Raw genomic sequence first — 57,671 nt, forward strand, 5'->3', positions numbered from 1 at the left:
CGAATTGGTACAATTGGAAAGAATCACATTCAGAGCAGTTCCGCTTTACTCAGGACTGCTCTTTTTCCGCTCTGAATCTGATACTTTCCTGATGAATTATAACACATTCATGATCATAGAAATATTATTTTCCCAATTTTTTGTATGAATTAATCTTTTATAACATAATTTTCCCATGATAATATCTCGTTTGGTTAATTTTGATGCATCTTCCCATTCTCCTTTAAAAACATACGTTGCATTATTAGGCTCGTTTGATTCGAAATAATATACATTTCTTTCTGTATAACCGTAGACGACATATCCATTAAAACTTTCTTCTCCAACTGCCACAAAATCCGGCTCATATTTCGCTAAGAATTTATGTCTTTTTTGTATCGTTTTTATTTTACTCTCAGGAACGCTATTGAAATAATTTTTAAGGTACTCTTTAGCTTTTTCCCATGGATATTTTCCCGGAGGTAATATTTTCCAAGGTATATGTTTTATTGTTGTAGTACTAATTGATTGCAAATTAGCATCTACAACTTCACATACTCCAAAAATTTCTAAAAACATATTAATTACATGTTTAATCCTATCATAATCTTTTTTTCGTAATATTTCTGAACGGATAATCGTTTCATCAATAGTTATTTCTTCACATGGAGGCAATACCGTTTGTATTGGAAAACACATTCTAGTTTGGTAACATGTCCCATAGTGATCTTGCCCATGCCAATCAATTATATGGAAATCATGTTCAATAATTCTAGGTTCTTTATCCAAATCTTTCCTTACTACTTTTTTCCCGTCAGCATTATAACGAGTAACTGGCCCTATTGGACGAGGAATCACTTTAATTCCGTTTTCAACTTTCATACATATATTTTTTTCTTTTAAAATATCTCTATTTTTAGAAGAATTTTTTACACAGATATAAAACTGATCTATGTCTCCAAGCCTTTTCATATATGTGGCAACATTATTGATTCTTTGCTTTTGTATTATCATTTCTCTCACCTCTATTCAATATTATTTCGTTCATTCCCATCTGCTTTTGAACGAATATATTTTGTTCCATTTGGCAAATTTACAGTCTGATATTGTCGATAATTGGGATTTCCCTTTTCAATTTGTTTTATCGCATGTTCCAATGATACATGCCTCCCCGAATCAATATTAACAAACTCTGTATTTAATCCGGTCGTTGACTGTTTTGTAGCTTTTAACTTCATAGTTTTCTATACTCCTTGTTATTCATAATATTTATATATGTAAACAAAGAATGACCCACTTTGAAATTCACGATTTCGAACAACAGTTTTGGGATTGTAATATCGAATGATAAATGATAAATTAGATATGGTTAAATTATCTAATGATCAAAAAGGTCATTAACAACTAGCTGAAGTTGCCGCTTCAGCTTTTTTGTTGCCGCATTCACCTGCAATCCCGAATTCATCCCCCCTTTCCAATTTTCAATAATTCTCAAGTGCATTGTATAAAGGTTCCAATTCTTCTTGAATACACTGTACTATTTTATCAATATCTAGGCGTTCAATCATACCATTGCTTTTCATTCCTTTATAGTACATATTGTTCGCCTTTCTAAATAGCTTTTTTAATTTGTCATATCCATTTTTGCCAGATACTTTTGTTTTCTTTGGCAAACGAAGAAATGATATTATTCCCTCCGTATCAAACAAAAACCAATCTTCAATAGATTGCTTTGCCTTTATATGAATAACGTTTTTTACTCCGTACTCTTTAAAAGTACTCTCTACCTCTCCCCAATCTACAGGAGGTTTTGGAGATAATTCAAAAACATCTGTGTCCCTACATAAAGCAATACTAAATTCACATTCTTCACCATATTTGGGTTTTATTTCTTTTATGAATTTTCTTAAAGCTATATTTTTAAATCCTCCGACACCTTTGACATTTTTACACTCAATACTAATATCAAACCTTTTTTGTGGACGTTTCTGTCTGGCATTTAATAATACACGTTTATAAAATTCAACCTCCGTATCCCCTTCAACAAATAATACAAGGCATTTATTCATGTACATCACACTCCAGATAATCTTCCCACTTACTTTCTTCATCAGCCAACATTGAAAACAAATAATCTCCTATGCTCATTTTAAAATCAATAGCGTCTTGTTGTAATAATCGTTGTCCTGATTTTTTCAATGTATAAAATTCTGCAATTCCTGGTTGATGACTTACACCCACATGTATCCATGAAGGATCCAAATAACTCACAACATAAGGAGAATGGCTTGTTATTATTATCTTACAGTCGTCCAACAACTGACTAATTATTTGAATATATGCCTGAAATAAACTTGGATGTACAGAATTCTCCGGTTCCTCAATAGCAATCAAAGAAACATTTCCTTCATTCGCCAAGATGATTCTTGCGAGAATCATGAATACACGTTTCGCACCGTCTGACATCATTGCAAAATCAATTGGATGAATTAAATTTTTATCTTTAACATATAAAACATGTATTGCATTTGCTATTATAAATGGAGCATCATCTGGCAATTTACCACCATCACCACCATTAAATTTGTATTGCTTTACAATAATATCCTCAACATTTGGAAATAAATCTTTATATACTGCTTTTAATAACGCAAATTTATTTGGATTTTTTTCTTGTAATTGATATATTACACGTGGAAGGCTTTCCGTATCAACAGCCATGTCTTCTAAACCTTTGCGTATAATTGGATCCGGCTGATAAAAACTTTTTGCATCTAGATTATTTTCCATATAAAATCTCATGCTATTCAACTTTTTAATAATCTCAGCATAGAATAACTCATCATACGCTCGCAACTTATTTACAACAAGTTCTGTTGACTCAACATTTATTTTAGATGAACATCTACCTGTTTCAGAACTTTTATATAATGCCCTTTGAACATTCCTATTAATTAATTGCGTATATTTCTGACCTTTATCCTCTAACTTTATCCTCAAATATTCAGATACAATCTGTGGTTTCGCATTTTCATCACACTTCCAAGCAAACTCATAACCATATAATACGCGATATTCCTTACTAGCCAATTCAGTCAAAACTTCCATTTCAAATTTATAATTTCTACCAAACATGAAACAATTAATCGGTATTAAATTAGAATTGGACATCATATCAGGCTTATCTTCCATTTTAGCTTTAATAAATGTTAATCCAAAATCAATTCCAGCAAGGACATTTGACTTCCCAAAATTGTTAAGCGCTACTAAAGCTGTGATATTATCAAAACTAATTTTTACATTCGAAAGATTTTTAAATCCATCTATCAAAACGGCCTGAATTTTCATAACAAAGCACCCTTCCTTTTGTATCATGTATATATTATACCTCCTAGTTTAATAATATGCAATATATTTTTTCATATCAGTAATAGTATATTACATTTTACCGGATAATAACCCATATAATGTAATTCATTTTTTCGTATTTCAAAAATTCATATGATGTAAAAAAACTTTGCCTACTTCTAATTTTCATTCTACGAGCTGGCAAAGTCTTTTTTATCTTTTTATATTTTCTTATTCTATCCAAAGCTTTTTACAATACTTTTTTTATCCTTTCAATCAATCCTACATCTGCAGGTAGCCAATCTACACTGTATAATGTTTCTTTTGATAACCACCTTGCCGCTTCATGCTCCTTTAATTCCAATCCTCCTTTTACAATCTCGCACCAAAAGCAATCCATAGAAAGATGAAAGTTTGGATAATCAAATTCAATCGTATCAATCAGTGCTCCTACACTGATATCTGTATCCAATTCTTCTTTGATTTCTCTGACAAGGGCCTGTTCAGGTGTTTCTCCCTCCTCAATCTTACCTCCAGGAAATTCCCATCCGTCCTTGAATTCTCCATATCCTCTTTGTGTGGCAAAAATTTTATCATCTTTTCTAATTACCGCTGCTACTACACGTACAGTCTTCATCACATTTCTCCATTCTGTTTCTTTTTGTTATTCTTACGTTTTTTACCATCAATCACTCACAATATAATCATAAATATCACTTCTTACCGGCACATCTAATCGATAGTCTATCTCAAAGGCATTGTCCTTTGTTTTTTCCATATAAATCTGTCTTGGATTTCCCTCTGCAAAGATTTCTCCCAAAAAATAGAATTCTTTTGCCTCATTATCATCCTTATTTTTTCTGACAAAAAGGAAAATACGATTATTTTTATCCTCTTCGGATTGCTTGTAAATATGAACAGCATCACTGGATGTAATTTTTCTTGGATGTTTGGAAAGTGCAATTAAGTGCCCCTCCGAAACAAATCGATCTTCATAAGCAATTGCATCTTCTGCTTTGTGATAATTAATAAATACAGGAAGCGTCTTCGTTTCACTATCATAATAATAGCCTCCAATATTCTGCGCATTTAAGTTTTTGTTCCAGTTAAGCAAACGGCATACATCTTCATATGTATATTTTTGATATAACGTGAAATTGGTCTCTCTATAAATTTGTCCATACTTTTCCTTCCACTGTTCTATACCAAAATCCAGTAATTCCAAGATCATCTGCCTAAAGTTTTTATTCAAGAGTGCCTTCTGAAATTTTGAGGAAAGAGAATAGCTTCCATCTGTGTTTTTTTCTACCAGATCACAGTCCGAATATTTACGGCGCTCTTCTTCTTTCGGAAATTGATTTTTCAAATTGCGGATCACCGATTTCTCTACTTGTTCATTCATGCCCACATGATATTTTTCCTGCAGGAGTTTCTGATACTGCAGAAGACGATTTTCCCTACTGATCAGCATTCTCAGCATTTCCAGCTCATGAATTCTTTTGTAAGCTATCAGTTTTTTTGAAAAATACTCTATTATAATTTCTTCCTGATTCGTCAAATGCACATGATATTCTGTTTCATATTTTTTCAAAAAGTTATGATAAGATCCGCACTTTTCAAAAATTTTTGTGACGTCCACAGAGCCAAATTTCTTAAAATCGCGTATAGTCGGAATTCTTCCCAACTTATATTTCAGAGTTCTATAAGATTCTCTAAGCAGCTTCATATCATTGGTTCTTGCTGTATCAATAGACGCATAGATTCTCTTTTTTGAAATTTCATCAAAGTGAATGGTGGAACTTCCAGGAATCACTCTAGCTCCTTCCCGAATGTAACGGCGCATCGCGTCTTTGTTATAACTTCTGTCTCCAGACAATGCGATAGGAATCATAAAGTTGTTCATATAATTCCCAATAAAATCAAGGATCACTACATATTCTTTTCCTTCATATTTTCTGAGTCCTCGCCCTAACTGCTGTATAAACACTACCGGAGATTGAGTCGGTCTTAGCATAATAACCTGATTGATTTCCGGGATATCGACACCTTCATTAAAAATGTCTACGGTAAAAATGTAATCCAGCTGATCCTCACCATCTTCATCATTTGTCAGTCTGGCAATCACACTTTCACGTCGTTCCTGAGTATCTTCTCCAGTCAGAACCTCCGTTCTCAATCCACGCTCATTAAACTTTTTCGACAATTCTTTTGCCTCATCTTTTCGGCTGCAGAAAATCAGCCCTTTTACTCGGTCTCCGCTAAATCCATAATAATTTGCCTTGTCAATCACATAATCGACTCGGGCATCAGAAATCAGATTCGAAAAGTTCTTTACGCCCGCATTATCATCAAATACTTCTCCATTTATTTCCAAATCTGTAATTCCAAAATAATGGAAAGGGCACAGTAAATCTTCCTCAAGAGCCTGCTGAAGACGTATTTCATAGGCAATATGATGATCAAAAATCGAATAGATATCATACTGATTAGTATCCGGACTAGCAGTCATTCCCAGCCAGAACTTTGGCTTGAAATACTGCATAATCTTCTGGTAGCTCTCTGCACCCACATGATGACATTCGTCAGCGTATTGTCAATAAGGACAATAAATTTTAATCAATCATTTCTCAGCTAACATATTCTTTACACAAAAGTGAATTGACTACTATTCCTGTCCCACATAATTATTTTTATATTATGACTTACAAAACCCCAAATTAAATTTTTATTGATTTGAAATCGACTAATAATTGTCCGCAACATTCACATACTATCTTCTAAGGCTCTACAGTATAATATTCTCCCTGTGCAGTATCTCCAGTATATTCCAATAACCCTGACCAATCTTTATATTTAGTAATCATAAGAGTTTTGTCATGAATCTCTTTAGATGCATTTACAAACCATACTAAATGAAACTGCTTAATATTTAGAAATTTATCCAAGGCATCTTTCCTGATAATTAATCCCGCTTTTTGCTCAGTCAAATCAGTATCAAAAGCTATTAGTTCACCTTTATTATCACAATAATATCCATCATACTTCTTTTGACTTAGTTTGAGAGTTTTAATAATTTCTGCACATGGATGAGAATATGAAACCGCATCTGCCTTAGATGCATCATATTCTTCCTCCCATAGCAAATCTTGCGTAGTATTCAAAATCCTACCCAAATCTATTGTCACCGGCTCTTTTCTAGTGTACGTTTTAATAGCTGTCGGGATTTCAAAATCCGCATCAAAATTCATTTCCGGTTCAGGCTCTATCTTCTCTAAATCAGTTTCACCTGAGTATTTCTTCAACAATGCATCCAACCAAGAAAACTGTGGTTCCTCAACTGTATTAGTAACCCATTTAGTTTCACCAGTTTTTATTTCTACATTTTTCCATTGCCAATCTAACAGAGATTTACTGCCGCTTGACCATGGATACTCCCTGTTATACAGAGTATATGTTTCTGGAATTCCTGTAATATCACTATTAAGTAGATTCACTTTTTTCTCCGCATATTCTTTTAATATAGCCAATTGTTCATCCGTAACAAAATACCCATATAGCCAGTTCCACACCATTAGTTTGTCATATGCTAAATCATCTCTGCCGGTATCAGCATATTTAGATAGAACAACCCACTGCTTACCCTCATCGTCAGTTAGTAATAAATCCTCCTTCTGATATCTAAAGAAAATCGAACTAGAATTTATCCATTCATCCTCATCAAATGAAGGATCATTTTTTACGCAATTATTTTCCTGAACTGCCTCTCTTATATGGTCATTGACTTGCGCAAAAAATGGGGCATCATCCCATAATAAATTATGTATATTCAAGGTCGGATCAAAATCTTTTACATAAGGCTCCCATGGACCATCATATGATTTAACCTCTTCTTCCATTGAAAATTGGTTTTTCATAGGATAATAGTCTGATATACGAGCCAAGATATTGTACATAGCAATCCATTGATATTTCTTTCCAATACGTTCTATCTTTGACACATAATGCCTATTATATGCAAAACGCCCCACACTTCTATCATAATCATCAAACAGTTCTCCTTGATAACCTAATTCATTGATAATATAATACATGGCGTAATTGAATATTTTATAATCATCTACATCAAAATATCGTAATGCGCGTTGAAAAACATATCTACCAAAATCTCCATACATGCCAATCCCTTCAAACCGCATGGAATGTTGTATATAGAATAATCCATTTGAATAATCTTTGTCTGAATATTTCTGGTCATCAATTTCTGGAATAGGTGTTGATTTATACTTCGGTTTTATTTTTTCAAAATCATAATTTTGAAGTTCATCCGGATACTCTATCATATATCGCTCAATTATAAGTCTTGCATAATCTCTCAATAAAATATCTGGATATATATTATCCTTATTAAAAATTTCTTCAAACACGAAACGAACCAACGCCTTAAATATTTCTTTATTTTCACAATTACGTTTTACACAAGCGCCAAAAGCAACCCCGTAAAGCCTTTGGATTACATATGGATCATTTACATCAGAAAAATTTTTTAAAAGATATTCTGTGTATGCAAAATGAGTTTTTAAAATTTCAATCATCGCCTTCGATGTTGTATCACGAAGCCAACGATTTGAAGATGTAAGTATCCAAGAAAACAGCGTCAACAATAATCTGATTTGCTGATGATCTGAAATCTTTAGCTCTTCCCCTTTGCTATAGAGTTCGATTAATTGAACAATACGATCATCCTTTAAATATCTTTCATTAATAAAGGTTGTCCAAAGATAATCTCTTTTGGGAAGTGAATATTGCTTCAATACGTTGTGCAACACATCTGCATTTAAAAGATGATCTTTTTTTACCGAATTGCTTATAAAAGCATTCCATAAAGTAGACGTTTCTACAGAATACTCATTACAAAGATTCAATAATTCTGAAATAGATAAATATATTTTATTTCTCCATTCAAAGGACTCAATATAAATTGTAAACAAATCCCTTCTAGCCGATTCGTCATTGATAGTTTGTATAATATCAATGCATTCTTCCCCAAATTTTTTAGCATATAATGCACAAATATGTGCAAACAAGTCTTCACTTCCCCAATTTTCAAATTTTCCGTCTATAATCTTCAATACGTTTTCACTGATATATCTTCTAATTTCCTCTTCGCTTTGAAACATTGAAATAATTGTCTTTGCCGAGAAATAGTCGTTCATCTGATCAAAAGAAAAATATACATAGTTTTTTCCATTCAATTCATAATCGTGAAGAATATTTTCCCGTATGAGTTGTGTAATAAAAGGTCTGGCTGCCAATCCTAAGGTACTCCAAATTGGCATCGCTTCTATCTCATCTTTTTCAAATTGGCGCTTTCCCGTAAGTAAAGTCTGTTTAGATAAAGCTTCCACTATAGACAGAACTATATTATCTGATTGATCATATCCTGCTGTTTCAATAGGTCTTGCCAGTTTAATATGAAGCTTATCATTTGCATTTTCCAGAAGTCTGTCATATAATACCGGCAACTCCGCTTCATCACCACGATAAGTTTTACAATACAGCGTCAAGAATAAAGGATTTTCAATATTGCTAATAAACATATGCAATGGAGTAAACTGTATTCCATAATAACCAAGAAATTTTCTTGCAGCATCAAATGGATTGCTTCTGAACCCCATATGTTCTATTTTTACAACATTATCCCATTCAAGAAATCGCTCTGGCAGGATAGATTTCTGATATTCACTTCTGAACGAAACTGCCAAACGAACGTACTTCTTATCACTTATTTTTTTATATAATATTGGTAATACAGATTTCCACAATTGCGGTTTCCAACTTTCATTTAACGCATCAATAAGAATTGGAACTATTTTTCCACTTGTTTCACCAATCACTTCTAAAATATCAATAACATCCTCAAATTCAAAATCCAATCTCAAATTATTTTTTAACTGTTCAAATATATTGATATCCGAAAGGCATTCACTTCCAATAATCAACAAAGCATTCTCATTTGCGTTAAGTAACGAAATTGATTCATTCGCAAAAAGTTGTGTTTTACCAATACCAGCTTTCCCCACAACTATTAAAATCTTGTTATTAAGCAGTTCCTTGTCGTAATCCGATAATTCCAGTCTATAAAACAGTTCTTTAAGTTTATTTAATTTTTCAAGATATCTTTTCAGTTCTGCCGACTTGTTTTTACTACTTTCTTTTATTTTTTCATACTTAATTTGTACATCCGTAATTTCGGATTCAATTTCAAATATCTCAGATTCAAATTCTTCTAAAATCAGTCCTTGCCAATTTTCAACTTCATGAATCGTATTAAATTTCACATCCGGTATTGTAGCAATAAATTTTGAAAGTTTTCGTGCATATTTATATAAATTATCGTTGACAAATTCCCAACGTAATGTCGCAATATCTTCAACAAGACTTCTTTTTTTCTTATTATAATTATCTAATGCACTCTGATCATGCAAGAATACAGATAGATTTCTTGATGCCTCTGTGTCAACATTAAAATCGGCATTAAAACGCTCACCAAGAATATTAACTATTGTAGATGCATTGTTTACAAACCATTCATGTGAGATTCCATGATCATCAAAATAGTATTTTCCCAAAAATGGATATTTTCGAACAAGATCAAGTATAGTTGTATCTGTTATCGGCTGTAATACAATTTCAGCATCCTTTAACAATTTCTCAATATTTTTATAGCTATCACAAGTAGTTGTTAGTGCTTTATTAGAAAATAAATAAATGCGATCTAACTTTCCCTTATAATGTTTAACCGCCTTTTCTGCCGAGTCTTTGATTTGGTTATAGTCAACATCATTGTCAAAAAATTTAGCCTGATAACTAATATATATATTATTGACTTCATCCAATATAGGTTCTGACTCGACTCCTGGATTATTTGGATTACTATGCACATATTTACACAAAATATTGTGAGAAAGGAATTCATACGTAAATAATTGTCTACTCAAATCTTCAAATTTGTACCTCACACCACGTGCATCATTATTGCTCGTAATGAATTGTTCCCAAGTAATCTGCCCAACACTCATGTGTCTACCTTCCTCTCAATTTTATTCTTAACCCAGATTATTTCTCGCACAAAATTCTATATAAATCCAACAGATTCAATGATTAATGATTCTTTACCGTAAAAAGTTTCCCTATGGATTACCGCTTCACATAATGCAATTCTACATCAAATCCAAAATTTTCCATTATAGCCAAAACATCTTATTCATAATCTGCTCTTTATTACGAATAGTTTTATTCACATATAACGATGATATCTCAATATTCTCTGCAGTTTTGGCCTGCGTAATCGCTTTCTCGATACATCTCTTCTTTACATCCATTTCGATATTGTTCTTTAACATTTTTTCTCCGCTATCTTTCTTAATTACTTAACCTATAACTCAATTTATTGTAGCATAATTCTGTAATTCTGAACATCTGCAAAAGGAAAAGTCGGCCAGATTTCTCCAGCCGACTCCATACCCTCAATCCAATATCCTTTTTATGACTTCATCCGAAAACTTCCACCGTATCTCCACATGTCTCGGATCATACACCATCACCTTCTCGATCAGCGCATCCACAATCTCCTGGTCAAGTTCCTCCGCGCCGTAAAAGCGCTCCGCCGTCTCCAGCGCCGCCCTCGTTTCTTCATCCTGAACAAGTTCCGTTTCCTGCAGCTTTGCCTCCAACTCAGTGATTTTTACATCCAGCCGCTCCGCTTCCTTTGTCAGCTCAGCGCGCCTTTTCTGGTAAACCGACTTATCCAGGTTCCCAGCCAGGAATTGATCCATATTGACGAAACGCTCTGCCTCGCATTTTTCCTTATCCTTCTGAAGATCCGCCAATTCCTTTACTATCTCTGCATGATCTCTTTCTGAGGCTGTCTGCCGCCTGAGGATCTTCGCCTTCAGATCGTCAGCCGCCGAAAGAAAGCCCTTTATGGAATCCCAGACTACAGAATTCAATGCATCCTCTCTCACAAATTCCTTCGTACAGCCTCCATCCCCTGTCTGGGCCGCGGCATACGGGCAGTAAAAATACCGATACTCTACACCTTTGACGATGCCGCTTTTCAGCGGCATCGCACGCCCGCAGGTACCGCATTTCACTTTCCGCCACAAGGGATAGGTCTTTTCTACGACACGCTTTGTCTCCCCCCGTTTTCGGAAAATCTTCTGCGCTTTCTGAAACTCTTCCTTTGTGACAATTCCGGGATGCTTTCCCTCAACGATTACTTGCTCTTCCTTTGGGACCGCCACGGAATGATTCCAGCCAACGCCTATCCCTTCACGTTTATGTCCCACAACCGCACCGTAATACATTTCCTGTTTCAGGATATTTCTGACAGAATTGTGATTCCAGCCGGCCTGATCTGATGTATTTCTGAAGTTTTTCTTATCCGGGTGCTTCCGCCGGAAATACTGGGAAGGGGTTTCATATCCCTTCCCGTTCAGCATCCTGGCGATCTCCACCAGTCTCATCCCTCCGATCGCCGCTTCAAAGATTTCCCTGACCACCTCTGCGGCTTCCGGATCAATGCGAAGCTTATGCTTATCCTTCGGATCCCTCGCAAGTCCGAAAGGCACATGACCGCCGATGTACTCTCCCCGCTTCATCTTCGCCCGCTTCGCTGTCGTTACTTTCACAGACAGATCCTTGCTGTAGAAATCATATACGATATTCTTCAGCACCACATCCAGTCCGCCTGTAGTTCCTTTATAATCATTGCTGTCATAACCATCATTTACCGAAATAAACCGGACTCCCAGGAACGGAAAGATCCGTTCCAGATAGTCGCCCAGCTCGATATAGTCACGCCCGAAACGGGAAAAGTCTTTCACGATCACACAGTTTACCGCGCCTTTCTTGATCTGTTCCAGGAGCCGTTCAAAAGCCGGACGCCGGAAATTTGTTCCGCTGTAGCCGTCATCGTAGAACTCCCGGACTTCGCAGTCTTTCAGATCGGTATGGGACTGGATATATCCTCGGATCAGATCCCTCTGGTGCGCGATACTCTCGCTCTCCGTCTTATTTTCCTTTTTCATCACGTCCCGGTCTGCCTGAGACAGCCGGATATATTCAGCGATCACCATATTCTGCCTCCAATTCTTTCAGCACAGCCTCCAGTTTCTCCCGATCCTCGGAATAGTTTAATACAACCTCCACACGGGTGTCCTCATAGATCTTCACCATTTTTACCAAGCCGCGGATCATCTCGTCCGTCAGCATTTCCGCGCCGGCTGCCGTATGGATATTCTTCAGCCATTCGCCGCCGGAAAAAACTGCTTCAAACTGTTCCTTCTCACTCCTGGCTTCGTCCAGTTCCCTGTTCAGCCCGGCCATTCGCTTGTCATATTCCTGTTTGGCGTACTGATACTCCGTTTCATCCAGCATCCCGGAGACAAAATTCTCATACAGCCCCTGCCGTCTGGCGTTCACCTTTGCGATCTCCTGCGTCAGCCTGCTGATCCGCGCGCCGAACGCTTCCAGACGGTTTCTCTCGCCGATGCCTCCTTTCAGCCGATCCCTAACCTGTTTCATATCCTCCGCCTGTTTCAGCTGTTCCTGGATCACCGCGTACACAGCCTCTTCCACATCCACTGCGTAAATATAGTGACGTGAACATTTCGCCCCATGGGAATCGATATATCCGCCGCAGACATACGTTCCATACATTTTTTCCCGTTTTTTGGAATATCCTCTGGCATAACGCATCATCTTCCCGCAGTCGGCGCAGATGATCTTTCCTTTGAAGCGGTTCTCCACGCCTTCCCGGTTCTTCGCGTTCGCCTCATACTTTTCCTTGGTAATCTTCCGGTTCTGTTCAAAGATGTCCTGTACCTTATCAAACAACTCCCTGCTGACGATAGGCTCATGCATCCCTTCCAGGATACGCCATTCTTCTTTCGGTGCCCTGCGGCCCCGGATCCCCATATATAAAGCCTTCGGCATCTTTCCATAGACCAGCGCCCCTGTATAGACCGGATTGGTAAGGATATCGATCAGCGTCCTGCCGCCCCAGACAGTATGCTTATATTTCTCCGCGCGCCAGAGACCCAGTTCAACTTTTCGCCTGGCGGGCGTGACAGCGCCCATCTCGTTCAGCCGTCTTGCCATCTCCGCATGGCTCACGCCCTCCGCTTTCCACTCAAACAGCATCCGGATATACGGCGCGGTCTTCTCATCTACATCATAACGGAACTGCCGCTCTTTGGACTTGATATATCCGTAGGGAGGATTCGCCGGAAGGAAATCCCCTGTCTCCTGCCGCTGCCGGAATGAGGTAACAATCTTCCTGCTGATATCTTTCGCGTAGACATCATTAACCATGTTCTTCAGCGGAACCATCAAAGCTCTTTCCGCGTCATCACAGGCAAAGCTGTCAAAACGGTCCGTAATAGAAATGAACCGTACTCCAAGGAACGGGAAGATCTTTTCCAAATAATTCCCTGTCTCAATATAATCACGCCCAAAGCGTGACAGATCTTTTACCACAATGCAGTTCACCTTTCCGGCCTTTACGTCATCCATAAGCCTGGTAAATCCCGGTCGGTCAAACTTCCATCCCTTTTCCCCATTATCAGAATAAATGCCGTACAGATTCAAGTAAGGCCGCGCCTCGATATACTCCCGGCAGATCCCGGTCTGGTTCTCTATGGAATCCCCCTCGTCATCCTTGCCGCTGTTCTCTATGGACAGCCGTACATAGATCGCCGCGGAAAATGTCCTGACGGAATGGGAGTCCGGCATCTTCTCCTGCTGCGGGAGATTCTTTCTGCTCTTCCTTGCCATAACGCCGCCTCCTTACACCGCCGCTTCCCGCGGCTTGACCGGCAGCATATGAACAGCGTGCATGGCCCTGTCAAAATCCGCCATATACCGGAACCTTACATCAATCTTTTTATCCTCATAGACAATGATCTCCTCAATCAGGTCCACAACAGCCTTCCGGTCAAGCTCTGTCAGGTTCTTATTCTTCAGGAAAACTTTCGTCCACGCCTGCTCCGAAACGTTCCTGCTCACAGCATCCTCCCGCTCCTGTTCCAGGCGCTGGACAGCGCGCTCCGCGTCCGCTATCCTTTCCGAATAGTTCTTCTTAAACAGGAAATATTCCTCCTGATCAATCAGGCCATCCTGCAGGTTATCGTACAGCTTCATCTTAAATCCCTGGCTGCGCTCAATCTCTTCCTTCAGCTTCACGATCTGCATATCATAATTCACCGTATTCCTCTGCCCTTCCGGGAGAGACCGCAGGGTATCCATGGTTCGCTTCATGTCAGCGATAATCTTGATATGTCCCCGGATTGCGGCCAGCACTGCGCCGAACAGATCCTCTTCCCGGATGCTGTGCGGCTTACAGTTTTTTCCGGCCTTATGCCCTGAGCAGACATAATAATAATACTTTTTCCCGCCGCTCACCGCGCTCTTTCGGATCATGCTCTGGCCGCAGTCAGCGCATACCAGGTAGCCGGACAGCGGATAGACTTTCCCTTTTTCCGGCCCCCTGCGGACATCCTTTTTCAGAAGTTCCTGCGTCACACGGAACGTATCCTCATCGATGATCGCTTCATGAGACTGCTCAACGCGGATCCATTCCGCTTCGTCCTTACGCATGAACTTCTTTACCTTATAATTAGGGGTACTCACCTTCCCCTGGACCATCACTCCCGTATAGATTTCATTAGTCAGGATCCTGCTCACGCTTGACCACGACCATGCAGCTTTCCGGTTCATCCGGAAATTGGTCTGCACCTTCATCCCAAGGGACAGCTTATACTCCATCGGGCACAGCACTCCCTGGGCATTCAGGCGCTCCGCGATATCTCCCTGGCTCATGCCTTCCAGTTTCCATCGGAAGATTGCTTTCACCACCTCAGAAGCAAAAGTATCCACCACAAGCTTATTGTGATCCTCAGGGTCTTTCAGATACCCGTAAACAGCAAAAGCGCCGATGAATTCTCCCTTCTTCCGCTTAATTTCCAGCTGTGTCCGGATCTTCACGGATATATCTTTGCAGTAGGCGTCATTGATCAGGTTTTTAAACGGTATGATCAGCGAATCCGACTGATTCCGGTCCGTACTGTCATAGCTGTCATTGATCGCGATGAAACGCACTCCGATAAACGGAAAGACCCTCTCAATATAATTCCCTGCTTCAATATAGTTCCTGCCAAAACGGGACAGATCCTTGACGATCACACAGTCCACCTGGCCTGCGCGGATCTCTTCCATCATTTCCTTAAATCCCGGACGTTCAAAATTCACGCCGCTGTATCCGTCGTCCGCCTTCTCGGAAACCACCTGGATCTCCGGATGATTTTTTACGAACTCCCTGATCAGCGCTTTCTGATTCCCAATACTGTCGCTTTCCGGCTTGTCACCGTCATCCTTGGACAGTCTCGTATAGATACACGCCTTATAATATTCTTTAGAAGCAAACATAGCCAACCTCCTTTATGAACGCATGTATATGTGACAGTTCAAAAGAAGACTGGCTTCCAAACCTTATCCTGATGTTTTTGACCTGTCTGATATTTTATCGCGGATTTCCTTCTCTGTCAGCGCCTTTTCTACTTATTCCGCAGATAATGTTCAAGACGGTCATCCAATGTCGCGTCCGTATCCGCGAAGGTTGTCTTTACCACCACATTTCCCACCTTAAAGCAATACGGATTTCGTATCTGCCGCATAAAGCTTTTTATCTTTTCTTCCTTAGGCGCGTCCTGGTCGATCACCACATCCCGGATATCCACCAGTTCATCCCGGTTCACAGTCCTGATATCCACAGCTTTCATTTCTTCTGCCGTCATCATTTTACCGCCGTCCTTTCTGAGGGACTTTTCCCTCATGTCACAGGCAATAAAAGAATGCCGGATTTTACCCCGCAAATAAAAAAATCGGCTGGAAGAGACATACATCTCCCCCAGCCATCTTTTTAAATCCTCCGGGCATAATCCAGACTGATCCATCCGGCTCCGCTCTTCAGCCTTCCCCATCCAGCTGAAGAACCTTTTCCATCCTTCACTTCCAAGATCGTAAACACGCCGGCACCAGTGAACTTCCCGGTCTTCCCGTAATCCGTTCCCGGGCCTTTCCGAATATTCAGATCCAAGATGCTGACTTTCACCAAAAACGGCACATCCGCCGCCTTCGATTCATATACCGCATTTCCATCCGCGTCAAAAACCTTATATCCCGGATTCTCATCCGCGCATTTCTTCGCGTTCTCCAGGATCTTGAACGCTCCCTTCTGGGACTTGGCATCTGTCCAGTTCTTTCTCACCCGGTACCATCGGACTACTTCACCATCGCAGGAGTCCTTGGCGTCATACTGCGTCAGATTCCATTTCTCGATGATCGAACAAAGCTTCTCCGCATAAGTCAGGCTTGTGGCATAGCCGCCGTCCTTGATAATCTGTACCGCCTTTTTATAATCCGCACAGCCCTTCAGTCCCTCATACCGCAGCCGTTCCCCATTCTTCGCACCCAGCAGGTAAGCGCTGTGATCCGCGATAGAATCTTCCACACAGGGGTACTTTCGGAAATCCGCTGTGACTGACACATAACTGCCGTCAGGGTTCTGCTCCTTTGTCTCCTTCTTATAAACGGAAACCCCATCCCAGGCAGAGCCGCCCCAGGTATTCCCGGACAGGGATTTTTTCATGCCGAACACATTATTGGCTTTCTGGGCCAGCTCACTCTTCCCGTACCCTGATTCCAAGATGAACTGCGCCAAGGATACAGACGCCAAGATCCCTGTTCTCTCCTGATCAGCTGTACACAGCGGCCCTATCTTCTGGATTACCTGCAGCTCCGTCATCCCGGCAAATACCGAAGCCTGCAGGCCGGATGCCGTCCCGGCTCCTCCCATAGCCGCCTTCACATCCTTCCGGAACCCGTCCATGGTATAGCCCAGGCCAAGCCCCTTCCACAGATGCTCCGGATCCCCATGGTTGGAAGCGATCCCCCGGCTGTGTCCTTCCCGGTGGCTGATGATCACGCCATCCGCGGCCGGGTTCAGATTGTACTGTTTGCACAGGTAAGCAAATAATTCCACCGCCGCCTCATAGGTTCTCTTCGCCACTGCCCTTGCCGCCGTCAGGTCAGAACAGGTAAAGTGCGACCCGGACGTATACCGGATACAGGCAGGCTCGCACATCTCCACCCCGATATGGGTATTGTTCCCGCTGCCTTTGCTTCCGGATCCGCAGTGCCAGCCCCGGTGATTCCAGGGCAGGGTCTGGTACACCGTCCCGTCATTCCCGTCAATAAACCCATGCACACAGGCATTATCATAGGACGGGCTGTTCCAGGAACTGATGAACACAGACGCCTTGGGCTGGGGACAGCCCACCGAATGGAGCATCAGCCCCTTCACCGTGATCTTCCTTCCCGCCGTATAACAGGGATTCTTCGTTAAAATGCTCTGTACTAACTTCATCTCATTTTTCCTCCGTTTCTATTTTCTCTGCCCGGTCATGGAGCTGCTCCAGCACCGCCTTGATCTTCTCCGGCACCGGAAGCCCCAGGTGCGCTGCGTTCTCCAAAAGGCTCACGCCCTCATTGGAAATATAGAAAAAGATCACTGCCGTCCGCAGCACCGATCCGGTGCCGATGACATGGACATCCAGGATGTTGGCGATCCCCACCAGAAGGAAGATCAGCACCTTCCGGCAGATACCCTTAAAACCTACATTGCTGGACAGGTTCCGGTCACTGATCGCGCACATCACACCGGTCAGATAATCCGCCGCCGCGAAAGCCACCAGAGCCAGCAGCAGGCCGTCACAGCCGCCCAGGTAATACCCCAGCCAGCCGCCCACCGCGGCAAATACCATCTGGATCATGTTCCAAAATTCTTTCATTGCTTTTATTCCTCGCTTTCCCATAAGAAAAGACGCCCCAAAAGAGCGCCTGCCAGTCAGTTTCTCTATATAAAGTGCCGCCTGCCCTTTCCAGGGCAGCTCTTTCCCTTACGGCACGGGATCGGGTTGTTCCGTCAGCGTGTAGGTGATCTTCATGGTCTTATCCACGGTCTTCACCACCGCTGAGGAAAGGTTGTTGATGGACGCCAGGTACGGCGTCAGGAGATAAGCCGTCCGGTACTCATTTCCGTAGCTTCCGCCCCAGCCGATCAGGAAGTTCTTATACTGGAACAGGGGCGTCGCGGCGTTGTTGAGCCGGACGTTTCCCTGGGTATGGACCACCGTATCCTCCGCCGTGATCTGGAAATCCCCGCCGATGATCAGATCCCCGATGAGCGTCAGGTACAGCTCGCAGGAGCCGGTCTCGCACAAGGGCTTCCACTTGGACGTAAAGCCGAACTCGATCAGCGTCACATCCGTGGAATTGGAAAGGCTGATCTTATAGATTCCCTTCTTGTCATAGACAGGCACATACAGATACCCACTCCGGATACAGCATTTCACGCTCCGCTCCGCGAAAGAGTCAAAAGCCCGGGTACCCACATCCATCAGTTTTGCGTTGGACAGCGTCCACTGCCCTTCTGTAAAGGAATAGTCTGTCTTGGAGATTTTGATCCAAAGCATTGTTGCATCCCCAGAAGAATTCCCCTCATTGGAAAACCCGTACCAGTATCCGTCCTGCCCATCCAGAAACTCCCCGTACTTGGTATAGCTTCCCAGGAACTCAAAGGTCTCCGGCGTCAGCACCTCATCCTCCAGCACGGTATAAGTGGAATCGTCCAGCTTCTCATTCAGCCCGATGGAAAACACCGGGATCCGAAGCTTCCGGATCCGGACGCCCGCATTTTCAAAGGTGATGGAATACAGCAGGCTGTTCTCGAAATCCATCTCCACCGCCTCAAACAGCACCATCTTGTTGGCATCCGGGATTGCCCCGATATCCGCCGCCTTTAACTGAAGGAAAGCACTGGCATCCCCCACAAGGCTTCCAAAACCATTCTGTCCGCCCAGAGCGCTGGTCAGCGCCACCGCCGCGATCGTCCCGTTGCCCTGGTTGGGCGTAAACTCCCACACAAACTTATAGCCATTGGAAAGAGCCATGCTCTCCGTCAGGTTCAGGCTCCCCCTGGCCAGGTTCGCCGTAGAATTGACATTGTTGGAAGCGTAAGCCACCGGCAAGTTGTCGGAGCTTTCATACAGCAGTTCCTCATCCTCCGCCAGCGCTTCGGAAAAGAGCAGGATGCCGCCGATCATATTGGGACAGATGGGAAGAAGGTTCCCGTTCCAGAGGACCGCTTCGTCATACTCCCCGGTTGCCGCGTAAAAGATGCCCATAGGGTTTAACCCCAAAATGTTATTGACGGACTCTGTGATCATGTTCTCCTCCGTAACCGTTTCCACCGCCCCGGTATTTTCATCCGTCAGTTCGATTGTCATCACGCCTTTTAAGGTCATGTCTATTTCCCTCCCATCATTCTGCGTCACTGGATACCGGCAGCGTTACCGGCCGGCAGAACGCCCCGATCTTCGGCTTTGCCGTCAGTGTATCCGAATAGCTTTTCTGCACCAGTTCCATCGTTTCCACTGCCATCACATCCGTCATATTCTTTCCCTGCAGGCCGCCGCCCACAGAAAACAGAGCCGCTGTTTCCTCAATATCGATCCTGCCGTCCCATGCCGCAGCCGCTGCCATGGCCTGACCGCTGATGGATGCAATGCAGTCCCCGATCCCCACACTGCCGGAGCCGTCCTCCACCCGCAGATACACGCTGAAGGTGTTTGTGATATTCGGCACGATATTTTCAATGGGGTAATACAAAGACAGGATGTGCTTCCCGCTGTGCCAGGTTTCCACAGGATGATGGAGCAGGATCTCCGCGTTGTTCAGTTCAAAAGTTACATAGCAGACCGCTTTCCCGTCCTCCGTCCATGTCACCGGCAGGCTCACATCCACGGAAATATCTGTGGTCTCTTCCTCGGCAGCGCCATCCTCAGAACCATCTTCTGTATCCGCTGCTCCACTGGATGTCCCTCCACTGTCTCCTGTGTTCCCGGAAGAAAACGGAATCACAATCGTGCCGCTGGCATTGGCTGACTTTACAGCCGGATCAGCCGTCACATCCACCACCACCTGTCCGAAGAACTGGGCGTGGTTTTCCTCTTTGGAAGCGAACTCAATGCTGATGATCCGCACATCCGTCTCCCCGATGGAATACTCAGAAGCATTGGTAAAGGTATGGATGCCGATCTTTCCCGCTTCAATCTGGTTTAAGAGCCCGGAGATGTTCTTATCATTCTTGGACTTCACCTGGGAAAGCTTGGGATTCTTCCCCACACATTTCAGACTCTGACGTCCACCGATCTTAACCGTAAAGGACGTCACACAAGTGATCTGCTGATCATCTGCCTGCCCGCCGGAAAAAGTCAGCACGTCCCCCAGATCCAATGCCGGATTTCCAATGGTATCTGAATCAAAGGGCACATAGTTCACTTTTGAGAGAGCATTTAGGATGTTCCCGCACAGTTCCGCCCTGGTTTCTTCCAACCCAAACTGCAGTAACGGATTGACTCCCAGGTTCATGGTCAAACCATCGTCTGTTTCCAGGGCGTAATACTCAGAAGTCTGCGTCCGCAGGTTGGTGGAGCTGACCGCCGTATACCGGGTCACAAAATCAGAAAAACTGCTGGAAAACCGGTGCTTCTGCAGAATCTCCATGACCGATGTCTCCCCATACTGCCGAAATTCCAGCTTCCCGGCCCGGTTGACGCAGAAGAACCCGCCCAGTACCTGCGCCGTAAAATACAGCACATCCCGGTAGGTCTCAATGTCATTCTCCGGGTAAATGGATAGCAGTTCCGATCCATTCGGGAGCGCCTCAATCTCCGCCTGGGTCTGTGCCAGTTCCACCCCGCAGGCCGTACTGCACAGCTCCATCATCCCGTAGGCAGTGCCAATGGTCTCAAAACCATTGAAAGCTCGGTCAAAACGGAGCATACGGTCATAGGCCTTCAGTTCCAGCACATGCACCGTCCGGTTGGCTTCACTTACTTCAAAGATCCCCATGGGGACAGTCTCATAAGCGCCGCTGGCAAGCCGGAGATGATAAGATAATTCCACCTCCGCGTCCTCCAGCGTATACCGGTCAATATCCAGGAATAAGCTGATCCCCATCTCCGCCGCGTACACCGCTCCCAGTTCAATCTCCGAATTACCGCAGCACTGGGCTGTGATATAGCCGCTGCCTTTTACGATATCCTCCTGATCAAAGGAATGCACCACACCTCCTGCCGTGGTAATTTTCCCCGACCAGTAATACTTCCGGGTGTTCCCCTGCACCGCCTGCAGGAACGCCTCGCTCACCGGGTACATCGGACACCCCTCCTTCCGTTTCCAGGCATCAAAAAAGCACCAACCATTTCTGACTGATGCTCTTGACAAAATAAACTATTAAAAACTAATACTGATTATACTGAATTTGTCTGTCTAGCAAACCGAATTTATTCTATATATTTCATCTTATTGTATTTATCAATTTCACAATTAATGAATTCACTTCTTCCGGTGCATCGGTATTTGAATTATGCCCTGCATTCTTTATCCACGCTATTGGAATGCCAGTATTTTTGTGCCATGCTTTATTATATCGAATGCAGGAACCCGCATGGTCTTTTTCTCCGCATATCAGCTGCGCCGGACACTGTACTTTGTATAGAAGATCGGCCTCCATTGCTTCCGCTAATATTCTGAAACCATGACCGGATATTTGGGCATATCTTTTTTGGTCGCCATCGTAGGCCATCATAATGTCATGCATCAATTTTCTTCCATACGCAGATACAGCAACTCCCTTTGTTCCGATGTTCAATAATGACTTCCAGGGATAATATCGATATACTGGTTCCATTCTTTTCAGAAGCCACAATTCAATTCCCGTCACATATTTTCTTTGCAGAGGTGCCGAATCTATAGAAACGAATCCTTTCAATTTGTTCGGAAATAACTCCGAATATGCCTGGCCAACATAGCCGCCCATGGATTGCCCTATGATAACCGGAGCCTGAATATTTTCTAATCCGAAAATATCATCAAGCCATTTTGCTTTATCCATCAATGAAAAATCAAATTTAAATGGCCATGATTTCCCATGCCCCGGTGCATCCCACACAAATACATTATATTTTCCCTGGAAAAATTCAATTTGCTTCTCAAACAATCGATGATCTGCAGTTAAACCCGGCAGAAAAATCAATGTAATATTTCCAGAACCCTGCTCCATATTTATCCAATAATGGATCTCTCCGCATGGGGTCTTAAATATTTTTTCATTCATTACAATCACTCCGTGAAATTCCGATTTATTTTCTCAAATATACCATAGTTTTCCCCGAAAAAGAATACACTTTCAGAACTCCCTCAGCGTAAAACTCACCGTCCACAATCCCTTCCGGGACGTATCCTTCACAAGAGAAGCCTTGTACCCCTCCACATACATCTCCGCTGTCTTCACCGTCAGCGTCTCTGTATTAAAATATCCCACCGTGATCTTTTCCTGCTGCTTAAACTCTGTCAGTGTCTTCAGCCATTTTGCCGACACTGAAAACGTCACCGGGATGCTCACTACGCCTGCGCGCACTACATCCCGCTGTACCGTCCCTGCCTCCGTCTCCCCGCCGGAATCCGCCTCCACATCATCCATCTGTACTTCATAAGAATCCGGCAGGGGGAGGGCTGTGCCGTCAAAGGTCAGATACTGTATAAATGCCATCGCTTACCTCCCTCCTGACCGCAGGTTTTGTCTTGCCTGCGCCGTCACTACCAGTTCATCCAGTAAAGTGCCTCCCACATACACCGGGATCACGATGTTCCCCTGCGGGCCGGAAAAGCCTGCCAGGGCTTCCGATACCGCGGAAGAGATCCCGGAGATCAGGTCAGACATGCTCCCGCCGGAGAAAGCACCATCGGCATAGCCATATTCCATCCCGTTCACTTTTGGCGAAACCACCATATCCGAAGCCACATCCCTCACAGCCTTTTCCACCAGGTTCCGGTTCTTCTCAATACCGCCCGCCAGCCCCTTCATGAAGTCCGGCATCCAGGTCTCGTAATCCGCCAGCGGCCCCTCATCCGGAGCCGAGAAGTGCAGGAAGGAACGGATCCGGTCGGCCAGCCCGGAAACTGTGTTGATCACGCTCTGGATCATACTGGAAATCCCGTTGATCAGTCCCTGGATAAAATCTTTGCCCCACTGAAACGCCTGCCCCGGCAGCCCGGTAATAAACCGAATGGCGGAAGAAAATCCATTGCTCACAACCGAATACAGCCCGGAAAGGGCAGAGCCGATCCCGGAAACCATCCGCTGGAAAGCGGAAACCGCCGCTTCACGCAACGCGGATGCGATATTTACCACCGTAGTCTTGATGCCGTTCCAGACAGAAGACGCCGTCTGCTTCATCGCCGACCAGATCTGAGAGGCGAACTGAGACAGGGCCGAAAGCACCATTTCCACGCCCTGCTTCAGTCCTGAAGCCGCAGAAGTCACCACCTGCCGGATTCCCGACCAGATCTGGGAAGCGGCATTTTTGATATTGTTCCAGATATTCGCCGCATCAGACGCAAGCTGTGAGAAATTTCCCGTCACCAGGTCGATCAGCAGAAGCACCGGAGCAAGGATCACATTTTTCAGCAATTCAAAGGCACCGGAGGCAATCTGGCAGATCCCCGACCAGATCCCCTGCAAGGTATTTTTCGTATTTTCCCACAGAGATGTGATGGTTGTTACCACCAGCTGTACGATGGGATTCTGCAGGATCGCATTCCAGGTATTCGTGAAAAACGCGGATACCTGAGACCACAGGCCGTTCCACCAGTCCGGGATGGCAGAAAAAAAGCCGATGAAGGTCTGGAACGCCGCCGGAATGGTTTCCGTAAAGAAAACCACCACCCCGTTCCACAATTCCATCAGCTTTTGGGATACCGCCTGCCACAACTGACCGAACCATTCTGTAATCGCACCCCAGTTTTTCACAATAGCGATGATCCCGGCAATAGCCGCTGCCACCCCGGCAATGATCCCGATCACCGGGAGCAGGGAAATGTTCAGCGCCCCGAAGGACACCGCCAGGGCCGCAATCACCGGTGTCAATGCTGTAAATGCCACCAGCAAAGCCCCAAGGATCACCACAAAATTCTGCACAGGCTCCGGCAGCATGCCGAATACCTTGCTCACTGCCGTAATAATGGCCACCAAAGGCGGCAGTACCACGTTGGCCAGCTCCACGATCTTTTCCCCCAGAGGAACCAGCGCCTGCTGCAGCTTCCGGGTATTTGCCTCCATCTCCTGCATGGGCGTCTGTGTCTGTCTGAACAGATTTTCCGCAGATCCGGCAACGCTGTCATAAGTCTCTCCCACGGAGGTCAGGGAAGTAATAAATTTCAGGTTTCCATCCTCGGCCATGGTACCAAAGGCCTGGGCCGCCATGTTCAGGGCTTCCTGCTGGCTGGTACAGTTTCCGATATCCGCCACAATGGAATCGATCACCTGCTTCTGGGTAGCTTCCCCGTTCTGCCATGCCAGGAACAGGGACTGTGTTTTCTGGGAATACAGATCAATGGAGTCCCCGATGGTTCCATCCGCCAGACGGGTGGTCACCTCATTGATCGCGTCATTGACCTTGTCCAGATTATATGCTCCGCCTTCCAGGCCATTCTGCAGAAGCTGAAAATACTCGGAAGCAGAATACCCTGCCTGCTCAAATTTCCCCGCATACTCGGACAGGTTATCCCCCAATTCATTGGTCTTATCTAGGCCGTTCTGGGTACCCCGGACAATATAATCCATGGCTTCCTGAGCGGTCAGGCCGTACTGCTTCATCAGAGAATTGACACCCCGGAGGGTCTCATTCATGTCAATCCCGTACAGTTCTTCTAAAGTCAGCGCCTGCTTCGTCAGGTTGGTCAGGTCCGTATCTCCCAGATCCCCCAGGTTCTTCTTGACCATGATGACCGCTTCCGCCACCGCGTCCATGCTCTGGCCCACGCCGGAGCCGTACACGTTTTTCACGATTTCAGCGCTGGCTTCCGCCGCCTCCCCGGTCTCCCCGAAGTAGGCGTTTACTTTAGAAACGGCCGTCTCTGTCTCCGCATAAGCGGATACCGCCTTATCTCCCACATCCTGGATCTTATCCCCCACCACAGATAACTGGTCAGCGGCTTCCATAAGCGCTGCACCCTTGGTGGCCTGGGCAATCTCCCCGATGTCATCCGCAGCGTCCTGAGCAGCGTCACCCACATCATTCAGATCATTGATCAGATTTCGTACCGCCTGCCCGTCATCCACCGTATCCAGGGCATCGGTCAGCTGTTTGATATCGGCCTTCCCACCAGTGACCGCCTTCCCGATCTTCTCTACAGCTGTTTTCAGCTGATCGGAAGAAGCTGTCCCGTTCCGGATCGCCGTCACCAGACGGCTCCCCAGCACATCGGCGTAATCATCCACACTGGAACCTGTAGCTGCAAACAGTTTATTCAACCGCCCCGTATTGGATGCCAGCCGTTCCTGCTCTGACTGTAAACCGGACAGATCTGCTTTATACCGGTTCAGCGCACCTCTAGTTTCCTCAACCTCTCGCTGGAAAGCCATGTACTGGTCCTTCCCCAGATCACCCCGTTCAAAAGCTTTCGTCACATCCTCCTGGGCCTGTTCCAGGGCTTCCAGCTTCTTTTCCGTATCCCCAATCGCGGACTGCAGAAGCTCCTGCTTCTGCACCAGAAGAATGGTATTCGACGGATCCAGTTTCAGAAGGTTATTCACATCCCGAAGCTGGCTCTGGGTCTTCTTTATGGAATTGTTCACTGCGGCAAGCGATTTTTCCAGTCCGCTGGTATCGCCGCCGATCTCCACTGTAATACCTTTGATCCGGCTCGCCATGTGTCATCCACCTCCTGAAAATGGACATAGAAAAAGCCCGGATTTCTCCGAGCATATCTTTAAAAAAGGCATCTGCTGTTGCAACAGATGCCTGCATAATTATTTTAATTCATGTCCTTTATACCATTGATCAATACCATTAACTGTTCTATCTAAGGAATCCTTTGTTACCTGTAATCCTATATCTATCATCAAAGTAATTCTAAATAATAACTTTAACTTTTTATTTGCTAACTCTATTTCATCCCCATTAAATCGCTTTTTGGTCTCCATTAAATGAGATAGCCAATTTCTATGGCCTGTAGCTTTGTTAATAAATTTGTCGAATAATAGCACATTATCAATTCCTTTAGTCTTTTGTTCATATTGAAAAATACTATTTGCCATTATATCTCTTTGAATTGAATATTTTAAAATTTCTTTCAGACTACGCTCATTAATATGTCCTAATAGCCCGTTTACGCTTTTTGACAAATCATCAATGTTTATTTCTTCTTCACCACATATGTCACTTATTTTAGATGACTTTTTAATAATTTCTAATATTTCTTTGCAGATAGATTCTTTTCCGGATTTTGAGAATTTATACATTTCCTCCGAATGATGCCTTCTAAAATATCCCTCTAAACACTGAATACAAGTTGCTATAGGAACTTCTCTCACAGGATTTTTCTCAGATGTCGTATAAGCATATAAATTAAAAGTTACAACCTCTATTTCTCTTAATTTCCACCAATTATCATATACTGAAACTAAATTCACATCTTTCTTTAAATCTAACGCATACTCCAACCTAATATTGGCTTTTGTGGTTTTTCCGTATGCCGCAAAATCTTCTTGAAAGAAAAATTCCTCTCCACGAGCCGTTTTGTATTTTCTCTTTTCAACCTTCGGGAAAAAACCCATCTGAAGAAAATAAATTTCCAATAGCCGTAATAATACTTTTTCATATGCACTAATATTTGATGGTTCTTTTGTTTCAATAGCAATCTCAATAAGATCGTTCTTTGATCCATAAGTTCTATCTCCGATTGTTATAGTAACAGTACCATCCAATACTACATAACAATTATTTTGATCTAAAATATTGGAATTCCAATCTTTTTTCTTTAAATTGATTAAATAATCTCCTCGGTGTATATTGTTTTTATTTAAGTTTGTCACATGATATCCCAATAACCACTTATTCCAAATAACCTTTATCTGTTTAGTTGGATACTGCATTGGCATAACATAACAATCAAATAGAGTAAATTTCTCTCCTTCTTCTGTTATGCAAAAAAGATACTCTGCGTGTAACGATCTACCACTAAAGCATAAATCAATCGCTACTTCTATAGGGAAATCGTCAATCTCAACTATAAATTCATGGATTTCATCTATTACATCAAATTTAGATTTTAACTCTTTTTTAATGTCATTCCCATATGGGAAATTGACAATTTGATTTCCATTTAACTGCATAAAAGTCCCCCTGAAATAGTTATCTGAATTTTTCTTTGTCTTTATATCTTATCAAGGAAAAATTCTCTCATCAAGCGGCTTTTTATCAGAACCTGTCAAAATCCTCCTGCGTTGCCACCACCGCATACTTATGCTCATCGTTCCGGCTCTCCACATACATATCATTCACCATCCCGATGGTCAAAAGATCCAGATCCCGGATGGACAGTCCCAGCTGCACGCACCGCAGGAGGAACAGGGGCGTTGTCATTTCCCGGTCTGTCGGGCGAAGTTTTTTTTAGCCTGCACATCCGTCTGAGTGTTCAGCCCCCACAGTTCAATGATCTGCGGCAGCACCTGATAGATGGAAAAGGTATTGAACCCATCCAGCCATTCCTCCGGCGTATCCGGAATGGACGGATCCGCATGCTTCGCCATCACATAGGCGATGTTCTCAAACATTTCCAAAGAGAACAGATCCAGGTTGGAATTCTCCGGATCATTCTTATCAATCCCCTTTTCCAGGTCCCGCAGGTCTTTGTAGATATCCCGGTGGAACCGCATCCGGTAGATCCGGGGGATAGCGGCGGAGGCCTTAAAAGGAACCTCCTGCCCGTCAATCATGATATTCCGTTTCATGCTCATAAGGTCTCCCCTCCTGTCTCATCATCTGTCCCCTGTCCCCCGGACTGCTGCGTCCCGGAGGTATCCGGCGTCACCTCCGGCAGATACACTGCCGTATACCATCCCGTATAGACCGTATCCGTGGTGCTGTCCCCGGTACGTGCCTTCACATACCCATTGGCTAGGGGCGCCGCCGTGATGGCCAGCGTTTCCGTCTGTACCTCAATCTCCTCCTCATTGGTCGCGGACTCAATGTTGGGTCTGGCCGCAGAGCAGTTATACAGCACATGGCGGATCTTCTTCACATCCCCGTCAAACTCAAAGAGCAGGGCAAAGTTCGCCGTCTCCACATTGGCGCTCTCCACCAGCACGCTGTTGTCATCCAGAGATTCCTTCAGCACATCCGTCCGGAAACTCTCCGGCACCATGGCCAGTTCCAGATCCCCTTCATAACCCATGTTGTTGGAGATTGTATAGTAGGCGTACCCATCCGCATAAAAATTGGACGGCTCGCCGTTGGGTTCCAAGGACAGTGATACTGCGCCCGGCATAGCCACCGGCGTCCCGAAGGTCACCTCCCCGTCATCATCCACTGTAATCAACGCATAATGTACGTTGCAGATATTAAATTTTACCTTATTCTTCTTCGCAGACATATCCTGCTCCCTCCATTTCCTTATCCGTCCTGCCCTGCGCTTTCCTCACCTGTCGGCATCTCAAACACATACAGGATTTCATACAGCTTTTCGCTGTCGATCCAGGTCTCCGATTTCTCATAAAAAATACCGCAGGCATCCAAAGCATCTTCCAGCTTTCTCTCTGCGGCTAAATCCTTCTGGTCCGTATATAATTCCACCCGCACCTCGCTGATCCGGTAATAGACCTTTCCATCCGCAGAAAAGTTATCGCTCCCCGGCAGCAGGTAACAAAGAAACGGCGGATCCGGCGCCTCCCCTTCCGCGAAATGGTCATAGGCATAGGGGAAGCCGGCGCTTTTCAAAATATCCAGAAGTTTATCCATGCCTCAGGCTCCTTTCGATCTCGTCTTCCAGCTGCCGGATTCCCTTCTCCTCCGCCGGGGCGATATGGGCTTTGCCCTCCACCCGTCCGCCGCCCCGCTTTGCGTGGCCATACTCCAGCAGATGGGCCAGCTGGTAGCGGTTTTTGGAATGAACCGTCAGCGTCAGGCTGGAGGAAGTTTCTTTTGTTTTCTTCACCGCCCAGCTTTTGGCATAGTCCCCAGTATCCTTCGGGGCGTTGGCACGGATCTCCTTCCTTACCGTCTCCCCGGCATTCCGGACCGCCTGCTTCACATCCTCGGCAGCCAGATCCGCGTATTCCTCCAATGTCTCCATAACAGCGTCCGCCAGTTCCCCGATCTGCACGGTCTGTCCCATGGTCACCGCCTCGCTTTCTCACACCGGAACTTCAGCGCTTTCTTCTTATAGTTCATGTGATCCACAGCCACGATATTGTAGATCTCCCCTTGAAACAGGATACGGAACCCGTCCGCCGTTACCTCCGCCGCCTGTTTACAAAAACGGACGGTAAAGGCAATGTCAGATTTCGCAACCGTCAATCCGGCTGCTGCCTTTTCATTCCCGCTCTCACCGCTGACTGTGGCATGGCAGGTATAATAATCCTCCCAGACATTCCTTCGGTTTCCGATATCGTCCGCAGCTACGGAGTTTTTCTGGAAGGTCACTTTCACATTCAGAAGAGCGATCTCCATCAGAACGCCTCCTTCCGGCTGCCGAAGAGCAGGGAGCGCAGTGTCAGGGCCAGGGCATGGTGGTCAGCTTCCTCCCGGTGTTCATACAGATAGGCCACGGTATACATCACCGCCGGTTTTCCGTTTTCTGCCTCCTGCAGGCCGCTTTCCTCATCTGTCCGCAGGATATCCATACACATCCGCTCTGCTGACGCCAGGAGAGTGGTGATCAGCCCGTCATCCTCACTGTCATCCACCCGGAGGTAATTCTTCATTTCTTCCAGTGTCACCAGCATCCCATTGCCCTCCTTCCTTGTCAGCGGCGGCTTCCCACGTCTGGGGACGCCGCCCGCTTTTTCACGTCAGATAGATCAGGCGCTGGCCTTCTGCGCCAGCACCTTCACCGCCTCGGACAGCACCAGCTTCCCATCCACCCTCTGGGAGCCAAGGAATCCCACCTGGCCATTGGCGGCATACAGTTCGTTCAGTCGCTTAAAGGAACGCCCCTGCCGGTCCGCGATCCAGTAATAGCTGAAATCGCCGAAGGCAATGGTCTTCGCCCCTGCCGCGATCACCGGCATATAGGCGGAGGTCTTCACCGGCCTGCCAAGGAGCGTATCCGGCGTACCAGCCGTCAAAGATGGCTGCCACAGGTACTGCCCCGTGGAATCCTTCAGTTTCCGCACCGCCTTGATGGTGGAATCGTTCAGCACCCATACCGCCTTCTTCCGGTACGGGGATTTCAGGGAATAGAACAAATCCATCAGCTCATCCGCCGTGATGGCTGTAGAGGAAGCTGCAGTCACCCCGGTCTCGGCGCCGCCGGTGGCTGCCAGCACACCCAGAGGCTTCCCGGATCCGTCCCCGGTAAAGAACGCCTCTTCCTCCTTCGCCCCGATCCGGCGGGCGAATTCCTTCGCGATATAAGATTCCAGGTCAAAGACGCTGTCATTGAGAAGTTCCTCGGATACCTTGATCATGGTGCCCACCTTGTAGGCCCCGATGGATACCTGGCCGAAGGAATCATCACTCTCCGTGTAGGCCCCTTCCTCATCAATCCAGGACGCCGTTCCCTTCGTTGCCACCACCGGGATCTTCCGGTCGCCGCTGGAAGTGCGGATCACATTTGCCAGCTGGCGGAACACATTTTCCTCTTCCAGGGCTTCCACCAGGGTACGTTCATACTCATCCGGCACAAGATACCCGCCCTCGGAATCCGTTCCCTCTTCCAATGCGTTGACCACGCTGGGAAGCGGCACCTTAGAACGCATGGCGTTCCAGAAATTGGCCTTGTATTCCTCCGAAGCGCGGCCGGTCTTTTCCTTTCCCGCGCTGCCGGATGCCGGACGTCCGGTCAGGGGCTGATTCACCGGCTGGGACAGTTCCCTCTCAAAGGCTTCCTGCCGCTCCATCCGGGCGATCTCTTTCCCCAGATCTGTGATTTCCTGTTCCATACGGGTATAGGCGGCGTCATCCTCCGCAGACAGCACACCTTTTTCATTCCTGTGGGAATCCAGGAAGGCTTTCGCTGCCTCCCACGCCTTCGCCCTCTTTTCTCTCAGTTCTAAAATCGTCATGGTCATGTCCTCCTTCTAATTCTTCAATAAATTCAGCCGCTCGTAGAGGCTGTCTACGCTGCGGCCCATCGGTTCGGTTTTCGGTTTTGTCCTGCACTTTGCCGCGATCTTATCCATTAAGGAATTGACCGCGGCGGCTTCGGAATAAAGCATGGATACCGCGGGCGGCTCCATGTCCTCCGGGAATCTTTCCCGGCTTAAAATGCCGTCCGCGAACCCCAGCTCCACCGCTTTCCCGGCATCCATCCAGGTCTCTGCGTCCATCATGTGGGACAGCTTCGTCCGGGACAGGCCGGTCTTGATCTCATAAGCGTTGATAATGGAATCCTTCACGCTTTCCAGCATCTCAATGGCCTTCCGCATCTCCCCGGAATCTCCCCAGGCGATCGTCGCCGGGTTATGGATCATCAGCATCCCCACCGGCGAAATCAATACCTTTGTACCCGCCATGGCGATCACGCTTGCGGCGGACGCCGCGATCCCATCGATCTTTACCGTGACATTCCCCTTATAATCCATCAGCATGTTGTAAATCTGCGCCGCGGCCACGCAGTCCCCTCCGGGGCTGTTGATCCATACCGTGATATCGCCGTTCCCCGCCATCAGCTCCTCCTTAAAAAGAGCCGGCGTGACTTCATCGTCATACCAGCTCTCTTCCGCAATGGTTCCATTCAGGAACAGCACCCTTTCAGTCCTTTCCTCACCGGAATCCTGATCCCGGATCTTCCTGCTCTTCCAGTTCCAAAATTTCTTCATCGGATCTCTACTCCTTTCCTTGCAAAATCATCTGCCCCTGCTGGCATCCCCTGCTGGCCCGTTCCAAACAGCCCGGCATCCGCAAGCTTCGTCATGTTTCCGTTGATCAGATATAAATCCCCGCCCTGCTCCGCCGGGATCCGGTCCAGGTTTTCCAGTTCCCGGATATCATTGGCGCTCATCCAGCCGTTCTGTCTTGCCGTGGCGTAGCCGTTCATCCGGCTCTGGTAGTCCCCTCTGAGCAGTCCGTCCACGTTGAACTTGATGAAATACTTTGATTTCTCTTCCCTGGACAGCAGCGAGCGCACCATGGACTGCTCCCACCGGGATACCCAGGGATCCAGGGTATATTTCACGAATTCCAGGGACTGCTGCTCGATATTGTTGAAAGACGATTTTTCCAGATCCCCAATCATATGGGGCGGCACCCGGAAGATCCGGGCAATCTCATCCAGCTGGAACTTCCTGGTTTCCAGAAACTGCGCCTGCTCCGGCGAGATGGAAATGGGCGTGTACTTCATCCCTTCCTCCAGCACTGCCACCTTGTTGGCGTTCCCGCTTCCTCCGAAGGTCCTTTGCCAGCTTTCCCGCACCCGGCTTGGATCCTTGATCGTCCCCGGATGCTCCAGCACCCCGGAAGGCGCCGCGCCGTTGGCGAAAAACTTCGCCCCGTATTCCTCGCAGGCCATGGCCATGCCGATGGCGTTCTTCGCCATAGCGATAGGCGAATAACCCACCAGCCCGTCAAATCCCAGACCTGGGATATGCAGCACTTCATAAGGGGACAGCCGGACAATGGATCCCTTCATGGTAGGCGCGTCATCGGAATACAGGGTGTACTCGTAGTACAGCTGCCCCTTGTCATCCCTGTCCACATACATCCGGTCCGCCATCAGGGGATATAAAGCCACCACCTCGCCTCTTCCGTTCCTGATGATCTGGGCATAGGCATTGCCCCACAGAAGCAGGTGCGTCATCAGCGTCTCCCGGAACACGAAGGACGTCATCTCCGGGTTCGGCTCATCGTGGAGCAAAAAATAAAGCGGATGTTCCACCGCTTTTTCTTTACCGCCATCGTCAGTATATCTATAGAATTGTAATGGCAGGCTGGCCACTGCCTCCGACAGGATCCTCACGCAGGAATACACCGCCGTCATCTGCATGGCCGTCCGTTCATTCACCCGCTTCCCGGATGTACTCCCTCCCATAAAGAAGGTATACCCGCTGCCGGACGTCCGGTTCTCCGGCTTATCCCTGCTCCTTCCAAATCCAAACAAGCTTAAAATTCCCATCAAAACCTCCTATCAAAACACCAGCAACCCTCTGGTGTCATAAACAGATTCCCTGGTATCATTCCCGCACCGGATCGCCCGGTCCAGCCCCATGATCGCCGCGATCGCTCCATCGATCTTCTCCGTGGACTTCTCCTTATCCGCCTTGATATTCCCTGCCGGATCCGTGCGGATAAAAATGTTGTCCATCATCCACCGCAGCACCGGATGCCCGCCGTGGGCGATCCTCTGCTCCAATATCAGCTTCATCAGCTCCTTGGTGGGCGGCGACATGTCCTTAAAACCCTGACCGAAGGGAACCACCGTGAATCCCATGCCTTCCAGGTTCTGGACCATCTGCACGGCGCCCCACCGGTCAAAAGCGATCTCCCGGATGTTGAACCGTTCCCCCAGGCGCTCAATGAATTTCTCAATATAGCCGTAATGCACCACATTCCCCTCCGTGGTCTGCAGGAAACCCTGCCGCTCCCACACATCATAGGGGACATGGTCCCTGCGCACCCGCAGGTCCAGCGTCTCTTCCGGAATCCAGAAATACGGGAGCAGCTGGAACTTATCTTCTTCATCCAGGGGCGGGAATACCAGGACAAACGCCGTGATGTCCGTGGTGGAGGAAAGGTCCAGGCCGCCGTAGCAGACGCGCCCTTCCAGTTCCTCTTCGTTCACAGCAAAAGCGCATTGATCCCATTTCTCCATCGGCATCCAGCGCACCGCCTGTTTCACCCACTGGTTCAGCCGCAGCTGCCGGAAGGAATTCTCTTCCCCCGGATTCTGCTTCGCCGACTCGCAGGCTGCTTTCACCTTGTCCATCCCCACTGTGATGTCCAGGGACGGGTTGGCCTTTTTCCATACCTTCGGGTCAGTCCAGTCGTCACCCTCATCCGCCCCATAGATCACCGGGTAAAAGGTCGGGTCGATTTTCCGCCCTTCCAGGATGTCCTTTGCCTTCTGGTGCGTCTCATAGCAGATGGAATTGGTATCCGTCCCGGCTGTAGTGATATAAAAGAACAGGGGCTGCATCCTTGCGTCACCACTGCCTTTTGTCATGACATCAAACAGCCTCCTGTCCGGAGCCGCGTGCAGTTCATCATAGACCACCCCATGGATGTTGAAGCCATGCTTGGAATAGGCTTCCGAACTGAGTACCTGATAAAAGGAATTGGTCGGCAGGTAGATGATCCGCTTCTGGGATGCCAGGATCTTTACCCGCTTGGAAAGTGCCGGACACATCCGCACCATATCCGCCGCGACATCAAACACAATCGCCGCCTGCTGCCGATCCGAAGCGCAGCCATATACTTCCGCACGCTCTTCCCCATCCCCGCAGGTCAGCAGCAGGGCCACTGCCGCTGCCAGTTCGGATTTCCCCTGCTTCTTAGGGATCTCAATGTATGCCTGATTGAACTGTCGGTACCCATTCTCTTTGATCGTCCCAAACAGGTCCCGGACAATCTGCTCCTGCCAGTCAATCAGTTCAAACTTCTTTCCTGCCCATTTCCCTTTCGTATGGCACAGGCTCTCAATAAACGCCACCGCGTAGTCCGCAGCCTCTTTGTCATAATGGGAACCCTTCGCCATGAACCTGGTCTGCTTATACTTCTTCAGTTTTCTCACGGCTGTACCATCCCCCCTTACACGTATTTCAGCCACTGCCTGTACACCTCACTGGCAATGTTCGCCATCATCACCGGCGGCACGCTCATCCCGCAGACATAATTGACTTCCTGATCCATGAAATCATAATCTTCCGGAAACGTCTGTGTCGCCACATAATCATGGACGGAATATTTTTCCCCGTCACAGAACCTGGTTACAATCGCGCAGGCGGTATTGGTCGGCGCCACCCGGCAGTCTTCCACAATGGCATTGTTGAACATGGACAGTTTTCCGCGTTCCCTAATGGAGATATCTGCGAAACAGGTATCCCCCTTCTTCCTTTTCGCCACCAGCTCCGTCATTAGCGCTTTCTGGTAGGGAATCCCATGCTCGCTCCGCACTTCTCCGAAGTGGATCGGCTTCTCATGGAAATCCAGCTTCAGTTTCGGCAGGTCCAGGTCATTGCGATGGGCAATAAAAAAGACACGTCTTCTCCTCTGCGGAACCCCCATGGTATGGGCGTCCAGCAGGAAGATCTGTGTCACATAGCCCGCCGCTTTAAAGGCTTTCAGCAGTTCATTCACGTATCCCCTGGCATTGCCTTTCAGCAGGCCGGAAACATTTTCCGCGATCACTGCCTTAGGCTTTAAAATCTCTGCTGTTCGGATGAAATGCAGGAACAGATCATCCAGCCGCTGTTTCTTCTGCCCTTCCCGGAATGCCTTTTCCTTTCCCCATGCCTTCTCCCGATCCCCGGCAGTGGAGAATACAGAGCAGGGCGGCGACCCGTCCAGGATATCCAGATGTCTTAATTCCTCCGGGTAGACCTGCAGCCGGTTGAATTCCCGGATATCCATCAGATACGGATATTTCGGATGATGGTTCCGCCTGTACAGCTTCATCATCTCCGGGTCAATCTCGCAGTTCCCCAGCACCGTATACCCGGCAAGCTTATATCCCATGGAAGAGCCTCCGCCGCAGGAAAAACAGCTGAATACCGTCCTTCCGTTCTTTGGAACGTCCTTCAGGTCATCCAGCCGCCATTTCCATGGGAACCTGTGGTCAGTTGAATTTAAAGCCGCATCTCGGACATTCGTGTGCGAATTCCTCATCTCCAAACTCCCCCTCGTCATACTCCTTATTGCTTCCCGTATCGTCCGGATCCTCCCGTACCGCGAACAGGTCTGTCACCTCATCCTCGCGGAAGCCGGTCAGGGATACGTCAAAGTCCTCTCCCTGCAGGCTTTCAATCTCGATCCTCAGAAGTTCCTCGTCCCATCCGGCATCCATAGCCATACGGTTGTCCGCCAGGATATACGCTTTCTTCTGGGCTTCGCTCAGATGGTCTGCCAGCACACAGGGAACTTTTTCCATCCCTTCCTCCTGCGCGGCCAGCACGCGCCCATGCCCGGCGATAATCCCGCAGTCCCCATCAATGATTACCGGATTAAGGAACCCGAATTCCCGGATCGATGCCCGCAGCTTCGCGATCTGCGCCGGGGAATGGGTCCTTGCGTTGTTGATATACGGCACCAGCTTCGTGGTCTCTACCATCCGCATTTTATGTTCCATCTCACATTCCTCCATTTCTTGCCCGGAGCAGCCGCTCCATCACATCATCCTGGGGCGTAGACCCCTGCCACTCCACCGAGCAGTTTTCCTTCACTACCTGGTAAATCTGATACCAGATCTGGTTGACCTGCTTCATATACTGCTGGGACATGGAAACATACGGGGAAGCGATGGCATTCCCGGTTGTGGGATGCTTGGCAAGGAAGCCATACTCTGAAATGCATTCCTCGCACTGGATCCACCTGGATACGGACACCGCGTACTGCTCCACCAGCTGGATATTGACCAGCCGGTCACATCCCCGCTCCCTCAGCCATTTCCATGTCTCTTCATACACCTCCGCCGCGCAGAAACTCTTCCCGCTTTTCTGCTTTGCTTTCAGGTAATCCTTCACCGGCGGTATTTCCTCCCCAGACATTTCCGAAGGCTCCGGCAGATCCAGGATCATTGCCGTGCCGCCGTCGCTGATCCGGTCGGTCAGCGCTTTCTTTTTCCTTCCGGCGCCGACTCTTGCGCCGCCCCGACCGGTACCATCCCTGGCCATGGCCTTCACCTCTTTCCTTTCCGGGGGCAATACCCCCTTTGATTTCCATTTTTTGTACGCGACACCCCCGCACCGTTCCCCAAGAGAAAAGCTGCGGAGATTTTGACCGCCCCTCCCCGGCTGAACTTTCACCGGTTATGCCAGCGGTCTCCGTTCTTTGCGTGGATCTTTGCGTGGCAGGACCGGCACAGGGCAATCAGGTTGCTCCGCTCATGGGTGCCGCCTTGAGACAGCGGCAGCTTATGGTGGATCTCCTCGGTCTTCACATACCGCCCTTCCTTCAGGCACTGCTCACACAGCGGATGCTCCGACGCGTACTTATCACGGATCCGTTTCCATGCCCGTCCGTATCTGCGGCGTACAGCAGGATCCCTGCCGTACTTCTCGTAGCGGCGGTTCTCTTCTTTCTGGTGTTCCTCACAAAATCTCCCTTCCGTCAGGTTCGGGCATCCCGGCCAGGAACATGGCCGTTTCGGTTTCCTCGGCAATACTCCCACCTCCTTCGGGCATAAAGAAAGCCCTGGGGAATCGCTTCCTCAAGGCTCTCTTTTTATTTTCCGCATCTTAACAATATCATACTTCCATACTGCATATCTATAGCATTTACTGCCAACTTTCAGGAATCACGATTTTTTTCAGCGTCTCATCATGGAGCCGGAACACTTTCCTCATACTCATGTTCAGTGTTGTGGCGATCTGCTCCCATTTCACCATCCGCAGGTACCGCTCTTCCAAAATGATCTGGCATTCCGGATCTTCCACCTGCTTGATGCACCGGCGGATCACCTGTTTCAGGTTCAGAAGTTCATTGGCATCCTCCTGGATCTCCCTCTGCAGATCCAGAATCTTCACAATGATATCCTCTGTTTTATGAATATTCCGGTTCGGGCTGCCAGGCATGTCACTCATAGTCGAAGTTGCCTTTATCGCCAGTTCATTTAAAGACGCCACCTGTTCCAGCTTGCTGTTGATCCGCTCGTCAACATAATATGCCTTCATCAAAAAATCCTTTACCGCTGTCTGCTGCTTATCCATAAGCCACCTCCGATTGAAATCTGTAAATAGTTCCCCTCGGATTGCCTCCTGTGATTGCCTCTGTTTGTCAGATATTTTCCTGAAGTTTACGGATTAGGAATTCCCCATCCACATTTGTTAGGCGCTGATACCAGCCGGAACGGAAAAAGCGCTCAATCCGCAAAGCCTCATCTATAGCATCCTTGTTTTTGGGATGCGCTTTTATTTTCTTCAGCGCTGCCCTGTAATCCTCTGCCGCCTGCGCGATGACCGCGTTCGCAAGGTTCTCATAAGGATCCCCTGTCTGTTTATTGACGATCGCCATGTCCCATCACCTCCGCTTTCACGGCATCGATCAACGCCTTTTGTGTGTGGTCTTTTGTTTCCAGCGCGCGCATGATCTGTTCATCAATAGTTTTCGCCGCAAGGATATGGATCACGGACACCGTCTCCTTCTGTCCCTGCCGCCAAAGCCTCGCCACTGTCTGCTGGTACAGTTCCAGGCTCCATGTAAGCCCGAACCACACCAGGATATTCCCGCCGCTCTGAAGGTTCAGGCCGTGTCCGGCGGATGCCGGATGGATCAGCCCCACAGGGACTTCCCCTTCATTCCACCGCCGGATATTCCGCTCCTGATCCAGTCTGGCGAAGCCGATCTTAAGTCCGGAAAGCCTGTCCTGGATCCGTTCCAGGTCATGCTGGTACCAATAGGCCGCAAGGACCGGCTTCCCGTTCGCCGCCTCAATGATGTCCTCCAAAGCATCCAGCTTCCGGTCATGGATCGTTTCATAAGCGCCGTCATCAGAATACACCGCCCCGTTTGCCATCTGGGACAGCTTCCCGGACAGCGCTGCGGCGTTCGCGGCTGTCACTTCCCCTTCCGGCAGCTGTAAAAGAAGGTCCCGTTTCATCCGCTCATATTTTTCAAGTTCCTGTCCTTCCAGACGTACCATATATCTGGAATTCACCAGTTCCGGCATCTTCAAATGATCAGCTGATTTCATGGAGATTGTGATATCAGAGATTCTGTCATAGATCGCTTCTTCCGCCCCCGGAAGGAGTTTATAGCTGTATACGACATGCCCGTTCGTCTTATCCGGCATGAAATACCGGCTCCGGTACTGCCCGATAAACCTTCCCAGCCTCTGCCCCATATCCAGAAGCTTATATTCCGCGAACAGGTCCATCAGTCCATTGGAAGAAGGCGTCCCGGTCAGGCCAACAATCCGTTTCACCTTCGGCCGCACCTTCATCAGCGCTTTGAACCGCTTCGCCTGCCAGTTCTTAAAAGACGACAGTTCATCCACAACTACCATGTCATAATCAAACGGCAGCCCGCTCTTTTCCACCAGCCACTGGACATTTTCCCTGTTGATCAGGTAAAGATCCGCCTGTGCTTCCAATGCCGCCGTCCGTTCTGTCTCTGTTCCCACTGCCACGCTGTAGCGGAGATCCGATATATGGTCCCATTTTTCGATCTCATCCGGCCAGCTCATTGTTGCCACCCGGATCGGCGCGATCACAAGCACCTTGCGGATTTCAAAACGGTCAAACATCAGATCATGGATCGCCGTCAGCGTGATGGATGTCTTCCCAAGCCCGCATTCCAGAAATACCGCCGCCGTCTCATGCTCCTTGATATATTCCGATGCGTAAACCTGGTAATCATGCGGTTCGTATTTCATCAATGATCCCTCCAATCTGCCCTGGGTCATCCAGCACATACACCCGGTACCCCAAAGACCGAAGCAGCTCATGCCTGGACTCCTGCAATGGCCTTGCTTTCTTCCCCGGAGCCTTTACTTCCACAAAGCCCATCCTCCCGCCCGGTAAAAGGACGATCCTGTCCGGCAGACCATCAAATCCGGGCGCCGTCCATTTCGGGCAGATCCCGCCTGCTGCCCTCACCGCTTTTACCAGCTTCTGCTCCACTGTTTTCTCTCTCATGCTTCCTCCTCTCCCGAAACAACTGAACCAAAAATTCCTTACGCGCGTATATACATGCGCTTCACACGTCTGCTTTCTATCAAAAACACTATTTATTTGTTCTATAAAGAAAAAGTTGTTTCGTTGTTCCATGTCTGCTCCAAACCCCGCATGTTTCCATGCTTTTTCACTGAACAACCCGTTAGGAACGGAACAAGAAGCTGTTCTGTTCCGACAGGTTGTTCACTAAAATCATTCATCTCTTTTGTAGATTCTCTGTCTTCCATAGATGGGAAGAATCTTTGCCTTCCCGGTTTTGCTCCAACCAGCGATTCTCTCCATGATGGCGGAAATAGCGTAGCTGTCCGATGGCTTCATATCTTCTTTCGCCTTTCCAAAGCATTCGCACCAGATTTCCATGTTGGAGACCTCCATCCGGCGGATGCTTCCGTCCGGCCTCATCGGGTCATCCGCGTCCCGGACATAATCACGCCGCTTATAGACATCCATCGAATCCCAGTTGCCGGGCAGAAGCATATCCAGGTATTCCTGCACCAACCCTTCCCGGTCATCCCGTTCCATCGCCGCCCGCTGCTCTTCTTTGGCATAGTCCTCCAGTTCCGGCGGAAGATACAGCTTCTCCCCGGCTTTGGCATATACCATGACCTCCGCCCAGACCTGCTTCACCGTATCCTCATCCATATCCCAGGGCTTGTACTTCCCGTTTCCCGGTACCTTCACATTCCAGTAACGCCTGTTGCCGGTAATGTCCCTGAGGTACCCATTCTGGCTGTTGGTGGTGCCGAAAAATACGCACTGTCTCGGGTGGGGCGTTACCCTTCTCCCGAAGCTGGCCCGGTACTTGTCATCCTGCCTGGAAATAAAGGCTTTCACCTTATCCAAGTCTGCTTTCCTCATCCCGGCAAGCTCACCGATCTCCATGATCCAGTAGCCCTGCAGCTTCTCCGCCGCCGTCTTGTCATTCATATCCGACAGGTTCAGGCTGTCCGAATACCACTCGCCGCCAAGCTTCGCGATCAGCGTGCTCTTCCCGATCCCCTGGTCCCCGTTTAAGACGATCATGCTGTCAAACTTGATCCCCGGATGGTACACCCGGGCATACGCCGCGCACAGCTCCTTCCTTGTAACTGCACGTACATACGGAGTGTCCTCCGCCCCAAGATAATCGATCAGCAGCGTATCCGCACGCTCCATCCCGTCCCAAGCAGGAAGCGTCTCAAAAAACTCCCGGATCGGATGGTAGGACCGGTCGTCCACGGCCTTCGTGACAGCGATATCATAATTCCTGGCAGAAAACGTCCCGTATGCCGCATCCACATAGCAGATCAGCTGGGCGTCATCCGCGTCCCGCCAGAACTTGGCCGGATGCGGCCAGGGAACCTTTCCCCGGATCTCCATGCCGTCCGCCAGCTGGTTGAACACAATCCCTTTCAGGTTCTCATCATTCTCCAGGATCAGCATGAGATTATGCAGGTTATTCTTAAGTTCCATGCTCTTCTTTTCATACTGCAGCTGCTTCTTCCAGGCATCCGGATCCGCTTCATCAAAATCCTCCGCTGCCGCCTGCCGCTTTTCCTCAAAGATACGGAGTTTCACCTTCTCATCCGCCGCGGCGAATTCGGCCATGGCGTTATAGGACTTTTTCGGGTCATCATCCGGGAACTTATGCACCCTCACCGCGTCAAAAGCGTTCAGCAGCTGCCCGCAGGCCGGATCCGTCGCGTGGAAGCTGTAGGCAAACTTCTCGTCAATAATGATGACTCCGGCGGAACTGTCTGCCGGAATATAGTCATACCTTCCTTCCATCGCCGACGGCGCGTAAACATCCGGCAGGAACTTTTCGATCGCCTCCCGGATCGGGTAAGTACGGCAGAAAGCCCCCACCGCGCCGGTCTTTGTCAGCGGATCCGCCTGCTGTTTTGCGGCCTTTTTCACCGCTTCCGATTCCCTGGACGATACCGGCCATGTGGAAACGTCCCGCCAGTCATCGTACATCCCCAGATAAGCGTCCGGATCCAGGATGTCGCCGTCCATGACCTGATAGACATACTCCCCGTTGCGTGACGTGGAAGGCCAGTACATCAGCCGGTGCGGCTGGTACGTGGTATCATCAAACAAATCCATCCCGATCTCCTGCGCCACCTTGCGGGCAAGGGCAGGGTATTCCTCCTCGGACACATCCCGTTTCAGCGGGAAGATCAGCCGCAGACGGGGCGCCTCCGGCGTATGCTTATGTGTCGAGTAGACACACAGTTCATGGGAATTGAACAGAGAAAGCTCATCCAAGATGTCCGGCGTCCCGTGGTCCATGTCCAACGTCAGCATGGACCGGCACAGAACCGTCCCGGTCTTTCTCCTGCCGCCCCGCAGGTGTCCGCCCACAAAGCCGCCCACATCCTTGACGGCGTCCTGCTGGGGCTTTGTCATTTTCCTGTATTCCTCCACTGTTTCCGTAGTGGTCTGCGTGGTGCTCACCCTCCTGCAGAAATCGTCCCAGGAGATCTCATTGTTCTTCCATCTTTTCTCCATACGGGAATTCCCATACGCGATCTTCATCCTGCCATCCCCTCCTTCTCCCGCAGGTCATCGGTAAAATACCGGATCTTCTTGCGCAGCTTCCTGGCCTTTTCGATCTCATCGGCCATGCCTTCGGAGACCGTATCCCCGAACACCCAGACTTCTTCGCATTTCCCCATGAACACAATGCCCATCTTCAGCCCCAGCCACCGTTCCGTTTCCTCATGCAGGTACTGCGGGCAGAGCAGGTGCGGGGCGATCGGGATGCAGTGCCTTTCCACCGCGAACCGGGAAAACGCCCTCGCCCGGAACGTGTTCTTCTCCACATCTCCCGCGTAAGGCGAACAGATATAGACCAACGGGCGGTACGCGGCCGCCGCCCTGGCCGCCCGCTCTTCCGCCTCGATCCTGGTCAGCGCTTCATATACCACGGGATCATAATATCCCTCGCTGTTATACTTGCTGATCCCCATGCTCAGTTCCCCCTTTCGATCGCCGGAAGGACTTCCGATGTCACCCATCTCTTGAAGCGTTTGGCAAACGGAAGTTTGCTGGACAGGATCAGGCTGTAAAGGCCGGATTCGTTGATAAGCACCGGCGTCTGCTCCCTTCCGATGGAGTCGCGGATCGCTACCCCATCCATTCTGTCCTCTTCATCCACATGCTTCGCCAGAGCGTCCCTGGTATTGGCGTAACCAAGGATCTCTGCCACATCCTTCCCGACAAAATACGGCTCGCCATTGACTGTGATACTGCGGACCGAGCCGAACTCCGCGTTGCTGAATACCTGTAACTCACTCATGAATTACCCTCCTTAGATAGATATGAGATTTTTGAAGGGCCTGTCCCCTTCAAGTCACAGGCAAGAAAAAGGAGAGAATTTTTACCCTCTCCCGAAAATCTTTTCAATCTTTTTTATAAAACTCGGTTTCGTAGCCATCGGCTCTTAAAGCCAGCCCCTCCGCCCAGGGCGGCGTCCTTCCCATCTGTTCACAGATCGCGTCCAGGGAAGCATCCTTCCGGCACTCAATGATCAACTCATCATGCACATGGGCGCAGATCCGGCAGTGTGACAGTGTCCGCATAGCGTAGCAGAGGATATCCCTGGATATGGCCTGCACAATGTTCTCCACAAACTTCGGACCGTAACTCTCGATCCGCTCCCACTTCTTTGTTCCTCCCACGCCTTCATAAGTCACAGTTTCACCGCCGAAACGGTTCTCACCGATCCTCGGCTTCACATAGGCAAGCCTTCTCCCGGAAGGCAGGGTAATAAACAGCATCCCGCTGCGGCACTCAAAACGGATTCCCCGCAAGACAGACGGCTCCCGCTGCTTCACTGCCTTCTTTACCGCCCGGTCCACATCCCACCAGAACCGGACGATATTGGGATTCGCAGTCCGCCAGGAATCCACCAGCGGCTGAAGTTCCTCTTCTGTCAGTCCCATCTCAATGGCTCCCATGGATTTCAACGCACCTGTGCTTCCGCCGTAACCGCAGTTGTGGACAAGGTGTCCCGATACGGTAAAACGGTGACGCGGCCCGGCATTTCGTAAATCATAAAGTCGAGCCGTGCGCTGATGATGCGCCAGTTTTTTCTCCTCTCCATCACAGCTTGTCTTGCATCCGCAATGATGTCTTCCCGTGTCATCCCTTTGGACAATTTTCGGATCACAACGCTGCGGGAATACGGCCAGTACTTCTGGCTGAACTCGCTCAGCACAGTATTCCTCCGATTGGCCTGATTCTCCGCTCTGGACACAAACCGGATGTTTCCCGTCCTGTAATCCCCATTCGTATCGATCCGGTCGATTTCCGCTGATCTGTCCGGGATTCCAAACTCCCGGATCAGGTACAACCCCGCTTCGAGAACACTGGGGAATTTGAACTGGATCCCCCGGCCGCCGTAATTCCGATATTCCGGATCGTCTGGATTTTCGCACCTCTGCTTTGCCGCGGTGAGTCTTTTGCTCAGCCATTGGGGAATCTGCCTTGGTTGGGAACATGCCTGACATCCTTTGGATCTCCCGGAAGTCAGGCTGTTCAAATTCTGCCATTGGACCGAATTGCAGCCTGTACAGCGGGTCAGAACATAACAGTGATTCATCTTTTTGTTCCATCGTTTTTCCGGGCTGATGATGACTACCCAGCCGTACTGCCTGCCCACGATCTCCGGTTTGAACGAGATGTGCGCCGCTGGCGGCGGCGAATCCAAACGGTATCGGCTCCGGTTGCCCTTTTGCCCATACGAGGTGATCTGCTGTTGCGGTGAGTCCTTCATAAGTGATAACCTTCCTTTCTCCCCGGTATACAGGGCCGTCATGCGGAACCCATTCTTCCCCGTCCCAGACTTTCATATCCTTGGTCACTTCCTGAATGGGTACTTCCCCCTGATCGGTAAGTACCAGCTGCCCTTCAGCAATACAGGCAAGTTCCGCAACTTTCCCTTTCTGCCGCAAGTGGCCGTTGACACCATGCTTTTCCACTGGCACACCGAACATTTTACTGGCTGATTGGCAATAGATATCGCCGCCCTGGCTGAACAATTCCAGGCGCCAGGTCTCCCCGGCCAGCCACGCCAAAACCCTGGCCTCGATGGATGAAAAGTCCGCCACACAAAACTTATTTCCATCTCCGGCAACAAATGCGGTCCGAATCAATTCCGACAATACGTTCGGCACAGAATCATACAGCATGGACAGGGCTTCATAATCCCCATTTTTGACAAGTCCTCTCACCTGTTCCAGATCCTCCATATGGTTCTGCGGAAGGTTCTGCAGCTGGATGATCCTCCCGGCCCATCTGCCGCTCCGGTTAGCCCCGTAAAACTGAAACATTCCCCTCGCCCTGCCGTCCCTGCAGACAGCGTTCCGCATGGCCTGATACTTCTTTACGGAAGACTTTGCCAGCTGCAGACGGAGCTTCAATGCTTCCGCCACTTCTTCATCCATATCTCTATCCGCAATCATCCTCGCCGCATCCTTCTTCCCCAGTGTTTCCGTCTCCACGCCCCGGCTGGACAGCCACTGCTTCATCTGCGCCACGCTGTTGGGATTTTCCAGCCCGGTGATCTCTTTCATAGAGTCTGACAGCTTATCCTTAGAAATCCCATCCAGCAGGATCGCGTTCTCCACCAAATCCATATCCAGCAGAATCCCCCGGTCATTGATCTCCTGGTCCAGCCAGAACTCTTCCCAGACAAAATCCGGCACCGGAAAATTCCGCAGTTTCTCCTGGATGGACATTTCTACTTCTACATCCCTCTGGTTATAGGACTTGAAACACTTCCATTTCTCCCTGTCATGTTCCGGGAGGTTCCTGGTCCTTCCCCCATTGGCCTTCGTTGCTTTGCACGGCACGCAGAAATACCGGATCAGGTCTTTCCCTTCTTTCAGCTTCTGCTCTTCCAATCCCAGCACTGCTCCGGCGCCGGCAAGGGATAGGGGCAGCCCCATATAGGCGGACCAGACCATGGAACATTTCCATCCCCGCGGATCCAGATAATCGCCAACCGTATCTCCCGGCACACTGTAAGAGGAAAAGTATTCCGGATGGTTCCTTCTCAGCCATTCCGACAGGCAGACACGTTCAAAATTGCTGTTGAACGCCCATTTCGTCACGCTTTCATCGGACAGGGCGGCCAGCACTTCCTCCGGCAGCGTCTCCCCGGACGCCAGGTCAGCCACCCGGACTGCGCCGCCATCCACCGCGTAGCCAAAAAGCAGGATGTCAAAATTCGGATGCTGCACATATTTGTACACACCGCATTTACCCAGGTCATTTCCGGAATATGTTTCAATATCAATACTGATCGTCTCCATCTTTCCTCCAATCTGGAAGAAGGCGCCGGCCATTTCTGACCGGCACCCGTCTTCCCAAATATGATCATCCTGTTCTTAGGAAAGGAAATCTTCCTCATCCGCTTCCGCGAAATCATCCTCCGCCCTGCTCTTGCCGCCAAGGGGTTCGCCGTCCCGGATCTTCTGCAGGTTGTTCAGGCCGCAGGCAATCCCTTTGTTCCCGTTGCTGTTGAAAGCGTAGAAATTGATGCTCGCCCTGCCGTACACCCCGGAATACACCTCGGAACGCTCCAGGATCGGGTTCCTGTCCGCATCCACGATTCCCGGCGCTGTGCCGCTGTTGGCGTTCACGAAATAAGAATTGGCGTAGGCCTCGTCATCCGGCCTTTCCGCGTCGCCGTCACGCAGAGGCGTCTTCAGCGCGGAAAGCGCCGGTATGGACCTGCCGTTTCCTTTCAGCTTGCTCTGCCCTTCCTCGTAGGCTGCCTGAATCGCCGCCCGGATCTTTTCCAGCGTTTTCGTGTCAGACTTCGGGATGATCAGCGACACGGAATATTTCGGCGCGCCTCCATTGATGGATTTCGGTTCCCATGCGTTGACATAGCTCCATCTGGTGTTGATTCCGGTAATTACTTTTGTTGGGTTATTGAACTTAGACATACTGTTTTTCCTCCTTAATTTTCACTGAAATCTTCATATGCTGTATTGAGCGCCGGCCTCTTATCGGAATCCGGCACCAGCGCTGGCTTGCCCTGCGGCTTTACGATAAACGGGCCAAGCACTTCCTCAAACTTCTTTTTCCCCATAAGGGCGGTCATGGCGGTAATGCCGAGAAGTTTTTTCTCGTAAGGATCATATCCCGCGGATTCCGCCGCTGAAATAACTGCGGCCTCATCACTGTATTTCCGGTTCGACCTGCCTTCCACGACTTTGAACCCTTCATAACGCGTTCCGGACAGGGCCTGCTGCAGGGCGTATTCCTTGATATCCGCCGCCCAGGATACCAGTTCATCGATCTTCGGAAGGATTGCCGCGATCTCGGTCTCTTCCAAAATGGCGGGCATCTCAAAGTCATACCTCGCAAGTTCCAGGTTATATTCCGCCCTCTTGCGGCACGCTGCTTTCACTTTGCAGAACCGGCAGTGTTCCCCTGCCTTGAACTCTCCCTTGCCCTCATAGGCCAGAGCCGCCGTTGGCTTTAAGACCTCCTCCGCCCAGGTGAGCAACTCTTCTTTTGTCATGACGCAGGTGCTGACATTCTCACGCCGGGGCTGGAAGATGGTCATACGGACCTCTTGGATGTCATACAGGCCGTCAAACAATTCCAGGGCGCCCAATGCATAGCACATCATCTGCGGGTTCTTCTCCGCGGATACGAGTACGCCCACCCCATGTTTATAGTCAATGACCTGCAGCGTCTCATCCGCCACGATCACACAGTCGCCGGTACCGAAACCGTCCTCCACCCATCGGGAAAAATCCAGTCTCTGCTCGATCAGCACCTGCGGATCCGGGCAATGCTTCTTTGCCGCCTCGATCTGCTCATTGACATAAGAACAATAGCTTTCTGCGCAGTCCCGCATCTCCTGGTCGTAATACGTAAGGTTTTCGGTCGGATCCGTCACATCCTTGCCCAGTGACTTTTCCACCAGATAAGCGCAGAGTTCATGGCAGTCGGTACCCTGCTGCGCGTAAGGGCTGGATCTGTCTTCCTGCTCTGCGCACAGTTTTGCCGAAGGCGGGCATTCCAGCCATCTGTGGCTGGATGATGCCGATAAAAATGCGTGCTTTCCCATTATCCCAGCACCTCCGCTTCCGCCATCACCGCCGCGTATTCCCCTTTATCCAGCGCGGACAGCTTGTCCGCCCCGTGCGCTTCAAGGATCTTCCTGATCTCCGCGGTATGCCCTGCCCTGGACTTCTCCGCCAGGAATGCCCTTACCTCAGTAAAGGTATATTCCTTTGCCGACTCTGTGGGAGCTTCTGTCTTCTTCTTCCCTGTCTCAGAAAAAATCTCTGCCAGTTCATCGGCAATGTTCACCAGGCTTTCCCCGCACTTCTTCAATTCCTGAACCAGCAGGTTCAGTTCATTCATCTTTGACATGTTTTTGCTCCTCCTTCCTCAACTTCACGGATGTCTACAGATTCCACCGTCTGCCCCGGCGACAGGAGATATACCTGCGTAAACTCCCCGAACAGGAACTTGAGCAGCCTTGCCGGGAGCTTCACGTCCGCGCCCTTCAGCACGTTTTCCCTGCGCCCGCCGGAATCCGAGACGTTAATGACAATCCTATGTTTGACCGCCATTCTTTCCTCACCTCTCTTTCTGCAGGAAGCTGTCTTCCTTACATGTCACAGGCAAGAAAAAAGGGAGAGATTTTACCCTCTCCCGAAAAAACTTTAAAAATATTTCTTAATGCATTCGATCGCCTTATCATAATGGACCTTGGCCACCTTCACACTCACTCCCATGATCTTCGCCGCCTCTGTCCTGGAGTATCCTTCCAGGCCGATCAGCTGGTAAGCCTGTCTCTGCCGATCCGTCATTTTAGTTGCCGCAATCTTGCGAAGCTTCAGCACCTCATCCGGCACATCCTCATCAAATGGATCATAACTGGCCCCGGCAAGCACGCTGCTCTTGTCCAGTTCCCCGTCATCCGTATCTCCGGCTATGTAATCCAGGGAAAGGTTCCAGTTCATATCAAACTTCTCTCCCGGATGCGCTTCTTCCCATTCCTTCTTCTCTGCCTTCTGCTCCGGCGCCAGTTTGGGATGCCCGTTTTTGACGTTATTAGCCACCTCGTTATCATCCATCCGGTGCAGATCCCGGATCCACACTTCAGTCACGCCGCCCTCGCCCGGTCTGACCACGTTATAAGATCTCCTGTAACCGCCTCGCCCGTCCGGAACATCCACCGGATACCTGTAAACACCTCTCTGATCCTGTCTCGTTTTTTTGACTCTCATAATTGCCTCCGTTCTGGCCTGGAGGCAGCGAGAGCAGGGTACCCGGTATGGACTTATGACCAAAGTACCCGAAACCAACAAAAATGCGCAGGAAAACAAGGGTACTTACACCCGTGTTCCGTCAGTTGTCTGTCTCACAACTGCTTTCCACGGTATGTCGTATCCTGCCTCACTGCGCACATGCGGCCGATATGATTTTTTTCTGAGTATTTTGAGATACTCATCAGAACCGGAATCCAGAGATACCGGTTTTGATCAATACCTCAATTTTTGTTATCAGCCGGATTTTCAAGACTTTTCCGGCATGTCTATTTACTTATTCTCTTTTTAAAAATGAAATTGTCCCGTTTTTGTAAATCGCATAAAAAAAGAGCCTGACAAAATACAGATGTCTTTTCACATCTATACTTCGTCAGGCTCTGGTCGCTATGATTGCTCATACGCCGATTCGCTCAGTACGAACCTTTTTTCTGTGGAAGCTGACCGCAATGACCGATTTGCAGATAGGACATTTAATTTTAATTATGCCCTCTACTGCCTCCGGGTCCGCGTCAAACAGCCTTTTATTTTTACAACATGGACAAGCCACATGCACTTCCTGCATTTCTTTTCGCCTCCCGCAAGAGGCCAGCCAAAAGGGAATGTCAAACTGACCGTTGGTGATTTTTTTATTTTCCTCTGCACTGTTTGCCGTGACTTAAATCCTATGGTAGCGATAAATATAGTATATCGAACATACGTTCTGATGTCAACTAATTTTGCTTACACAAGAAAACCCTGGCGAAGTTTTTATTCTGTTGAAATTTACGTCGAACTTTTATACCAATTTCTTTTATTCCGCAGGTAATGTTCCAGACTGTCATTCGCAGTTACATCCGATCCGCAGAAGTTGTCTCTCTCACTTGTCGGTGTTTTTCTGAATAACATCTTTTGCCTCCGTTTCTGGCCTGGAGACAGTGAGACAAGACACCGACAGGCTTATCCCCCGACATACCCATGATGCAAAAAGAACACAGTAAACTATGGGTACATCCATATCGCTTTTCGCTGCTACCGTGCCGGCAACTGTCTGGAATGCAATATGTTCGTATCCTGTCCACTGCGCATCATGGGCCGATATGAAATTTGTAAATAGCTATTTGGATATCCGCAGATACCCATCAGAACCTTCATCTGCGGATGAGGACTCTGATCTGTATCCACCGTTCTACTAGTATAGGTATGAGATATCCGTGTTTTCCGATTTTTCCATGTTCTTATTGCTATATAAGGTTAGCCGATTTATAATAAATACTGTTATATGTTTAAACTATGATTTTTGAATGGAGTATAAAGTTTTATGAATAAAACTATATTCTCTCAAAGACTGCAGGAGTGCCGCCGACGCAAATATTCAAGTCAACAGGCCTTTGCCGATGCCTATATGGAACGCTTCGGAATGATCCGTCAGGGAAAGAAGAAGATTGACAATAATATGTTTGGAACAATTCAGTCATGGGAACAAGGCAAGTCCACTCCGACTGCAGATGTACTTGCAAACATCTGTAAACTACTTGATTGCGATGCCGATTATCTTCTTGGCCGCATCGGACAGCGGACTCATGACATAACTGACGCTCACCGTTATACAGGCCTATCTACCGCAGCTTTGGAGCAACTACATGAATACCGGATGGATCTCTCAACAGAACCTAATTGGGAAGAAATCCGTAAACTTGAAGAGAACTGGTCTTCTCACAAATATTACCGAGCTTATGCCCTCTACCTTATTGATGAACTTCTCACTGGCAGTAAAACTCACAAGCTCTCCATCGGTATCCTCGACAGGCTGTTCCAAATGATCTATGAGGAAGGCATTGGCGTTAACAAAGAAGACTATGAAAACGATAACGAATATGAGGATGAAAAGACCGATAACAGGGAATTATGGGCCGTCCAGACCCGTGAACAGATTGATATCATTACTTATCTGATCACAAACAATATCCGCGATATCCTCTATGAAAACACCGTCGATGAAAAGCTTCCGGATGCCCTTAGAATTGACACATCCAAAAGCACTTGCTTTTTCTCCGTTTACGACTAACAACATGAGGGGGACAGGCAGGCCGATCAGTTAAGATCTGTCTCTGCCTGTCTTTTGATGGTCTATTTCTTCTTTCTTGTCTTTGCCTGAGACAAAGCACTTCCGGCAACCGACTTTACATTTTTGCCGTAGCGACCATCTTTCAGAATCTTGCCTGCCTTACTTGCGACCGACTTTGAAGTCTGGCGTTTGTTCATGCCATTCTACCTCCTTTCCTTAATTCTGGCTCTATTCTAAAACAGAGTCCCCCGTGTTGTATTTTCTGAGATGTTGGTAGATGTTGGATAATGTTGGATGGACCAACATCAAAAAAGGCATAAAAAAAGAGCCTGGGGATTGCTCCTCAGACTCTCTCTCTAAAATCGGACACACTCTTTTATTTTACACCTTTCAATAAGCCATATCTGCTACCGTCTTCCTCTTGTGTGAAATGAATCATATTAACGCCAGTGTAATCAATCTTCGGAAGTTCATTCTCAATTACGATAGTCTGGTGTCCGCTCTGATGACTAACCAGATACTTAAACAATGATGCCTGCATCCCATCTGATGCCTTAACTGATACACGCTCTTTCAAGGTTAGTATTGGCGAATCCAACACTATAATATCAGATTTGTATTTACCATACTGTTCCAGATAATTCTGCAATGATAATATCATGATAACATTTACAAATGCACGATACCCTTCACCGAATGTCTTCTTCGGATGACCATTCACACTGACATCAAAAGCACTCTTGGAGAAAACAGATATATCAAACTTATCATAGTGACATTCCCTGAACAGATTATCGATGATTTTATCCCATCTCTCCATAATCTCATCCGTATAATGTGCATCGACATCAAACTTTAATTCCAGACCATCTTCCGCCTCATACTTTTTGAGTTCTTTTTTCATCTCCTGTTCCATATCGGAAAGAACCTGCTCTTCCTTGGAATACTCAACCGCCAGCTTATATTCAAGCAGATGATCCTGAAGCTCTGATATCCGTGGACGCATCTGCGATTTGATTTTCTGATCAAGAGTATCCTTTTCCGCCACTGCTTCTTCCCTGTGTTTTTCAAGGCTCTTAATAGCTGAATCTATTTCATCTTGAGCATCCTGAAGATCACTGATTTTCGGAACCAGCTTTTCTACCTCGGCTTTTGCAGGTTCTACATATGATTTTCTCTTCGCCTCATCAACACTGTTACCACAATATGGACAGTTTACCGGCTTCTTTATCTTTTCACCCTCAATGTCGCCTTCAGCAATAAAGGTTAATCTCCGAATGTCGGATCTGTACTGACTCCGAAGCGCCTTATATCTGTTCTTAAGAGCCTTACTCTCCGCCAGCTGCTCATCAATATCTATGATTTCATTTGCCAGTTCCCGGCTTTTTATAATAGCCGCGTTCATTTGCTTTTCGGCTGAATCAATTTCCTTAAGAACATCTCCAATCTTTTTCTGAAGCTCATCCATCGTAAGACCTTTATAACCATCTTTCAACGTCTGCTTTCTCGTAACAAGCGTAGAAATTCTGGTATTAATAAATGTCTCTACTGCTTTTCGTCGTTCCTTAGCCTTCGCCTTCTCTTTTGGATTCTGATCTTTCAGAAAATTATCTCCCAGCATCAGAAACAAAATCGCAGCTTTTGTTTTAGGCCATTTAGAATACTGTGACGGCATCAGAATACTTTCTGTCTTAGAGATTGTATCCTCGTCAACAAGAAACATGTGCCACAACGATGAGAAGTTTAATCTTTCTGATGTGAAATCATTCTTTTTTATGATTTGTGTAGGCTCATCAATACCCATAAGCGAAAGCCACAAATCTCCGATTCTTTTCTTTCCAGAGGACAGGGTATAATCACCGTTTTCGATGCCGTCAATATTTCCAGAAACATTTATTTTTTCTTCATCAAGCCGTCTAACCAATGTCAAAGGCTTGCCATCAACATCAAGAATCATATGTATAGTATTAAATCCGAAAGTATCATCAATTTCGGAATCCTTCTTTCCGTACATAAACTTAATGCATTTGGTTATATAACTCTTTCCAGTTTCTGACGGTCCATAAATAATATTCAGTCCCGGAGTCAGATCAACTCCTGAGGTCTCAACACCGTTTCCCGTCAGGAATATTTTCTTTATGTAGTACATACCTTTATCCTCCGTGCTGACTCTATTGCTTTTTTATCTATTTCGGAACGGATTTCCTTTTCCGAATAATTAAAATACTTCGCGAATGCTTTCCTTGCAACACCCCGATATTCTATGGAATATGCACTCTTCATAGCATTTGTGTACTGTAATCCAGCCGCAGATATCTTATAGCTGAAGCCATCTTTAGTAACAACCGTTACCAACCCATCAACGACCAACTGCTTCAAAGCTATCCAGCAAAGCTCCTGTCTGCTGGCAAATTCTCCATACTTGAACTTGTTATCACCGTGCAGATTTTCTTCACCAACACCAAAATCTGCACTGTAAATTGTGATAAAATCATAGTCCACAATTTCTTCCCTGGACAGCGCTCTCTTCGTCTGTGATAACAGTAGGAGGACTCGAAGCTGCATTTCAAAATCCGAATTAAATATTTTCATCGTCCACCCACCTTATTTGTTTATCATTCACAAGCATATGACATATCCCCTGCTTCTCGCCAGGCCCCATCCAGTTTAAAAGCATATCATCAATCGCCTTTGAAAATGGTGTGCCCCCTGCTCTTTCAATCACGGCACAAAGCCTCTTGTATCCGTTGTCATACGGGCTGTCACATGTTTGAATTATATAGTCAAAGACTTCACCTTTTGCCTTATCAAAGCACTCTGCTTCTTTCAGCTTCAGCATATCTTTCGATGCTTCAAGGATTGTTTCCGCCATATAGTAAAATCGCCGCTGCCGATCAAAATCCCTTGAAAACCGTGCATATCCTGGCGCCGATAAGTCCTCACGAACCATCTCCTTAACCTTTGCAGCATCAGCATATGCAGACAGAAGCTCTGTTGCATAGGTCAATTCATGTTCAGCCAGTTCTTTCGGTGGTGTCATAGGATCCGGCTTCTTGTACCGCTGTTTCATTAAGTTTTCAAATTCCTCAATATCAGCGGTCTCCGCCAGCGGCTTTGTTTTTTTCTTTTTAACCGGTCTTAAGAACAGGCCATTTTCATTCTTGATAGCCAGAAGAAAACTTACTGATAAAAACCCAGCGGTCTTACCATCATAATATAATTTTTCAAGTTTCTTCCTCGTTGTCTTCTGGATGTTTTTATCATCTTTGATCAGTTCCATGATTCCATCAAGAACATCCTGTTCCTTATCCGAATAGATTTCAGGAACAACATTATCCTCAAAATACTGCTTAATACCCCTGACAACTGCGGAATTATCTGCTCCATCCCGTATTCCCTGCGGAATACTCTGAGCGCCATGATACCAGTCCCTAGCTTCTGTTCTGGATATCTTATATGGCTTGCCCCATCTATTTTTTACAGAAGGATATGTGACGATAGAATTCAACAAAAGAACTGCCATAGGATGCATACCATTCCTACGAAGTCCAATCTCCATCTTATGAACATATGATGAATAATTCAAAATACCCATCAAGCGTCACTTCCTTTACTGTAATTTATAAAATGTGAATCCTGCTATGCCAAACTGTAATATCCCTTTTCAAAGGACTCAGCATCAGCTGGTATAATTTGCGGATCCATGTCGTCTTCAAAGGCTACAAGTATATAATCCTCTTTGACACCTACTACACAGCCAATACGATTTTTTACTGTATCTTTTATATGCGAACCAAAATAGATTCCATAAGGAAAATCATGCTTTAATTTTGAAGTGCCATATGGCACCGTATCTTCCGCAACCATCATGACATCCTTGGATGTATCAAGGTCGTATAAATCATCGGTATCAATCCGCATACCACCCGTACTATGAAGCGTTGCAATTTTTTGTGCATAAATCCCTACTCGAACAGCAGTATCAATATGAGACTTCCACGCTGGCGCTTCCATCACATCACGCTTACTTAAACAGTATTCTATCAATTCCACAAGTTTTTCTGGTCTCGCTTGGTTGGTTTTAAACATCCTCTCAAAAAACACCTGAAACTGCGATAGTGAGATTGGAACAATATTAAGCCTTTGCCGTTCATCACCTTTTGCGTACCACACACCATGTCGAAATGTCTCGGCAGTATTAGTATCAATTCTTATAGCAATAAACATCCCATATACCGGTTTTGAATACGCAAGAACCGCATCTGATACATGTCGTCGTACCGGCTCTCCCTCCATCGCTTCCTGACGAGAAGATGTTGACATTGTAACCTCTGTAAGAATTGTGAACTTCTCAAATTCACAGTATAAATCGCCCTTACCGCCACCTGCTGCGGAAACCGGCATAAAATCAGAATCCAAACGGAAGCCTCTTACTTCATATGGTTTATTAACCAAATGGCCTATAGCAAGCGTAGCCCTCCACAATGTCCATTCAAGATATGCCGGCGTTTCATCCTTCGGCACTTCAATGACATTATCATCATCATATTCCTTCTTACCACCACCTTTGATAAGAAGAGACATATAATCTGATATTTCCTGCCACCTGTTTTTCTGATCGGCTGCATAATTGATCTCATCAGTCTGAGCCATTATATCTTCTAACCGTCTTCTTGCAATGTTCACCTCCGCCGGTGTATTTAATGGCAAGTCTGAAATATCAAAAATAATATTCCGTTCCTTCATCTGTTTCATCAGATCAGAAAGCACCTTTTTTGCCACATCAATATTATCTGTCGGAAGTGGAGCCCCTGTAGTAAGGCTTTTGAACACATCTAACATAGGTTCGGTACTTGCTGTTGTCTTTGCAAGAGCCTCTGCAATGATGTGCTTTGATGGGACTATGATAAGTCCTCTGCCTTTTCTCTGAAGTACACCTGAAATCCTCAGATATCGCATATTCATATCGCAATAATCAAGAAAGTTATCGCTCTTCTTATCGTAATGCTTACCGCGTTCGTTTATTTCTTTTCTATCAAACGGCCTTTTTGCAGGAGCTTTTTTTCTTCTCTCCCTAAGATCAAGTATATGATCTACAACTTCATTAATGTCATAACTCGGATTCGTCGTATGCCCCCAAAGTCCAAACTCAATTCGTGAAAATTCAGATGAACCGGTTCTCTTTTCAAGTTCTAGCATGATTGCCAGTATCCACCTAAACGGCGAAAAATGTGCACTCCCATCCGGTAGCCAGTATTGTTCAACCGCAAGTGAACGCAGAAAACATTCCTGCATTGCCGGGATAGTATCAGCTTTGATGAATGATCTTCCAAACGGAGTAATATCATCCATCTTACCTAATTCATCCTGTTCAAAGCCATTTTGTTTCTTTGCCTGTCCATAAATGAAGCCATAGCGTTCAAACATCAAGCGCCATTTTCTTGCATGACTACCCGAAAGATCTTTACCGCTTTCGTTTTTTATAATGCCCTTATCATCAAGGAACTTCATAAAGCCCATCTCATTTTCATTTCCATGAAGATTGCCCACATACGGCGACTGTGAAAACGCAATAAATCCTTCCTGAATACGCATTGGATTTCTGAGTCCAGTATTACCCGCCAACCATATGTTTATCACTTCGTTTTCGTCTATCCTCATAACCTACCACCTCAAAATCCTACGAAAATATATTCCTGAACCGCATTCCTATGTGACTTGGCATCCTTCTGGTTTCCGAAAAAATATTTATAATCAATCGGAACAACCTCTACATGAGCCTTGTATCTCTCCATGATCTCTACCATTTCTTCCTTGGTCGGCTGACTGTTTGACGAATATGATACTATTAAAATACTATCTCTGTATTTTTCAAAAAGGCTATCAAACGCAGCCTCAGCCCCATTCCTCGATGAGAACGGAGTAGGATATGACTTGAATTTCTTTGTCTTTGTATGGTCTTGGAACTCAACACCTTTCCAATCCCTTGCCAGACCTTCAA

The 57,671-nt window shown here is 47.3% G+C and carries 55 protein-coding genes and 2 pseudogenes (1 of these 57 running past the window's edge); 2 read left to right on the forward strand and 55 right to left on the reverse strand.

Annotated elements, in window-relative coordinates; all coding sequences use genetic code 11:
• Positions 1-96: 96 nt before the first annotated feature.
• The 48 genes and pseudogenes from B5E64_RS13960 to B5E64_RS14190 form a co-directional block, all read right to left on the reverse strand.
• On the reverse strand, positions 97-1,002 hold the full coding sequence (locus B5E64_RS13960) for a hypothetical protein (RefSeq protein ID WP_140398864.1): 906 nt from the start codon (positions 1,000-1,002) through the stop codon (positions 97-99).
• Between the two features lie 2 nt (positions 1,003-1,004).
• A complete protein-coding gene (locus B5E64_RS13965; RefSeq protein WP_076778133.1) occupies positions 1,005-1,217 on the reverse strand; it encodes a DUF3892 domain-containing protein in 213 nt (70 codons plus the stop codon).
• A 243-nt stretch (positions 1,218-1,460) separates the two neighbouring features.
• Positions 1,461-2,048, reverse strand: a complete 588-nt coding sequence (locus B5E64_RS13970) for a hypothetical protein (protein WP_087169079.1) — start codon at positions 2,046-2,048, stop codon at positions 1,461-1,463.
• Positions 2,041-3,354 carry an ATP-binding protein gene (locus B5E64_RS13975; protein ID WP_242943661.1) on the reverse strand — a complete coding sequence of 438 codons (1,314 nt, stop codon included), beginning with the start codon at positions 3,352-3,354 and terminating at the stop codon, positions 2,041-2,043. Before B5E64_RS13975 ends, B5E64_RS13970 begins: the two co-directional genes overlap by 8 nt.
• Positions 3,355-3,577: 223 nt before the next feature.
• Positions 3,578-3,964, reverse strand: coding sequence for a (deoxy)nucleoside triphosphate pyrophosphohydrolase (locus B5E64_RS13980; protein WP_076778137.1), 387 nt, complete (start codon positions 3,962-3,964; stop codon positions 3,578-3,580).
• Between the two features lie 48 nt (positions 3,965-4,012).
• On the reverse strand, positions 4,013-5,836 hold the full coding sequence (locus B5E64_RS13985) for a DUF3427 domain-containing protein (protein ID WP_275532824.1): 1,824 nt from the start codon (positions 5,834-5,836) through the stop codon (positions 4,013-4,015).
• A pseudogene (locus B5E64_RS18660) lies at positions 5,831-5,899 on the reverse strand (hypothetical protein); the annotation flags it as partial. The pseudogene B5E64_RS18660 and the gene B5E64_RS13985, both read right to left, overlap by 6 nt.
• A gap of 205 nt (positions 5,900-6,104) precedes the next feature.
• Positions 6,105-10,406, reverse strand: a complete 4,302-nt coding sequence (locus tag B5E64_RS13990) for a hypothetical protein (RefSeq protein ID WP_087169081.1) — start codon at positions 10,404-10,406, stop codon at positions 6,105-6,107.
• 447 nt (positions 10,407-10,853) lie between these two features.
• Positions 10,854-12,464 carry a recombinase family protein gene (locus tag B5E64_RS14000; RefSeq protein WP_087169082.1) on the reverse strand — a complete coding sequence of 537 codons (1,611 nt, stop codon included), beginning with the start codon at positions 12,462-12,464 and terminating at the stop codon, positions 10,854-10,856.
• Positions 12,451-14,163: a recombinase family protein gene (locus B5E64_RS14005; RefSeq protein WP_087169083.1), complete on the reverse strand. Its 1,713-nt coding sequence runs from the start codon at positions 14,161-14,163 to the stop codon at positions 12,451-12,453. The genes B5E64_RS14000 and B5E64_RS14005 overlap by 14 nt, the downstream gene beginning before the upstream one ends.
• Before the next feature lie 12 nt (positions 14,164-14,175).
• A complete protein-coding gene (locus B5E64_RS14010) occupies positions 14,176-15,813 on the reverse strand; it encodes a recombinase family protein (protein ID WP_087169084.1) in 1,638 nt (545 codons plus the stop codon).
• A 128-nt stretch (positions 15,814-15,941) separates the two neighbouring features.
• Entirely contained in the window at positions 15,942-16,184 is a 243-nt protein-coding gene (locus B5E64_RS14015) for a DUF6870 family protein (protein ID WP_087169133.1), read from the reverse strand.
• Positions 16,185-16,306: 122 nt separating this feature from the next.
• Complete coding sequence (locus tag B5E64_RS14020; protein WP_087169085.1) at positions 16,307-17,812, reverse strand: glucosaminidase domain-containing protein; 1,506 nt, start codon at positions 17,810-17,812, stop codon at positions 16,307-16,309.
• Position 17,813: 1 nt separating this feature from the next.
• Entirely contained in the window at positions 17,814-18,236 is a 423-nt protein-coding gene (locus B5E64_RS14025) for a phage holin family protein (RefSeq protein WP_072525053.1), read from the reverse strand.
• Positions 18,237-18,344: 108 nt separating this feature from the next.
• A complete protein-coding gene (locus tag B5E64_RS14030; protein ID WP_087169086.1) occupies positions 18,345-19,751 on the reverse strand; it encodes a hypothetical protein in 1,407 nt (468 codons plus the stop codon).
• Positions 19,752-19,767: 16 nt separating this feature from the next.
• Positions 19,768-21,666, reverse strand: coding sequence for a hypothetical protein (locus B5E64_RS14035; protein WP_087169087.1), 1,899 nt, complete (start codon positions 21,664-21,666; stop codon positions 19,768-19,770).
• 142 nt (positions 21,667-21,808) lie between these two features.
• Complete coding sequence (locus B5E64_RS14040) at positions 21,809-22,627, reverse strand: alpha/beta hydrolase (protein ID WP_087169088.1); 819 nt, start codon at positions 22,625-22,627, stop codon at positions 21,809-21,811.
• A gap of 72 nt (positions 22,628-22,699) precedes the next feature.
• The gene (locus tag B5E64_RS14045) at positions 22,700-23,062 is read right to left on the reverse strand and encodes a hypothetical protein (protein ID WP_087169089.1); all 363 of its coding nucleotides are present in this window, start codon (positions 23,060-23,062) and stop codon (positions 22,700-22,702) included.
• A 3-nt stretch (positions 23,063-23,065) separates the two neighbouring features.
• On the reverse strand, positions 23,066-26,224 hold the full coding sequence (locus B5E64_RS14050; protein WP_087169090.1) for a phage tail tape measure protein: 3,159 nt from the start codon (positions 26,222-26,224) through the stop codon (positions 23,066-23,068).
• A gap of 99 nt (positions 26,225-26,323) precedes the next feature.
• Entirely contained in the window at positions 26,324-27,688 is a 1,365-nt protein-coding gene (locus B5E64_RS14055) for a HEPN domain-containing protein (RefSeq protein WP_087169091.1), read from the reverse strand.
• Positions 27,689-27,773: 85 nt separating this feature from the next.
• The gene (locus B5E64_RS18210) at positions 27,774-27,938 is read right to left on the reverse strand and encodes a hypothetical protein (RefSeq protein ID WP_166430228.1); all 165 of its coding nucleotides are present in this window, start codon (positions 27,936-27,938) and stop codon (positions 27,774-27,776) included.
• Entirely contained in the window at positions 27,935-28,312 is a 378-nt protein-coding gene (locus B5E64_RS14060) for a hypothetical protein (protein ID WP_087169092.1), read from the reverse strand. Before B5E64_RS14060 ends, B5E64_RS18210 begins: the two co-directional genes overlap by 4 nt.
• Positions 28,309-28,947 (reverse strand): major tail protein, encoded by a 639-nt coding sequence (locus tag B5E64_RS14065; protein WP_087169093.1) that lies wholly within the window; start codon positions 28,945-28,947, stop codon positions 28,309-28,311. Before B5E64_RS14065 ends, B5E64_RS14060 begins: the two co-directional genes overlap by 4 nt.
• A gap of 20 nt (positions 28,948-28,967) precedes the next feature.
• The gene (locus B5E64_RS14070; RefSeq protein ID WP_087169094.1) at positions 28,968-29,312 is read right to left on the reverse strand and encodes a hypothetical protein; all 345 of its coding nucleotides are present in this window, start codon (positions 29,310-29,312) and stop codon (positions 28,968-28,970) included.
• Positions 29,305-29,688 carry an HK97 gp10 family phage protein gene (locus B5E64_RS14075; protein ID WP_087169095.1) on the reverse strand — a complete coding sequence of 128 codons (384 nt, stop codon included), beginning with the start codon at positions 29,686-29,688 and terminating at the stop codon, positions 29,305-29,307. The genes B5E64_RS14070 and B5E64_RS14075 overlap by 8 nt, the downstream gene beginning before the upstream one ends.
• A 2-nt stretch (positions 29,689-29,690) precedes the next feature.
• The gene (locus B5E64_RS14080; RefSeq protein ID WP_087169096.1) at positions 29,691-30,023 is read right to left on the reverse strand and encodes a phage head closure protein; all 333 of its coding nucleotides are present in this window, start codon (positions 30,021-30,023) and stop codon (positions 29,691-29,693) included.
• Entirely contained in the window at positions 30,023-30,298 is a 276-nt protein-coding gene (locus B5E64_RS14085; protein WP_087169097.1) for a head-tail connector protein, read from the reverse strand. The genes B5E64_RS14080 and B5E64_RS14085 overlap by 1 nt, the downstream gene beginning before the upstream one ends.
• Before the next feature lie 75 nt (positions 30,299-30,373).
• Positions 30,374-31,579 carry a phage major capsid protein gene (locus B5E64_RS14090; RefSeq protein WP_087169098.1) on the reverse strand — a complete coding sequence of 402 codons (1,206 nt, stop codon included), beginning with the start codon at positions 31,577-31,579 and terminating at the stop codon, positions 30,374-30,376.
• Positions 31,580-31,594: 15 nt separating this feature from the next.
• Complete coding sequence (locus B5E64_RS14095) at positions 31,595-32,335, reverse strand: head maturation protease, ClpP-related (protein ID WP_087169099.1); 741 nt, start codon at positions 32,333-32,335, stop codon at positions 31,595-31,597.
• Entirely contained in the window at positions 32,332-33,627 is a 1,296-nt protein-coding gene (locus B5E64_RS14100) for a phage portal protein (RefSeq protein WP_138373642.1), read from the reverse strand. Before B5E64_RS14100 ends, B5E64_RS14095 begins: the two co-directional genes overlap by 4 nt.
• Before the next feature lie 12 nt (positions 33,628-33,639).
• Positions 33,640-35,241, reverse strand: a complete 1,602-nt coding sequence (locus tag B5E64_RS14105; protein WP_204247072.1) for a terminase TerL endonuclease subunit — start codon at positions 35,239-35,241, stop codon at positions 33,640-33,642.
• Between the two features lie 17 nt (positions 35,242-35,258).
• Positions 35,259-36,335, reverse strand: coding sequence for a DNA cytosine methyltransferase (locus B5E64_RS14110; protein ID WP_087169100.1), 1,077 nt, complete (start codon positions 36,333-36,335; stop codon positions 35,259-35,261).
• 64 nt (positions 36,336-36,399) lie between these two features.
• Positions 36,400-36,795 (reverse strand): annotated as a pseudogene (locus tag B5E64_RS14115) (ParB/Srx family N-terminal domain-containing protein); the annotation flags it as partial.
• Position 36,796: 1 nt separating this feature from the next.
• Entirely contained in the window at positions 36,797-37,339 is a 543-nt protein-coding gene (locus B5E64_RS14120) for a P27 family phage terminase small subunit (protein WP_087169102.1), read from the reverse strand.
• Between the two features lie 128 nt (positions 37,340-37,467).
• Entirely contained in the window at positions 37,468-37,827 is a 360-nt protein-coding gene (locus B5E64_RS14125) for an HNH endonuclease signature motif containing protein (RefSeq protein WP_087169103.1), read from the reverse strand.
• Between the two features lie 115 nt (positions 37,828-37,942).
• Positions 37,943-38,374, reverse strand: a complete 432-nt coding sequence (locus B5E64_RS14130) for a DUF1492 domain-containing protein (protein WP_087169104.1) — start codon at positions 38,372-38,374, stop codon at positions 37,943-37,945.
• Positions 38,375-38,441: 67 nt separating this feature from the next.
• The gene (locus tag B5E64_RS14135) at positions 38,442-38,678 is read right to left on the reverse strand and encodes a hypothetical protein (RefSeq protein ID WP_087169105.1); all 237 of its coding nucleotides are present in this window, start codon (positions 38,676-38,678) and stop codon (positions 38,442-38,444) included.
• Complete coding sequence (locus B5E64_RS14140) at positions 38,662-40,038, reverse strand: DEAD/DEAH box helicase (RefSeq protein WP_087169106.1); 1,377 nt, start codon at positions 40,036-40,038, stop codon at positions 38,662-38,664. Before B5E64_RS14140 ends, B5E64_RS14135 begins: the two co-directional genes overlap by 17 nt.
• A complete protein-coding gene (locus tag B5E64_RS14145) occupies positions 40,019-40,300 on the reverse strand; it encodes a VRR-NUC domain-containing protein (RefSeq protein WP_087169107.1) in 282 nt (93 codons plus the stop codon). The genes B5E64_RS14140 and B5E64_RS14145 overlap by 20 nt, the downstream gene beginning before the upstream one ends.
• A gap of 231 nt (positions 40,301-40,531) precedes the next feature.
• Positions 40,532-42,856 (reverse strand): virulence-associated E family protein, encoded by a 2,325-nt coding sequence (locus B5E64_RS14150; protein WP_087169108.1) that lies wholly within the window; start codon positions 42,854-42,856, stop codon positions 40,532-40,534.
• Complete coding sequence (locus B5E64_RS14155) at positions 42,853-43,290, reverse strand: DUF4406 domain-containing protein (protein WP_087169109.1); 438 nt, start codon at positions 43,288-43,290, stop codon at positions 42,853-42,855. The genes B5E64_RS14150 and B5E64_RS14155 overlap by 4 nt, the downstream gene beginning before the upstream one ends.
• Before the next feature lie 2 nt (positions 43,291-43,292).
• Positions 43,293-43,619: a Bro-N domain-containing protein gene (locus B5E64_RS14160; protein WP_087169110.1), complete on the reverse strand. Its 327-nt coding sequence runs from the start codon at positions 43,617-43,619 to the stop codon at positions 43,293-43,295.
• A 103-nt stretch (positions 43,620-43,722) separates the two neighbouring features.
• Complete coding sequence (locus B5E64_RS14165; protein WP_087169135.1) at positions 43,723-46,638, reverse strand: DNA polymerase; 2,916 nt, start codon at positions 46,636-46,638, stop codon at positions 43,723-43,725.
• A 75-nt stretch (positions 46,639-46,713) separates the two neighbouring features.
• Positions 46,714-47,277: a DUF2815 family protein gene (locus tag B5E64_RS14170; protein WP_087169111.1), complete on the reverse strand. Its 564-nt coding sequence runs from the start codon at positions 47,275-47,277 to the stop codon at positions 46,714-46,716.
• A gap of 14 nt (positions 47,278-47,291) precedes the next feature.
• On the reverse strand, positions 47,292-48,413 hold the full coding sequence (locus B5E64_RS14175; RefSeq protein WP_087169112.1) for a DUF2800 domain-containing protein: 1,122 nt from the start codon (positions 48,411-48,413) through the stop codon (positions 47,292-47,294).
• On the reverse strand, positions 48,413-48,721 hold the full coding sequence (locus B5E64_RS14180; protein ID WP_087169113.1) for a DNA ligase: 309 nt from the start codon (positions 48,719-48,721) through the stop codon (positions 48,413-48,415). Before B5E64_RS14180 ends, B5E64_RS14175 begins: the two co-directional genes overlap by 1 nt.
• Positions 48,709-48,924 carry a hypothetical protein gene (locus B5E64_RS14185; RefSeq protein WP_087169114.1) on the reverse strand — a complete coding sequence of 72 codons (216 nt, stop codon included), beginning with the start codon at positions 48,922-48,924 and terminating at the stop codon, positions 48,709-48,711. The genes B5E64_RS14180 and B5E64_RS14185 overlap by 13 nt, the downstream gene beginning before the upstream one ends.
• 93 nt (positions 48,925-49,017) lie before the next feature.
• Positions 49,018-49,584, reverse strand: a complete 567-nt coding sequence (locus B5E64_RS14190; RefSeq protein ID WP_087169115.1) for a sigma factor-like helix-turn-helix DNA-binding protein — start codon at positions 49,582-49,584, stop codon at positions 49,018-49,020.
• A gap of 55 nt (positions 49,585-49,639) precedes the next feature.
• On the opposite strand from B5E64_RS14190, the gene B5E64_RS17885 reads away from it, so the two are divergent.
• Positions 49,640-49,915 (forward strand): hypothetical protein, encoded by a 276-nt coding sequence (locus tag B5E64_RS17885; RefSeq protein ID WP_140398865.1) that lies wholly within the window; start codon positions 49,640-49,642, stop codon positions 49,913-49,915.
• A gap of 473 nt (positions 49,916-50,388) precedes the next feature.
• Here B5E64_RS17885 and B5E64_RS18665 read toward each other — a convergent pair whose 3' ends face one another.
• Positions 50,389-50,511 (reverse strand): hypothetical protein, encoded by a 123-nt coding sequence (locus tag B5E64_RS18665; RefSeq protein ID WP_275532821.1) that lies wholly within the window; start codon positions 50,509-50,511, stop codon positions 50,389-50,391.
• Between the two features lie 412 nt (positions 50,512-50,923).
• Here B5E64_RS18665 and B5E64_RS14195 point away from each other — a divergent pair, with 412 nt between their 5' ends.
• Entirely contained in the window at positions 50,924-51,670 is a 747-nt protein-coding gene (locus B5E64_RS14195; protein WP_087169116.1) for a helix-turn-helix transcriptional regulator, read from the forward strand.
• 62 nt (positions 51,671-51,732) lie between these two features.
• Here the strand turns inward: B5E64_RS14195 and B5E64_RS18670 are convergent, their stop codons facing one another.
• The 6 genes from B5E64_RS18670 to B5E64_RS14220 all read right to left on the reverse strand — a co-directional run.
• A complete protein-coding gene (locus B5E64_RS18670) occupies positions 51,733-51,867 on the reverse strand; it encodes a hypothetical protein (protein WP_275532822.1) in 135 nt (44 codons plus the stop codon).
• 179 nt (positions 51,868-52,046) lie between these two features.
• Positions 52,047-53,819 carry an AAA family ATPase gene (locus B5E64_RS14200; protein WP_087169117.1) on the reverse strand — a complete coding sequence of 591 codons (1,773 nt, stop codon included), beginning with the start codon at positions 53,817-53,819 and terminating at the stop codon, positions 52,047-52,049.
• Complete coding sequence (locus B5E64_RS14205) at positions 53,807-54,262, reverse strand: ABC-three component system middle component 2 (protein ID WP_087169118.1); 456 nt, start codon at positions 54,260-54,262, stop codon at positions 53,807-53,809. The genes B5E64_RS14200 and B5E64_RS14205 overlap by 13 nt, the downstream gene beginning before the upstream one ends.
• Positions 54,249-55,265: an ABC-three component system protein gene (locus tag B5E64_RS14210; protein ID WP_087169119.1), complete on the reverse strand. Its 1,017-nt coding sequence runs from the start codon at positions 55,263-55,265 to the stop codon at positions 54,249-54,251. The genes B5E64_RS14205 and B5E64_RS14210 overlap by 14 nt, the downstream gene beginning before the upstream one ends.
• Before the next feature lie 44 nt (positions 55,266-55,309).
• Entirely contained in the window at positions 55,310-57,331 is a 2,022-nt protein-coding gene (locus B5E64_RS14215; protein WP_087169120.1) for an AlwI family type II restriction endonuclease, read from the reverse strand.
• A gap of 11 nt (positions 57,332-57,342) precedes the next feature.
• On the reverse strand, positions 57,343-57,671 hold the 3' end of the coding sequence (locus B5E64_RS14220; RefSeq protein ID WP_087169121.1) for a Dam family site-specific DNA-(adenine-N6)-methyltransferase. It continues 1,540 nt past the right edge of the window; 329 of the gene's 1,869 nt are visible here — the last part of the coding sequence; its start codon lies beyond the right edge, outside the window; its stop codon occupies positions 57,343-57,345.

The organism is Drancourtella sp. An12 (assembly GCF_002160935.1).
GTDB lineage: Bacteria > Bacillota > Clostridia > Lachnospirales > Lachnospiraceae > Sellimonas > Sellimonas catena.

Coding starts and splice junctions, on each gene's coding strand:
- B5E64_RS13965 (WP_076778133.1), bottom strand. CDS start 1,217: ATGAAGTTAAAAGCTACAAAACAGTCAACGACCGGATTAAATACAGAG.
- B5E64_RS13970 (WP_087169079.1), bottom strand. CDS start 2,048: ATGAATAAATGCCTTGTATTATTTGTTGAAGGGGATACGGAGGTTGAA.
- B5E64_RS13975 (WP_242943661.1), bottom strand. CDS start 3,354: ATGATACAAAAGGAAGGGTGCTTTGTTATGAAAATTCAGGCCGTTTTG.
- B5E64_RS13980 (WP_076778137.1), bottom strand. CDS start 3,964: ATGAAGACTGTACGTGTAGTAGCAGCGGTAATTAGAAAAGATGATAAA.
- B5E64_RS13985 (WP_275532824.1), bottom strand. CDS start 5,836: ATGACTGCTAGTCCGGATACTAATCAGTATGATATCTATTCGATTTTT.
- B5E64_RS13990 (WP_087169081.1), bottom strand. CDS start 10,406: ATGAGTGTTGGGCAGATTACTTGGGAACAATTCATTACGAGCAATAAT.
- B5E64_RS14000 (WP_087169082.1), bottom strand. CDS start 12,464: ATGGTGATCGCTGAATATATCCGGCTGTCTCAGGCAGACCGGGACGTG.
- B5E64_RS14005 (WP_087169083.1), bottom strand. CDS start 14,163: ATGGCAAGGAAGAGCAGAAAGAATCTCCCGCAGCAGGAGAAGATGCCG.
- B5E64_RS14010 (WP_087169084.1), bottom strand. CDS start 15,813: ATGTTTGCTTCTAAAGAATATTATAAGGCGTGTATCTATACGAGACTG.
- B5E64_RS14015 (WP_087169133.1), bottom strand. CDS start 16,184: ATGATGACGGCAGAAGAAATGAAAGCTGTGGATATCAGGACTGTGAAC.
- B5E64_RS14020 (WP_087169085.1), bottom strand. CDS start 17,812: ATGAAGTTAGTACAGAGCATTTTAACGAAGAATCCCTGTTATACGGCG.
- B5E64_RS14025 (WP_072525053.1), bottom strand. CDS start 18,236: ATGAAAGAATTTTGGAACATGATCCAGATGGTATTTGCCGCGGTGGGC.
- B5E64_RS14030 (WP_087169086.1), bottom strand. CDS start 19,751: ATGACCTTAAAAGGCGTGATGACAATCGAACTGACGGATGAAAATACC.
- B5E64_RS14035 (WP_087169087.1), bottom strand. CDS start 21,666: ATGTACCCGGTGAGCGAGGCGTTCCTGCAGGCGGTGCAGGGGAACACC.
- B5E64_RS14040 (WP_087169088.1), bottom strand. CDS start 22,627: ATGAATGAAAAAATATTTAAGACCCCATGCGGAGAGATCCATTATTGG.
- B5E64_RS14045 (WP_087169089.1), bottom strand. CDS start 23,062: ATGGCATTTATACAGTATCTGACCTTTGACGGCACAGCCCTCCCCCTG.
- B5E64_RS14050 (WP_087169090.1), bottom strand. CDS start 26,224: ATGGCGAGCCGGATCAAAGGTATTACAGTGGAGATCGGCGGCGATACC.
- B5E64_RS14055 (WP_087169091.1), bottom strand. CDS start 27,688: ATGCAGTTAAATGGAAATCAAATTGTCAATTTCCCATATGGGAATGAC.
- B5E64_RS18210 (WP_166430228.1), bottom strand. CDS start 27,938: ATGACAACGCCCCTGTTCCTCCTGCGGTGCGTGCAGCTGGGACTGTCC.
- B5E64_RS14060 (WP_087169092.1), bottom strand. CDS start 28,312: ATGAGCATGAAACGGAATATCATGATTGACGGGCAGGAGGTTCCTTTT.
- B5E64_RS14065 (WP_087169093.1), bottom strand. CDS start 28,947: ATGTCTGCGAAGAAGAATAAGGTAAAATTTAATATCTGCAACGTACAT.
- B5E64_RS14070 (WP_087169094.1), bottom strand. CDS start 29,312: ATGGATAAACTTCTGGATATTTTGAAAAGCGCCGGCTTCCCCTATGCC.
- B5E64_RS14075 (WP_087169095.1), bottom strand. CDS start 29,688: ATGGGACAGACCGTGCAGATCGGGGAACTGGCGGACGCTGTTATGGAG.
- B5E64_RS14080 (WP_087169096.1), bottom strand. CDS start 30,023: ATGGAGATCGCTCTTCTGAATGTGAAAGTGACCTTCCAGAAAAACTCC.
- B5E64_RS14085 (WP_087169097.1), bottom strand. CDS start 30,298: ATGCTGGTGACACTGGAAGAAATGAAGAATTACCTCCGGGTGGATGAC.
- B5E64_RS14090 (WP_087169098.1), bottom strand. CDS start 31,579: ATGACGATTTTAGAACTGAGAGAAAAGAGGGCGAAGGCGTGGGAGGCA.
- B5E64_RS14095 (WP_087169099.1), bottom strand. CDS start 32,335: ATGAAGAAATTTTGGAACTGGAAGAGCAGGAAGATCCGGGATCAGGAT.
- B5E64_RS14100 (WP_138373642.1), bottom strand. CDS start 33,627: ATGGGAATTTTAAGCTTGTTTGGATTTGGAAGGAGCAGGGATAAGCCG.
- B5E64_RS14110 (WP_087169100.1), bottom strand. CDS start 36,335: ATGAGGAATTCGCACACGAATGTCCGAGATGCGGCTTTAAATTCAACT.
- B5E64_RS14120 (WP_087169102.1), bottom strand. CDS start 37,339: ATGGCCAGGGATGGTACCGGTCGGGGCGGCGCAAGAGTCGGCGCCGGA.
- B5E64_RS14130 (WP_087169104.1), bottom strand. CDS start 38,374: ATGGATAAGCAGCAGACAGCGGTAAAGGATTTTTTGATGAAGGCATAT.
- B5E64_RS14135 (WP_087169105.1), bottom strand. CDS start 38,678: ATGGCGATCGTCAATAAACAGACAGGGGATCCTTATGAGAACCTTGCG.
- B5E64_RS14140 (WP_087169106.1), bottom strand. CDS start 40,038: ATGAAATACGAACCGCATGATTACCAGGTTTACGCATCGGAATATATC.
- B5E64_RS14145 (WP_087169107.1), bottom strand. CDS start 40,300: ATGAGAGAGAAAACAGTGGAGCAGAAGCTGGTAAAAGCGGTGAGGGCA.
- B5E64_RS14150 (WP_087169108.1), bottom strand. CDS start 42,856: ATGAAGATCGCGTATGGGAATTCCCGTATGGAGAAAAGATGGAAGAAC.
- B5E64_RS14155 (WP_087169109.1), bottom strand. CDS start 43,290: ATGGGGATCAGCAAGTATAACAGCGAGGGATATTATGATCCCGTGGTA.
- B5E64_RS14160 (WP_087169110.1), bottom strand. CDS start 43,619: ATGAGTGAGTTACAGGTATTCAGCAACGCGGAGTTCGGCTCGGTCCGC.
- B5E64_RS14165 (WP_087169135.1), bottom strand. CDS start 46,638: ATGGAGACGATCAGTATTGATATTGAAACATATTCCGGAAATGACCTG.
- B5E64_RS14170 (WP_087169111.1), bottom strand. CDS start 47,277: ATGTCTAAGTTCAATAACCCAACAAAAGTAATTACCGGAATCAACACC.
- B5E64_RS14175 (WP_087169112.1), bottom strand. CDS start 48,413: ATGGGAAAGCACGCATTTTTATCGGCATCATCCAGCCACAGATGGCTG.
- B5E64_RS14180 (WP_087169113.1), bottom strand. CDS start 48,721: ATGTCAAAGATGAATGAACTGAACCTGCTGGTTCAGGAATTGAAGAAG.
- B5E64_RS14185 (WP_087169114.1), bottom strand. CDS start 48,924: ATGGCGGTCAAACATAGGATTGTCATTAACGTCTCGGATTCCGGCGGG.
- B5E64_RS14190 (WP_087169115.1), bottom strand. CDS start 49,584: ATGAGAGTCAAAAAAACGAGACAGGATCAGAGAGGTGTTTACAGGTAT.
- B5E64_RS17885 (WP_140398865.1), top strand. CDS start 49,640: ATGACCAAAGTACCCGAAACCAACAAAAATGCGCAGGAAAACAAGGGT.
- B5E64_RS18665 (WP_275532821.1), bottom strand. CDS start 50,511: ATGTTATTCAGAAAAACACCGACAAGTGAGAGAGACAACTTCTGCGGA.
- B5E64_RS14195 (WP_087169116.1), top strand. CDS start 50,924: ATGAATAAAACTATATTCTCTCAAAGACTGCAGGAGTGCCGCCGACGC.
- B5E64_RS18670 (WP_275532822.1), bottom strand. CDS start 51,867: ATGAACAAACGCCAGACTTCAAAGTCGGTCGCAAGTAAGGCAGGCAAG.
- B5E64_RS14200 (WP_087169117.1), bottom strand. CDS start 53,819: ATGTACTACATAAAGAAAATATTCCTGACGGGAAACGGTGTTGAGACC.
- B5E64_RS14205 (WP_087169118.1), bottom strand. CDS start 54,262: ATGAAAATATTTAATTCGGATTTTGAAATGCAGCTTCGAGTCCTCCTA.
- B5E64_RS14210 (WP_087169119.1), bottom strand. CDS start 55,265: ATGGGTATTTTGAATTATTCATCATATGTTCATAAGATGGAGATTGGA.
- B5E64_RS14215 (WP_087169120.1), bottom strand. CDS start 57,331: ATGAGGATAGACGAAAACGAAGTGATAAACATATGGTTGGCGGGTAAT.